At 65.6% G+C, this 57,047-nt stretch carries 50 protein-coding genes and 1 riboswitch (1 of these 51 running past the window's edge); of the genes, 28 read left to right on the forward strand and 22 right to left on the reverse strand.

Annotated features, from left to right (window positions below; all coding sequences use genetic code 11):
• Positions 1-7: 7 nt before the first annotated feature.
• The 8 genes from mtnA to DWA33_RS03490 all read left to right on the forward strand — a co-directional run bounded on the left by mtnA (position 8) and on the right by DWA33_RS03490 (position 9,114).
• Positions 8-1,132, forward strand: coding sequence for an S-methyl-5-thioribose-1-phosphate isomerase (gene mtnA, locus DWA33_RS03455; RefSeq protein WP_114356698.1), 1,125 nt, complete (start codon positions 8-10; stop codon positions 1,130-1,132).
• A 184-nt stretch (positions 1,133-1,316) separates the two neighbouring features.
• Positions 1,317-1,625, forward strand: coding sequence for a hypothetical protein (locus tag DWA33_RS03460; RefSeq protein WP_114356699.1), 309 nt, complete (start codon positions 1,317-1,319; stop codon positions 1,623-1,625).
• Between the two features lie 90 nt (positions 1,626-1,715).
• Positions 1,716-2,054, forward strand: a complete 339-nt coding sequence (locus DWA33_RS03465; RefSeq protein ID WP_114356700.1) for a PepSY domain-containing protein — start codon at positions 1,716-1,718, stop codon at positions 2,052-2,054.
• Positions 2,054-2,719 (forward strand): response regulator transcription factor, encoded by a 666-nt coding sequence (locus DWA33_RS03470; protein ID WP_114356701.1) that lies wholly within the window; start codon positions 2,054-2,056, stop codon positions 2,717-2,719. Before DWA33_RS03465 ends, DWA33_RS03470 begins: the two co-directional genes overlap by 1 nt.
• Complete coding sequence (locus DWA33_RS03475) at positions 2,716-4,095, forward strand: sensor histidine kinase (protein ID WP_114356702.1); 1,380 nt, start codon at positions 2,716-2,718, stop codon at positions 4,093-4,095. Before DWA33_RS03470 ends, DWA33_RS03475 begins: the two co-directional genes overlap by 4 nt.
• 87 nt (positions 4,096-4,182) lie before the next feature.
• Positions 4,183-6,069 carry a molecular chaperone HtpG gene (gene htpG, locus DWA33_RS03480; RefSeq protein WP_114356703.1) on the forward strand — a complete coding sequence of 629 codons (1,887 nt, stop codon included), beginning with the start codon at positions 4,183-4,185 and terminating at the stop codon, positions 6,067-6,069.
• An 89-nt stretch (positions 6,070-6,158) separates the two neighbouring features.
• Entirely contained in the window at positions 6,159-7,835 is a 1,677-nt protein-coding gene (locus tag DWA33_RS03485; RefSeq protein WP_114356704.1) for an outer membrane beta-barrel protein, read from the forward strand.
• 85 nt (positions 7,836-7,920) lie between these two features.
• Positions 7,921-9,114, forward strand: coding sequence for an ABC transporter substrate-binding protein (locus DWA33_RS03490; RefSeq protein ID WP_114356705.1), 1,194 nt, complete (start codon positions 7,921-7,923; stop codon positions 9,112-9,114).
• A gap of 227 nt (positions 9,115-9,341) precedes the next feature.
• Here DWA33_RS03490 and DWA33_RS03495 read toward each other — a convergent pair whose 3' ends face one another.
• The 4 genes from DWA33_RS03495 to DWA33_RS03510 all read right to left on the reverse strand — a co-directional run bounded on the left by DWA33_RS03495 (position 9,342) and on the right by DWA33_RS03510 (position 13,991).
• Positions 9,342-9,734: an MAPEG family protein gene (locus DWA33_RS03495; protein ID WP_114356706.1), complete on the reverse strand. Its 393-nt coding sequence runs from the start codon at positions 9,732-9,734 to the stop codon at positions 9,342-9,344.
• A gap of 66 nt (positions 9,735-9,800) precedes the next feature.
• Positions 9,801-10,886 (reverse strand): lipocalin-like domain-containing protein, encoded by a 1,086-nt coding sequence (locus tag DWA33_RS03500; protein WP_114356707.1) that lies wholly within the window; start codon positions 10,884-10,886, stop codon positions 9,801-9,803.
• Complete coding sequence (locus tag DWA33_RS03505) at positions 10,876-13,341, reverse strand: FtsX-like permease family protein (protein WP_114356708.1); 2,466 nt, start codon at positions 13,339-13,341, stop codon at positions 10,876-10,878. The genes DWA33_RS03500 and DWA33_RS03505 overlap by 11 nt, the downstream gene beginning before the upstream one ends.
• Positions 13,338-13,991 (reverse strand): ABC transporter ATP-binding protein, encoded by a 654-nt coding sequence (locus DWA33_RS03510; protein ID WP_114356709.1) that lies wholly within the window; start codon positions 13,989-13,991, stop codon positions 13,338-13,340. The genes DWA33_RS03505 and DWA33_RS03510 overlap by 4 nt, the downstream gene beginning before the upstream one ends.
• Positions 13,992-14,320: 329 nt before the next feature.
• Here DWA33_RS03510 and DWA33_RS03515 point away from each other — a divergent pair, with 329 nt between their 5' ends.
• Positions 14,321-15,547, forward strand: coding sequence for an MFS transporter (locus DWA33_RS03515; RefSeq protein ID WP_244601193.1), 1,227 nt, complete (start codon positions 14,321-14,323; stop codon positions 15,545-15,547).
• A 53-nt stretch (positions 15,548-15,600) separates the two neighbouring features.
• Here the strand turns inward: DWA33_RS03515 and DWA33_RS03520 are convergent, their stop codons facing one another.
• Complete coding sequence (locus tag DWA33_RS03520; RefSeq protein ID WP_114356711.1) at positions 15,601-16,821, reverse strand: ABC transporter substrate-binding protein; 1,221 nt, start codon at positions 16,819-16,821, stop codon at positions 15,601-15,603.
• Between the two features lie 249 nt (positions 16,822-17,070).
• Here DWA33_RS03520 and DWA33_RS03525 point away from each other — a divergent pair, with 249 nt between their 5' ends.
• Positions 17,071-18,321, forward strand: coding sequence for an ATP-grasp domain-containing protein (locus tag DWA33_RS03525; RefSeq protein WP_114356712.1), 1,251 nt, complete (start codon positions 17,071-17,073; stop codon positions 18,319-18,321).
• 29 nt (positions 18,322-18,350) lie between these two features.
• On the opposite strand, the gene DWA33_RS03530 is transcribed toward DWA33_RS03525, so the two are convergent.
• From DWA33_RS03530 to DWA33_RS03540, 3 genes are all read right to left on the reverse strand, one after another.
• A complete protein-coding gene (locus DWA33_RS03530) occupies positions 18,351-18,545 on the reverse strand; it encodes a hypothetical protein (protein WP_114356713.1) in 195 nt (64 codons plus the stop codon).
• 171 nt (positions 18,546-18,716) lie between these two features.
• On the reverse strand, positions 18,717-19,004 hold the full coding sequence (locus tag DWA33_RS03535) for a hypothetical protein (RefSeq protein ID WP_114356714.1): 288 nt from the start codon (positions 19,002-19,004) through the stop codon (positions 18,717-18,719).
• Positions 19,005-19,137: 133 nt separating this feature from the next.
• Positions 19,138-21,249: a TonB-dependent receptor gene (locus DWA33_RS03540; protein WP_114356715.1), complete on the reverse strand. Its 2,112-nt coding sequence runs from the start codon at positions 21,247-21,249 to the stop codon at positions 19,138-19,140.
• A gap of 108 nt (positions 21,250-21,357) precedes the next feature.
• Positions 21,358-21,562, reverse strand: a riboswitch (cobalamin riboswitch).
• Between the two features lie 133 nt (positions 21,563-21,695).
• Between DWA33_RS03540 and DWA33_RS03545 the strand changes: the two genes are divergently transcribed.
• The 3 genes from DWA33_RS03545 (at position 21,696) to DWA33_RS03555 (ending at position 25,038) form a co-directional block, all read left to right on the forward strand.
• A complete protein-coding gene (locus tag DWA33_RS03545) occupies positions 21,696-22,412 on the forward strand; it encodes a DUF938 domain-containing protein (protein WP_114356833.1) in 717 nt (238 codons plus the stop codon).
• Between the two features lie 75 nt (positions 22,413-22,487).
• Positions 22,488-23,735, forward strand: coding sequence for an MFS transporter (locus tag DWA33_RS03550; protein ID WP_114356716.1), 1,248 nt, complete (start codon positions 22,488-22,490; stop codon positions 23,733-23,735).
• A gap of 85 nt (positions 23,736-23,820) precedes the next feature.
• Positions 23,821-25,038: an MFS transporter gene (locus DWA33_RS03555; protein WP_114356717.1), complete on the forward strand. Its 1,218-nt coding sequence runs from the start codon at positions 23,821-23,823 to the stop codon at positions 25,036-25,038.
• A 27-nt stretch (positions 25,039-25,065) separates the two neighbouring features.
• Here DWA33_RS03555 and DWA33_RS03560 read toward each other — a convergent pair whose 3' ends face one another.
• Positions 25,066-25,611 (reverse strand): carboxymuconolactone decarboxylase family protein, encoded by a 546-nt coding sequence (locus DWA33_RS03560; RefSeq protein WP_114356718.1) that lies wholly within the window; start codon positions 25,609-25,611, stop codon positions 25,066-25,068.
• A 162-nt stretch (positions 25,612-25,773) separates the two neighbouring features.
• On the opposite strand from DWA33_RS03560, the gene DWA33_RS03565 reads away from it, so the two are divergent.
• A complete protein-coding gene (locus DWA33_RS03565; protein WP_114356719.1) occupies positions 25,774-26,958 on the forward strand; it encodes an acyl-CoA dehydrogenase family protein in 1,185 nt (394 codons plus the stop codon).
• Between the two features lie 147 nt (positions 26,959-27,105).
• Positions 27,106-28,245 carry an acyl-CoA dehydrogenase family protein gene (locus tag DWA33_RS03570; protein ID WP_114356720.1) on the forward strand — a complete coding sequence of 380 codons (1,140 nt, stop codon included), beginning with the start codon at positions 27,106-27,108 and terminating at the stop codon, positions 28,243-28,245.
• A 340-nt stretch (positions 28,246-28,585) separates the two neighbouring features.
• On the opposite strand, the gene DWA33_RS03575 is transcribed toward DWA33_RS03570, so the two are convergent.
• The 9 genes from DWA33_RS03575 to DWA33_RS03620 all read right to left on the reverse strand — a co-directional run bounded on the left by DWA33_RS03575 (position 28,586) and on the right by DWA33_RS03620 (position 38,705).
• A complete protein-coding gene (locus DWA33_RS03575) occupies positions 28,586-29,620 on the reverse strand; it encodes an amino acid ABC transporter substrate-binding protein (RefSeq protein WP_114356721.1) in 1,035 nt (344 codons plus the stop codon).
• Positions 29,621-29,662: 42 nt separating this feature from the next.
• Entirely contained in the window at positions 29,663-30,256 is a 594-nt protein-coding gene (locus DWA33_RS03580) for a L,D-transpeptidase (RefSeq protein ID WP_425326997.1), read from the reverse strand.
• A 39-nt stretch (positions 30,257-30,295) separates the two neighbouring features.
• A complete protein-coding gene (locus DWA33_RS03585; protein ID WP_114356722.1) occupies positions 30,296-30,427 on the reverse strand; it encodes a DUF2474 domain-containing protein in 132 nt (43 codons plus the stop codon).
• A complete protein-coding gene (gene cydB / locus DWA33_RS03590; RefSeq protein ID WP_114356723.1) occupies positions 30,424-31,428 on the reverse strand; it encodes a cytochrome d ubiquinol oxidase subunit II in 1,005 nt (334 codons plus the stop codon). Before cydB ends, DWA33_RS03585 begins: the two co-directional genes overlap by 4 nt.
• 22 nt (positions 31,429-31,450) lie before the next feature.
• Positions 31,451-32,857: a cytochrome ubiquinol oxidase subunit I gene (locus tag DWA33_RS03595; RefSeq protein WP_114356724.1), complete on the reverse strand. Its 1,407-nt coding sequence runs from the start codon at positions 32,855-32,857 to the stop codon at positions 31,451-31,453.
• Between the two features lie 508 nt (positions 32,858-33,365).
• Positions 33,366-33,977, reverse strand: a complete 612-nt coding sequence (locus tag DWA33_RS03605; RefSeq protein WP_114356726.1) for a sigma-70 family RNA polymerase sigma factor — start codon at positions 33,975-33,977, stop codon at positions 33,366-33,368.
• A 215-nt stretch (positions 33,978-34,192) separates the two neighbouring features.
• Positions 34,193-34,933, reverse strand: coding sequence for a response regulator (locus DWA33_RS03610; RefSeq protein ID WP_114356727.1), 741 nt, complete (start codon positions 34,931-34,933; stop codon positions 34,193-34,195).
• Positions 34,930-36,669, reverse strand: coding sequence for an ATP-binding response regulator (locus DWA33_RS03615; RefSeq protein WP_114356728.1), 1,740 nt, complete (start codon positions 36,667-36,669; stop codon positions 34,930-34,932). The genes DWA33_RS03610 and DWA33_RS03615 overlap by 4 nt, the downstream gene beginning before the upstream one ends.
• A complete protein-coding gene (locus DWA33_RS03620; protein ID WP_181902385.1) occupies positions 36,639-38,705 on the reverse strand; it encodes a sensor histidine kinase in 2,067 nt (688 codons plus the stop codon). The genes DWA33_RS03615 and DWA33_RS03620 overlap by 31 nt, the downstream gene beginning before the upstream one ends.
• Positions 38,706-38,920: 215 nt before the next feature.
• Between DWA33_RS03620 and ugpB the strand changes: the two genes are divergently transcribed.
• The gene (ugpB, locus tag DWA33_RS03625) at positions 38,921-40,246 is read left to right on the forward strand and encodes a sn-glycerol-3-phosphate ABC transporter substrate-binding protein UgpB (RefSeq protein ID WP_114356730.1); all 1,326 of its coding nucleotides are present in this window, start codon (positions 38,921-38,923) and stop codon (positions 40,244-40,246) included.
• Positions 40,247-40,252: 6 nt separating this feature from the next.
• Here the strand turns inward: ugpB and DWA33_RS03630 are convergent, their stop codons facing one another.
• From DWA33_RS03630 to DWA33_RS03640, 3 genes are all read right to left on the reverse strand, one after another.
• A complete protein-coding gene (locus tag DWA33_RS03630) occupies positions 40,253-41,170 on the reverse strand; it encodes a helix-turn-helix transcriptional regulator (protein ID WP_114356834.1) in 918 nt (305 codons plus the stop codon).
• Positions 41,171-41,386: 216 nt separating this feature from the next.
• A complete protein-coding gene (locus DWA33_RS03635) occupies positions 41,387-42,193 on the reverse strand; it encodes an SDR family oxidoreductase (RefSeq protein ID WP_114356731.1) in 807 nt (268 codons plus the stop codon).
• A 60-nt stretch (positions 42,194-42,253) separates the two neighbouring features.
• Complete coding sequence (locus DWA33_RS03640; RefSeq protein WP_114356732.1) at positions 42,254-43,312, reverse strand: polysaccharide deacetylase family protein; 1,059 nt, start codon at positions 43,310-43,312, stop codon at positions 42,254-42,256.
• A 155-nt stretch (positions 43,313-43,467) separates the two neighbouring features.
• Here DWA33_RS03640 and DWA33_RS03645 point away from each other — a divergent pair, with 155 nt between their 5' ends.
• From DWA33_RS03645 to phoB, 10 genes are all read left to right on the forward strand, one after another.
• On the forward strand, positions 43,468-44,862 hold the full coding sequence (locus DWA33_RS03645) for an OmpA family protein (RefSeq protein ID WP_114356733.1): 1,395 nt from the start codon (positions 43,468-43,470) through the stop codon (positions 44,860-44,862).
• A 3-nt stretch (positions 44,863-44,865) separates the two neighbouring features.
• A complete protein-coding gene (locus DWA33_RS03650; protein WP_114356734.1) occupies positions 44,866-45,162 on the forward strand; it encodes a hypothetical protein in 297 nt (98 codons plus the stop codon).
• A 250-nt stretch (positions 45,163-45,412) separates the two neighbouring features.
• Complete coding sequence (locus DWA33_RS03655) at positions 45,413-46,447, forward strand: putative bifunctional lysylphosphatidylglycerol flippase/synthetase (RefSeq protein WP_114356835.1); 1,035 nt, start codon at positions 45,413-45,415, stop codon at positions 46,445-46,447.
• 3 nt (positions 46,448-46,450) lie between these two features.
• Positions 46,451-47,803, forward strand: coding sequence for an ATP-binding protein (locus DWA33_RS03660; RefSeq protein ID WP_114356735.1), 1,353 nt, complete (start codon positions 46,451-46,453; stop codon positions 47,801-47,803).
• A 143-nt stretch (positions 47,804-47,946) separates the two neighbouring features.
• Complete coding sequence (gene pstS / locus DWA33_RS03665; protein WP_114356736.1) at positions 47,947-48,957, forward strand: phosphate ABC transporter substrate-binding protein PstS; 1,011 nt, start codon at positions 47,947-47,949, stop codon at positions 48,955-48,957.
• Positions 48,958-49,176: 219 nt separating this feature from the next.
• Positions 49,177-50,178, forward strand: a complete 1,002-nt coding sequence (gene pstC / locus DWA33_RS03670; RefSeq protein WP_114356737.1) for a phosphate ABC transporter permease subunit PstC — start codon at positions 49,177-49,179, stop codon at positions 50,176-50,178.
• A 1-nt stretch (position 50,179) separates the two neighbouring features.
• Positions 50,180-51,043 (forward strand): phosphate ABC transporter permease PstA, encoded by an 864-nt coding sequence (pstA, locus tag DWA33_RS03675; RefSeq protein WP_114356738.1) that lies wholly within the window; start codon positions 50,180-50,182, stop codon positions 51,041-51,043.
• On the forward strand, positions 51,040-51,864 hold the full coding sequence (gene pstB, locus DWA33_RS03680) for a phosphate ABC transporter ATP-binding protein PstB (protein WP_114356739.1): 825 nt from the start codon (positions 51,040-51,042) through the stop codon (positions 51,862-51,864). Before pstA ends, pstB begins: the two co-directional genes overlap by 4 nt.
• Before the next feature lie 25 nt (positions 51,865-51,889).
• Complete coding sequence (gene phoU, locus DWA33_RS03685) at positions 51,890-52,606, forward strand: phosphate signaling complex protein PhoU (RefSeq protein WP_114356740.1); 717 nt, start codon at positions 51,890-51,892, stop codon at positions 52,604-52,606.
• Positions 52,607-52,684: 78 nt separating this feature from the next.
• On the forward strand, positions 52,685-53,398 hold the full coding sequence (gene phoB, locus DWA33_RS03690) for a phosphate regulon transcriptional regulator PhoB (RefSeq protein WP_114356836.1): 714 nt from the start codon (positions 52,685-52,687) through the stop codon (positions 53,396-53,398).
• A 568-nt stretch (positions 53,399-53,966) separates the two neighbouring features.
• On the opposite strand, the gene DWA33_RS03695 is transcribed toward phoB, so the two are convergent.
• A complete protein-coding gene (locus DWA33_RS03695; RefSeq protein WP_114356741.1) occupies positions 53,967-54,476 on the reverse strand; it encodes a GcrA family cell cycle regulator in 510 nt (169 codons plus the stop codon).
• Positions 54,477-54,953: 477 nt separating this feature from the next.
• On the opposite strand from DWA33_RS03695, the gene DWA33_RS03700 reads away from it, so the two are divergent.
• Positions 54,954-56,165, forward strand: coding sequence for an aspartate aminotransferase family protein (locus DWA33_RS03700; protein ID WP_114356742.1), 1,212 nt, complete (start codon positions 54,954-54,956; stop codon positions 56,163-56,165).
• On the forward strand, positions 56,165-57,047 hold the 5' portion of the coding sequence (gene argF / locus DWA33_RS03705) for an ornithine carbamoyltransferase (RefSeq protein ID WP_114356743.1). 53 nt of this gene lie beyond the right edge of the window; only the first 883 of its 936 coding nucleotides appear in the window; its start codon is at positions 56,165-56,167; its stop codon lies off the right edge, out of view. The genes DWA33_RS03700 and argF overlap by 1 nt, the downstream gene beginning before the upstream one ends.

The following is a 57,047-nucleotide window of genomic DNA, read 5'->3' on the forward strand; positions in this document are numbered from 1 at the left end:
AGGCACCATGAAAGTCGACGGCACACCTACCCGCACGATCTGGCTCGAGGCTGACGGCTGGACCGTCGGCACCATCGATCAGCGCCGGCTGCCGCACGACTACGTCGTGGTGAAGCTGACCAGCTCCGATGAGGCGGCAGATGCGATCCGCACCATGCTGGTGCGCGGCGCGCCGCTGATCGGGGCGACCGCGGCCTACGGCATGGCGCTGGCGATGCGCGAGGATGCCTCCGACGCCGGGCTCGAAGCCGCCTATCAGAAGCTGGTCGCGACCCGGCCGACCGCCATCAATCTGAAATGGGCGCTCGACGAGATGCGCCGTGCGCTCGCCCCGGTGCAGCCGGCGGATCGCAATGCTGCGGCCTATCGGCGTGCCGGCGAGATCGCCGACGAGGACGTCGCCATCAATCAGGCGATCGGCGCCAGCGGCCTGAACCTGATCGAAGCGATCGCAGCGACCAAGAAGCCCGGCGAGCGCGTCAACGTGCTGACCCATTGCAACGCCGGCTGGCTCGCCACCGTCGACTGGGGCACTGCGACCGCGCCGATCTATCAGGCGTTCGATGCCGGCATCCCAATCCACGTCTATGCGGACGAGACGAGGCCGCGGAATCAGGGCGCGTCGCTGACCGCCTGGGAGCTCGGCCATCACGGCGTCGACCACACCGTGATTCCGGACAATACCGGCGGTCATCTGATGCAGCACGGGCTGGTCGACCTCGTCATCGTCGGCACCGACCGCGTCACCGCCGACGGCGATGTCTGCAACAAGATCGGCACCTATCTGAAAGCGCTGGCGGCGGCCGACAACAAGGTGCCGTTCTACGTCGCTCTGCCGTCGCCGACGATCGACTTCACCATCCACGACGGCGTGAAGGAGATCCCGATCGAGCAGCGCGAGGCCGCGGAAGTGACCGACATGACCGGTCGCACCCGCGATGGCCGGATCGAGACGGTGCGGATCGTGCCGCAAGGCTCCAAGGTCGCCAATTACGGCTTCGACGTCACCCCGGCGCGGCTCGTCACCGGCCTGATCACCGAGCGCGGCGTGCTGAAAGCCGACCGTGCCGCGCTGGCCGCTGCCTTTCCGGAGCGGGTGGCCCAGGCCAAGGAACTCCTGCGGGCGTCCTGAGTTCGCTAGAATGCGGCTGCTTGGCCGCAGCGTGAGCCAGCTCGGCGGTATTGCAGCATCGAAACAGTGTGTCGCGCGGCCGATCGCCGCGTAACCTCTGTGGAAAGGCTCTCGCGCCCGCCACTTTTGTGGCTATGCTGATTCGCGCCGGAGCCGAGCCTCGCGCGCCCCAAGGACTCGCATCATGACCGATCAATCCAGGCCGCCGGAGCGGCCGCGCTATGAGCCGGAGATCATTCCGCCCGGACAGACCCATGATCCGCTGGGGACGCGGATTTTCATCGACCAGAACACCACCGAGCACGTCTTCGTCGGCAAGGTTGGTCCGCTCGGCTTGTTCCTGATGGCGCTGGCGATCGGTGCGGTGATTGCTGTGGTGCTGGTGCTGCTGCTCGGGGCGTTCCTGTTGTGGATTCCGGTGGTGGGGCTGCTGGTCGCCGCGGGGCTGGTGGCCGGCGTGTTGCGGCCGCTGTTTGCGCGCAACGGGGGCTGACGCCGGATCTACCGGTTCGACCACTGTCAGCGAGCGGTCAGCGGCCACGCGCCACACTGGCGGTGTCCGAAGGAGCTGGCCGGTATCTCGATGAGGCGCCTGTTCATTCTCACACTCGCAGCCCTGATCGCCGCGGCATCGCTGCCGTCGGCGCGCTTGCTCGCGCATGACCATATTCACGGCGCCCACGATCGCCGCCACGACCATGACGAAGCCCGGCGCGCAGTCGAACGCGGCGAAATCCGGCCGCTCACCGAACTGCTGGCGATGGTCCGCGACAAGCTGCCCGGCGAGATTACCGGCGTCGAGATCGAGCGTCACCACGACCGCTGGCTGTACGAATTCATCGTGGTCGACAAGGCGGGCCGGCTGTACGAAGTCTATCTCGATGCGCTGAGTGGCGAGATCCGTCGCACCAGGGAGAAGTGATGCGGGTGCTGGTGGTCGAGGACGACAGCCGGATCGCGTCGGAGCTGGGGCGCGGTCTGGGCGAGGCCGGCTACCTCGCTGAAATCGTCGGCGACGGCGAGGAGGCGTGGTTTCGCGGCGACACCGAGGACTACGCCGCCATCATTCTCGACCTCGGCCTGCCGGGTCTCGACGGCCTCACCATCCTGAAGCGCTGGCGCGACAACGGCCGCCTGACCCCGGTGCTGATCCTCACCGCCCGCGGCAGCTGGGCCGAACGGGTCGACGGTATCGATGCCGGTGCCGACGACTACCTGCCGAAGCCGTTCCAGATGCAGGAGCTGCTGGCGCGGCTGCGCTCGATCGTGCGGCGCTCGGCCGGTCATGCATCGTCGGTGGTCAGCATTGGCGAGGTCACGCTCGACGAGCGGCAGATGCAGGTCAGCGTTGGCGGTAAGCCTGTGTCGCTGTCGCCCCTGGAGTATCGGCTGGCGTCCTACCTGGTGCTGCATCGCGGCCGGGTGGTGTCGCAATATGAACTCGCCGAGAACATCTACGGCCAGGACGACGCCCACGATTCCAACGCCATCGAGGTGCTGGTCGGCCGGGTCCGCCGCAAGATCGGGGTCGACCTGATCGAGACCCGCCGCGGCTTCGGCTACATTGTGGCGGACGAGCGTCCATGAGGCACAGCTCGCTGCGGCTGCGGCTGATCGCCGGCGGGGCCGGGGCGATCCTGATCGCGCTCAGCATCGCCGGCTTCGCGCTCACCATTCTGTTCGAGCGCCACATCACCCGCACCATCGCGGACGATCTGGAAGTGTCGCTTAAGCAGCTGCTCGCCGGCATCGAGGCCGGGCCGGACGGCCGGCTCGCGGTGGTGCGGCCGCCGACCGACCCGCGGTTTTCGGAGCCGCTGTCGGGGTTGTACTGGCAGGTCGGCGACGATGGCGATCAACTGGTGCGGTCGCGGTCGCTGTGGGACGATCGGCTGACGGTGCCGATCGATCAGCCCGGGCCCGGCGAGGTGCATCACCACGACATCGCCGGCCCGTTCGGCTCGCGGCTGTCGATCGTCGAGCGCCGGGTGCTGCTCACCTTGGGTGGCAAGAGCGTCCCGATCCGCGCTGCCGTGGCGGTCGACTTGGCGCGGGTCGACGCCGCCGGCAAGGCGTTTGCCCGCGATCTCGTGGTGGCGCTCGGCCTGCTCGGCGCGGTGCTGGCGCTCGCCACCTCGGTGCAGGTGATGCTCGGCCTCCGGCCGCTCGCGGCGCTGCGCCGCGACGTTGCCGCAATCCGCTCCGGCCGCAGCCGCCGGCTGCCCGAGGCGGTGCCGGACGAAGTCCGCCCGCTGGTCGAGGAGGTCAACGCGCTATTGGACGCGCAGGCGCACGAGATCGAACGCTCGCGCGACCGCGCTGCCGATCTTGCCCACGGGCTGAAGACACCACTGGCAGCCCTCGCGGGCGATGCGGCGCGGCTGCGCGAGCGCGGCGAGGACAAGCTCGCCCGCGACATCGAGGCGGTCGGCGCGGCGATGAGCCGGCACGTCGACCGCGAGCTGGCGCGGGCGAGGCTGCGCGGCGCCGCGCGGCGTGGCGAAAGCGTCGCGGTGGAGCTGCTGCCGTTGGTGAGATCGCTGGTGACGATTCAATCGCGCACGCCCGCGGGCCGTTCGATCGCCTACGAAATCGAGGTCGCCGACTATGTGGCGGTGCCGATCGAGCGCACCGACCTCGCCGAAGTGCTCGGCAATCTGCTCGACAATGCCACCCGTCACGCCAAATCCCGGGTGCGGATCGGCACCGCCTGCGACGCCGACGAATTCTGCGTCATGATCGAGGACGACGGCGAGGGGCTGGACGAGGCGGCGCGCACCGAAGTGCTGTCGCGCGGCATCCGGCTCGACCAGCGCGGCGAGGGGGCAGGGCTGGGGCTGGCGATCGTCCAGGACGTGCTCGACGCCTATGGCTGGAGCCTGCGGCTGACGCGTTCCGATCTCGGCGGCCTCAAGGCCTGCTGCTGCGCGGCGGTGGCCTCGGCCGGGCCGGGCCGGTTCTGAACCGGCGCCGCCACCTTGCCATCGCGCGCGCCCGCGCTATATCCCGATTTTCCCTCACATTCCTTCTGCAGGACCAGCGAATTCGCCATGACCATGACTGATACCGCCAGCGAGACGAAGCCGTTCCAGGCCGAAGTTGCCGAGCTTTTGAACCTGATGGTGCACTCGGTCTATTCAGAGACCGACATCTTCCTGCGCGAGCTGATCTCGAACGCCTCCGACGCGCTCGACAAGCTGCGCTATGAATCGATCGCAAAGCCCGAGCTGATGGAGAAGGGCGGCGAACCGAGCATCCGGATCATTCCGAAGAAGGCGCCCGACACCCTGACGATCGTCGACAACGGCATCGGCATGGATCGCCAGGAACTGATCGACAATCTCGGCACCATCGCCAAGTCCGGCACCAAATCGTTCATTTCCAAGCTCGCCGAATCCAAGGACAGCGCCGGCCTGATCGGCCAGTTCGGCGTCGGCTTCTATGCCGCCTTCATGGTGGCGGACAAGATCACCGTCACCAGCCGCCGCGCCGGATCGGACGACGTCTGGACCTGGACGTCCGCGGGCGGCGCCGGGTTCGAGATCGGCCGGGCCTCCGACGAGGATGCGGCGCGGGTCGAACGCGGCACCGAGATCGTGCTGCATCTGAAGCCCGACGCCTCGAAATATCTCGAAGACTGGCAGATCGAGCGGATCGTCACCGAATATTCCGACAACATCCAGTTCCCGATTTTGCTGGTGCCGGAGGAAGGCGAGCCGCGCCAGATCAATTCGGCCAGCGCGCTGTGGCAGCGCTCGAAGTCGGAGCTGAGCGAGGACGATTACAAGCAGGCCTACAAGCAGATCGCGGGCGCATTCGACGAGCCGGCGATGACGCTGCATTATCGCGCCGAGGGCCGGCAGTCCTACGCGGTGCTGCTGTTCGCGCCGTCGACCAAGCCGTTCGACCTGTTCGAGCCGGAGCGCAAGGGCAAGATCAAGCTCTACGTCCGCCGCGTCTTCATCACCTCTGAAGCCGAGATGCTGCCGCCTTATCTGCGCTTCCTGCGCGGGGTGATCGATTCGGAGGATCTGCCGCTCAATCTGTCGCGCGAGATGCTGCAGAAGAATCCGCAGCTCGCGCAGATCCGCAGTGCGGTGACCGGCAAGGTGATCGGCGAGCTGGAAAGCCTCGCCGACAAGAAGCCGGAGGACTTCGCAAAGATCTGGGACGCGTTCGGACCGGTGCTGAAGGAAGGCCTGTACGAGGACTTCGAGCGCCGCGAAAAGCTGCTGTCGCTGGCGCGCTTCACCACCACGGCCGGCGAAAAGCGGTCGCTGAAGCAGTATGTCGAGGCGATGAAGGAGAACCAGACCGAGATCTATTATCTGGTCGGCGACTCGCTGGAGCGGCTGAAATCCAACCCAAAGCTGGAATCCGCCGCCGCGCGCGGCATCGAAGTGCTGCTGCTGACCGATCCGGTCGATGCGTTCTGGACCTCCGCGCAGCTCGATTTCGGCGGCAAGCCGCTGAAGTCGCTGAGCCAGGGCGACGTCAATTTCGATCTGATTCCGAAGCTCGATCAGGACCAGGACAAGGACGGCAGCGACGACACCAAGGCCGACGAGGCGACCGTGATCGCGGTGATCAAGGACGCGCTCGGCGATCGCGTCTCCGACGTCAAGGCGTCGCAGCGGCTGACATCGAGCGCATCGTGTCTGGTTGCGGGCGGCATGGGCCCGGACCGCGAACTCGAGAAGATGCTGGCGCGCGCCAACAAGGGCGCCGGCTCCAAGCCGATCCTTGAGATCAATTTGAAGCATCCGCTGGTCGCGGCGCTCGGCAGGGCAAAGGACGACAAGGCCGAAGCGGCCGATCTGTCGTTCCTGCTGCTGGAGCAGGCGCAGATTCTCGACGGCGAATTGCCCGAAGACCCCGCTGCGTTCGCCGGCCGTCTCAACCGGCTGGTGCTGCGCGGTCTCGTCCCGCATGGTTAGCGGCCGGCTAACAAACACGGTTACCGGAATTTTAAGCACTCGCATCGATACTGGCTGGCATCGAATTGCCAGCCAATGGTGTGAGTCCGATGCGTCGCAGTCTCGTTGTCGCCACCGCCTTGACGGCGGCCCTGTCACCTGCAGCCGCTGCCGACCTGCCGAGGTTGCTTCCCGCCGCACCGGTGCAATGGAACTGGACCGGGCTGTATTGGGGTGCACATGTCGGCGGCAGCTTCGCGCAGTCGCAGTTTCCCGATCCGCTCGGCGCCTCGCTGTATGGCGGCACCGTCCGCACACCTGCGGCATCGGCCGGCATCCAGGTCGGCTACAATCTGCAGCGCGGCCGCTGGGTGATCGGCGCCGAGGCCGACATCAGCGCGATGAACGGCAATGGCACCAACACCTGCATGGCCTCGTCCGGTTTGTTCATCTCGGCGAATTGCCGGGTACGTCAGGACGCATTGGCGACGCTCACCGCGCGCGTGGGTCTGGTCACGGGTCCCGGCGGCCGAACGTTGCTGTACGGCAAGGGCGGCGCAGCATATCTGAGCGAGCGAATCGACATCACCGCCGGCAATCCGCTGCAGTCATCGACCGAGCACAATGAAGGGCGATGGGGCTGGACCGTCGGTGCCGGTGTCGAGCAGGCGTTGGCGCCGGCCTGGTCCGTCAAGGTCGAATACGACTATGCCGACTTCGGCAGCAGCCAGATGGCGACGCCGGCGAGCTTCGCGCTTGCGCCCGGATTCGGCTACTTCCCGACGCCACAGGGGATCACCAATGTGCGCCAGGATCTTCATGGTGTGAAGGTCGGGCTCAATCTGAAATTCGGCGGCGATACCGAGGCGCGCTTCGACGACTTTCATCTGCGCGGATCGCTGCGCGGCCAGGATGCGCCGACGCTCGCCGACGCCGAGATCGGCGCCCGGGTCTGGTATAGCTTCGGCAGATTCCAGAAAGACCTCGGTGCGGGCGTCGATCCGGGTCGGCAGAATCGGCTGATCTCGCGATTGACCTACCAGAGCACTTCGGCGTCCGGTGAAGTGTTCGGTCGTGTCGACGGTCCTTACGATCTCTTCCTCAAGGGCTTTGCCGGCGGCGGGACGCTCGTGAGCGGCCATATGAACGACGAAGACTGGATCGCTAGCGACGGCATCCCCTATTCAAATACGTTGTCGGATCCCGTCAAGGGCAGCATCGCCTATGCGACGCTCGACGTCGGCTACAATCTGCTGCGCGGACCCGACTACAAGTTCGGTGGCTTCGTCGGCTACAACTACTATCGCGAAAACAAATCGGCCTATGGCTGCGTGCAGACCGCCGGCGCGACCGCATCGCCAATCTGCGGCTCGCCGATCGCGAACAGCGTTCTGGCCATGACCGAGAACGACACTTGGCATTCGCTGCGGCTCGGCTTCAACGGCGAACTCGGGCTGGGCCGTGGTCTCAAGCTTTCCGCCGATGCCGCCTATCTGCCTTATGTGAAGATGTTCGGAACCGACAACCACGTGATGCGCACCGATGTCAGCGATACCGTCTCGCCGGAGCGGGGAACCGGGCAGGGTGTACAGCTCGAAGCGATCCTGTCGTATCAGGTCTCGAATGCGTTCAGCGTCGGAGCCGGCGCGCGGTATTGGGCGATGTGGGCCACCACCAACGCCTACACCAACATTTTCGGTTCGGAGTGCCCGTGCCAGACGTTGCCGACGCGCACCGAGCGATATGGAACTTTCTTGCAAGCAGCGTACAAATTCGATGGCCTCTAACAATTTCCGCTGCTGAACAATCCGCTGGGCAGCGGCAACTTTCCTAACTAAGCTGCGCGCCAACCAAAACACTGGGAGGCACGTCATGAAACTCGGACTTCTTTCCGCCGCGCTCGCGGCTACGGCTCTTGTCGCCGTCTCGCAGGCCTCAGCGCAGGGTGTCAAGATCGGCATTCTCAACGATCAGTCCGGCGTCTACGCCGACTACGGCGGCAAGTGGTCGCTCGAAGCCGCCAAGATGGCGGTCGAGGATTTCGGCGGCGAAGTGCTGGGGCAGAAGATCGAGATCGTTTCCGCCGATCATCAGAACAAGCCCGACAATGCGGTCGCGATCGCGCGCAAGTGGTACGACGTCGACGGCGTCGACATGATCACGGAGCTCACCACCTCCTCGGTGGCGCTGGCGATCCAGGATCTGTCGAAGGAAAAGAAGAAGATCGACATCGTGGTCGGTGCCGCGACCTCGCGAATCACCGGCGATGCCTGTCAGCCCTACGGGTTTCATTGGGCGTTCGACACCCACGCACTGGCAGTCGGAACCGGTGGTGCGCTGGTCAAGGCCGGCGGCGACAGCTGGTTCTTCCTCACCGCCGACTACGCGTTCGGCTATGCGCTGGAGAAAGATACCAGCGAGATCGTGCTCGCCAATGGCGGCAAGGTGCTCGGTTCGGTACGGCATCCGCTGAATTCGTCGGACTTCTCCTCGTTCCTGCTGCAGGCGCAGGCTTCCAAGGCCAAGGTTGTCGGCCTCGCCAATGCCGGTCTCGACACCGCCAATTCGATCAAGCAGGCCTCTGAGTTCGGCATCGTGGCCGGCGGCCAGAAGCTGGCCGGGCTGCTGATGACACTGGCCGAAGTGCACGGCCTCGGCCTCAAGGCCGCGCAGGGGCTGGTGCTGACCGAAGCCTACTACTGGGATCGCGACGACAAATCGCGGCAGTTCGCCGAGCGTTTCTTCAAGCGCACCAACCGGATGCCGAGCATGATCCAGGCCGGCACCTATTCGGCGACGCTGTCCTATCTGAAGGCCGTCAAGGCAGCCGGCACCAAGGATACCGAGGCGGTGGCCAAGAAGCTGAAGGAATTGCCGGTCGACGACGCGTTCGCGTCCGGCAAGGTGCTGGCCAACGGCCGCTTCGTCCACGACATGTATCTGTTCGAGGTCAAGAAGCCGGAAGAATCCAAGAAGCCGTGGGACTACTACAAGCTGCTCGCCACCGTGCCGGGGGACAAGGCGTTCCCGACTGCGGCGGAAAGCGGCTGTCCGCTGACGAAGTAAGCGCCGATCGATGGTTCGAGACGACAGTCGGCGCTCCGCAAGGGCCGCCGGTTTTGTCTCGAGAGGCTGAGCCGAGCGTTGCGCAACCTCTCCCGCTTGCGGGAGAGGTCGGACCGCGTAGCGATTTGGGTGAGGGCACTCCTCTCAGCGATCGATGACTCACTGCCTCGGGCGCCCTCACCCCAGCCCTCTCCCGCAAGCGGGAGAGGGAGCCGGCGCTGCTTGGGTCACGCCCCCAGCATCTGGTGCACCACGCCGTAGACCGAGCCGCCCCACAGGAAGGCGGTGGCCACCATCTGCACTGCAAAGCCGACGCCGCGCTTCTCGGCGGCTTCGGCGTAGCCGAGCATGTAGAGGATCCGTCCGATGATCCACACCGCGCCGGCGGCGGCCGCGAAGGCGTCGCTGAGATAGTAGGCGAACAGCCACAGCGACGGCAGGAAGATCGGCATCCACTCCAGCGTATTGGCCTGGACGCGGAACACCCGCTCGAATTCGGGATGGCCGGAGGTCGCCGGCGCCTTGACGCCGTACAGCATGCGCGCCCGCGCGACCTGCACCGAGGTGTAGAAGTAGAACATCAACGCCAGAAGGGTGGCGATCGTGGTGTAATGAAACATCCAAGGGCTCCCAGACGAGATTCGTTCGTGCCCGGCTGATGGCCGCCGGTTGCGTGCAGCTTGAACTCAATATCCGGTCATCTCAAGATATCCGACACCGCTCCGGTTACCGTTGAAGGCGATCGGCCCCTCCCAATACGGGAAGCTGGTCTCCATCCAGCTCGTCGGGTTGAGCGGCGTGGTTTCGATTGCAACATCCTGGCCGGCGACCGCCACGCGCCAGCGCGTCGGAATCTGGCGGGTGCCGATCGCGGTGAAGCCGAGTGGTTCGAGCCGGATCTGATCCGGTGACAGCGGCACGGAGCGGCCGTCGGTGCCGATCCAATTGCCGGCGAAGTAGTTTCTGCCGTCGCGCTGCCGCAGCCGAAACAGCATCGCCTTGTCACCGGACGACAGATGCAGCGAGAACCAGTCCCAGCCGGTCTGGTCGGAGGCGAGCGGCTGGCTCGACCATTCACGGTCCATCCAGGCCGTCCCCTCCACCGGAGTCGAGCGGTCGTCGAGGGAGAGCATACCGGACGCGGTGAAATACGGCTGGCTATAATAATAGGACGCCTGGCCCCGTTCGGACTTGCGCGAGTAGCCGTTGTCGCCTTGCAGCACCAGCGGCCGGTTCGCGCTCAGTCGCAGCGCGTAGCTGAAATCGGCGGCGCGCGCGGTCACTTCCAGCGGCGACAGCGTTGCGGCTTCCATCGCTGGACCGCCCTGCATCGCCCAGTCGTCGATGATCGCTTTGAAAGGTGTCGCTTCGACGTCCGCGACGCCGACGCCACCCCGCGAAAACTTCTCGGCAAAGCGATGAGTGTGGTCGCTGGTGACGGCGGCATGCGCCATCCAGATCTGCTGGTTGGCCCAGCCGCTGCGTTGCGGGCCCGGCGTCATCGCCTGGCGGAACAAAGTCCACTGCGCCCCATAGGCGTTGCCTGCGGCATCCTTCAGGTTCGCGGTGAGGTACCACCACTCGATCCGGAAGTCGGGATGCGGACCATGATCGTCGGGAAACGCCAGCCTGCGGCCGGGCACCACAGGTGCAAATCCGCCGGCGTCGCTGCCGAGACCGGCGAAGCCTTGCGCCGAAGCGCGCGGCGACGCGGCGGCCGCGGCGAGCAGGCCGGCCGTGAACGCGCGGCGGTTGATGCGGCTATCGTTCATCGGCAAACACCTTGACCAGCCGGGCCGGCTGCATCCGCATCAGCTTCAAGATCGGTAGCGCCGCCGCCAGCAGCGTCGCCAGCAGCGCGACGCCGACCAGCTTCGCCAGTTCGAACGGAAACATTTCGAACGGCAGCCGCCACCCGAACGCCTTCACGTTCACCACCGCGATCAGGCACCATGCCACCATCAGGCCGAGCGGCAGCGCCACCAGCGCGGTGATCGCCGCCATCGCCAGCGTCTTCATCAGCTCGATCAACGCCAGCCGGCGGCGGGTGAGGCCGATCGCCCACAGCGGCGCGAGCTGCGGCAGCCGCGAAGCGCCCAGCGTCAGCAGGCTGGTCAGCAGCGCCACGCCGGCGATGCCGAGCGTGAAGGCGTTGAGCGCGGTCGTCACCGCGAAGGTGCGGCTGAAGATCTGCTTGGAGATCGCCTTCAGCGTCGCCTGGTCGGCGAGGCTGCGTTCGCCGAACGCGAAGTTTTCGCGCAACGCCTCGATCAATGCCGGCACCCGGGCCGGATCGACCCGCAGGCCGAGCCGGGTCCTGGCGATGTCGGGGAAATGCCCAGTCAGCGCGTCGAACGCGACGCCGAGCTGGCCGCGCGGATTGCCGTAGTCGGCATAGATCGCCACCACCTCGACCGGCCATGGTCCGCGGTCGGTCGGCACCACGATGCGGTCGCCGAGCTTCACGCCCAGCCGGCGCCAGAGCTGCTCGCTGACCAGCGCCGCATCGCCGCGCGCGACGCGGTCCCAGACGTCGGAAGTGTGTTCGAGCAGCGGCCAGTGATCCCGATAGGTGGCGTCGTCGGCGAACCCGATCAGTTCCACCGGCTGGCCCTGCAGCTTGACTTCGGCGCGGGCGCCCGGCAGCAGAGCGGTGACTTCCGGGCGTCCCTTCAGCCATGTGCGGATTTCGGCGGCCTGCTGGTTGTTGGCGGCGTTGAGATACACTTCCGCGGCGAGCCGCCCGTCGAGCCAGCGCTGGAAGGTCCGGCTGAAACTCTCGACCATGGTGCCGACGCCGACATTGACCCCCAGCGCCAGCAGCAGCGCCATCAGCGCCAGCGACAGGCCGGAAAGCTGCAGCCGGCTGTCGGCCCAGAACCAGGTCGTCAGTGGTCCGCGCGCCAGCTTCTCGCCGAGCGCCAGCACCAGTCCGAGGATTGCCGGCAGGCCGAGCGCGGCGCCGAGCAGGATTGCGGCCAGCACCGCGAACCCGGATAGCAGCGAATCGCCGAACCACAGAAAGATGAGGCCGGCGGCGAACACCGCGAGTGCGGCTGTTGCCTGCACGACCAGCCAGCGATGCTGCGCCTGCTGCCAGGCGTAAGACTGCGCCGCCGTCAGCACCGGCAGCCGTGCTGCTTTGATCAGCGAGGCTGAGGCGGCAGCGAGCGTGCCGAGAATGCTGATGGCGATGCCAGCGAGCCACCACTCCGGCCGCAGCGACAACTCTCCGGGAATCTGCGCGCCGTAAAGTCCGCGCAAGGTGGCGGCGACGTCCGGCAGCAATGTGGCGGCGATCAGATAGCCGCAGACCAGACCGATCAGCCCGGCGAACAGCGCGATCAGGCACAATTCGATCACCATCACGGCGTTGAGCTGCCGCGCCGAGGCGCCGCAGGCGCGCAGCGTGCGCAGCATCTGCCGGCGTTGCTCGAAGGCCAGCCCGATCGCCGAATTGACGATGAATAGTCCGACCAAAAACGACAGCAGACCGAACGCGGTGAGGTTGAGATGGAAGCTGTCGGTGAGCCGCTCCAGCTCGGTGGTGGCGTCGGGCTGATCGAGCTGCAGCGCGTCGCCGACGACCTGTTGCAGAGGCGGCCGCGGAGCGGCGGCCCTGCTGCCGACCAGCAGCCGCGACAGCCTGCCCGGCATGTCGAGCAGCGTCTGTGCGATGCCGATGTCGACCACCAGCACGCCGGGCGCGATTTCGGCCTGCGGCCGCAGTGGCGGCAGATGCTGTCCGTTGGGCAGTTCGGGCGCCGCACCATCGGCCAAGCCGATTTCGCGCAGTGTTTCCGGCGCGATCAGGGTCTGGCCCGGCGGCAGAATGAAGCCCTGCAGATCGGAGGTGCCGAGCGCCGGGGCCGCGTTGGCTTCGATCGGCAACGACAACGGTTCGACGCCGAGCAGCCGCAGCGAGCGACCGCCGATCCGGACCGCGCCTTCGACCGCCGGCGACACCGGCCAGCCCGCGCGGCGCAATTCGACATAGAGCTGCTGGGAGAAGCTGCCGCCGTCGCGCGCCACCAGCGTCGCGGTCCGGTTGCCGCCCAGCGCGGCGGCGGCGCGGTCGTAACTGCTGCGGGCCTGGGCATTCAGCGCCTGCACCCCGCTCCACAGCGCGGTGGCGGAGATCAGGCCGATCGCCAGAGTCGCAAGCTGCATCGGATGCCGTCGCCAGTGGCTCAGCAACACGGCGAGGATCCACAGCGCCCGCCTCAATGGATCAACCCTGCGTGCAGATGCACCCGGCGGTCCAGCATGCCGGCGAGCCGTTCGCTGTGCGTGACCATCAGGAAGCCGCAGCCGGTGCGGCGCACCAGATCGGTGGCGAGCGCCAGCACCTCGTCGGCGGTGGCTTCGTCGAGATTGCCGGTCGGCTCGTCGGCCAGCAGCAGCAGCGGCTTCACCGCCAGTGCGCGGCCGATCGCAACGCGCTGCTGCTGGCCGCCGGAAAGTTGCTCGGGATAGCGTCTCAGTAAAGTGCCGAGCCCGAGCCGCTCGATCAGTTCGGCGCGCCACGCCTCATCCTGGCGACCGGCGAGACGGGCCTGGAAGACGAGGTTGTCGGCGACGGTCAGGCTCGGGATCAGATTGAACTGCTGAAACACCAGGCCCAGTCGCTCGCGGCGGAAGGCGGCGCGCTCGGCATCCGCCATCGTCGAGATCGTCGCTTCTGCGAACCGGATATCGCCGCTGTCGGGCTGATCGAGGCCCGCGATCAGATGCAGCAAGGTGGATTTGCCGCTGCCGGATTCTCCGGTCAGCGCCACGCTCTCACCCGGCTGCACCGCCAGATCGACGCCGCGCAGGACGGCCACACGTTCCTGTCCGGACGAGAACGATTTGGTCAGGGCCGAGACGGTCAGCATCGGTGACGATCGTGCAGCATAGCGATGGACGCGCACGGGCTGCGCGAGATCGAACCGGTCATGTCGCCTTCCAAACCGCCAGGACAATGTCGAACCGATATGGTGACGGTTAGCGGGGTGCTCAAGATAACTCGTATTCACCGCGTAAATAACGCAGCCTTTGGGTTGCGGCCGGCAACATCCCCGATTGCATTCGGCCGGGAACAACGGCAGCATTGCAACAGGCTCGCAATAAGAGCCGTTCAACGAGAATATCCGGGAGGTGTGTCGTGGCTGCACAATCGACGCCGAGAGGCGCCTGGAGAATTACTTTTCTCCTGTTTCTGTTCATGGTGGTGAACTTCGCCGACAAGATCGTCGTCGGTCTGGCCGGCGTGCCGATCATGCAGGAGCTGAAGCTTTCGCCCGAACAATTCGGTCTGCTCGGTTCGTCGTTCTTCTTCCTGTTCTCGATCGCGGCGATCGTAGTCGGCTTCATCGTCAATCGCGTCGAAACCAGATGGGTGCTGCTGGCGCTGGCGCTGATCTGGGCGGTGGCACAGTTTCCGATGGTCGGAGAAGTCTCGTTCGCCACCTTCGTGATCTGCCGGATCATTCTCGGCGCCGGCGAAGGCCCGGCCTTTTCGGTCGCGGCGCACGCGATCTACAAGTGGTTTCCGGATCATCAGCGGACGCTGCCAACCGCGATCCTGTCGCAGGGTTCGGCATTCGGCGTGATCCTGGCGGTGCCGGCGCTGAACTGGATCATCGTCAATCACTCCTGGCACTACGCGTTCGCGGCGCTCGGCATTGTCGGGCTGATGTGGGCGGTGGCGTGGCTCGCGCTCGGCAAAGAGGGGCCGCTGGTCCCCAGTCCGGCGGTCGCTGCCGCGGAGGTGCGGATCCCCTACGCGCGGCTGCTGACTTCGCGCACCTTCATCGGCTGCATCCTGGCGACCTTCGGTGCGTACTGGGCGCTGTCGCTCGGGCTGACCTGGTTCACCACCTTCATCGTGCAGGGACTGGGCTTCACCCAGCATCAGGCCGGGCTGATCTCGATCACGCCTTGGGTGTTCGGCGCCTGCGTGGTGCTGTTCACCGGCTGGCTGTCGCAGCGGCTGATGCAGCGCGGCGTCTCCAGCCGGATGGCGCGGGGCGTGCTCGGCGCCACGCCGCTGCTGGTCGGGGGCGCCATCATTCTGACCCTGCCCTATATCGACAGCGCCACGGCGCGGATCGCCGCGCTGGTGATCGGCTCCGGGCTGTGCGGTTCGATCTACGTGGTCTGTCCGCCGATGATCGCCGAATTCGCGCCGGTGTCGCAGCGCGGCGCCGCGATCGCGATCTACGGCGCGCTGTACACGCTGGCCGGGATCGTCGCGCCCTGGGTGATGGGCAGCGTGCTGCAGCACGCGACTTCGCTGCTCGACGGCTACCTGGCCGGCTACGCCATCAACGGCGTGGTGATGATCGCGTCGGGCATCGCCGGACTGTTGCTGCTGTGGCCGAACACCGAGCGTGAGCGCTTGCTCGACCTGCGCAGCCAGGCTGCGCTCGGACGGCGCAGGATCGCCTGATCGCGCGGAAGGCGAGGACGCCGCACGCGGACGTGCGGCGTCCGAAGCCGATCCTACCGGCTCGGCGCATCGGTGTTGAAGATCTCGCCTTCCGGCACCCAGCTCTTGCCGTCGAACCGCGCGATCTGCATCTGGGTGTACGGCGCGTAGCGATCCGGCCGGGTCGAGATCTTGATCCCGGGCAGCAGCAACGGAGCCGCCGTCGGCTTGATGTTGGTCGCCTGCTTCAGCAGGTTCTCGCGGGTCAGGTTGTCGCCGCAGGCTTCCAGAACCTTCACCGTCATGTAGGCCGAGATGTAGCCGGTGACGGTCGAGCCGTCCGCGATGTCGCCTTTCGGGTACCACTTGGTGAGGAATTCCTTGAACTCCTTGATGTCGGCGTCGTTCGCGAATCGCGGATCCGTCGGCGTCTTCGCCGCCAGCGCGGTGAGCAGTCCGGTGGAGGCTTCGAGGCCGGCGGGCTCGAGCGCGCCCTTGATCGAGCTCGACACGCTCACAACGTAGTTCAGCGGCCGCCAGTTCAGCTCATAAACCTTGCGAATCGCCTGGGCGCCGAATTTCGGAGTCGCCATGGTGAACAGGGTATCGGCGCCTGACGCCTTCAGCGCGACGATCTGCGAATCGACCGTCGGGTCGGTGACTTCGTATGTCACTTCCTTGACGATCATGGTCTTGGCCTTGTCGCCGAGGCCGTCTTTCAACCCTTTGACGTAGTCCTTGCCGGCATCGTCGTTCTGTGAAAACACCCCGAGCTTGGCATCCGGCTTGTTCTTCAGCAGGTACTTCGCGAAGATCATGCCCTCCATCTGGTAGGGTGGGTAGAGCTGAGTGGTCCACGGGAAGTTCTTCGGATCATCCCACTTCGCAGCGCCGGTCGAAATGAAGATTTGCGGCACCTTCTTGGCGTTGAGATATTTCTGGATCGCCGAATTGGTCGGGGTGCCGATCGTGCCGATGATCGCCAGCACCTCGTCCTGCTCGACCAGCCGCCGGGTCTGCTCCACGGTCTTCGGCGGCGAATAGCCGTCGTCGAGGCTGATCAGCTTGATCTTGCGGCCGTTGACGCCGCCTTTGGCGTTGATCATCGCGTAGTAGGCGTCCTCGACATGCCCCTGAACCCCGTAGGCCGAGGCCGGGCCGCTATACGGCATGGTCTGCCCGATCTTGATTTCGGTATCGGTGACACCGGGGCCGTATTGCTTCTGGGCGAACGCAGGCTGGGCCGCAGCAAGCGCAACAGCGCCGGCTGCGAGGAGCGAGATGCGTGTGGACATTGTGTTTCCTCTCGTCGTTGAAGCCGCACTCTTCGGTGCGGGCTGGTACGTCGATCGCCCGGGCTTGTTGTTTGATCGGGGCGCGGTGCAATCATGCCTACGGTCTCACGAGAGTCTCGCCGGTTCAATTGAATTGCGCGGCGGCGACGCAGCGCCAGGCGATCGATCGTCGTCGCAGAAATTTCGCGCAGCGGACTAAGCGCTGCTAAGTTGTCGGAGTGATCGGTGTGGTGGCAGCGAGGATACACGATGACAGCCGATGAACGACGATTGCGGGTGCTGCTGTCGGAAGGCGGCAGCACCTCGGCGCGTCAGGCGATCACCGTGCTCGGGCTCGCCGGGCATCACGTCGAGATCTGCGATCCGTCGCCGGTGTGCCTCGGCCGGTTCTCGCGCTTCGTGCGTGCGTTCCACCGCTGTCCGCCGCTTCGCCGCGATCCCGCCGGTTATCTCGGCTTCGTCGAGGATCTGCTGGCACGGCGCGGCTTCGACGTGCTGCTGCCGATCCACGAGCAGGGCCTGGTGTTCGCGCGTGCGCACGACCGTGTCGCGGCATTGACCGGCGTGGCGCTGCCGTCGTTCGCCAGCTACCGCACCGCGCTCGCCAAAGCCGGCTTCAGCCGGCTGTTGGACGCGCTCGGCCTGCCGCAGCCGGAAACCCGGATCGTGGCTTCGGAGCGCGAACTGCGCGATGCGGCGCGGCCCCCTTGTATCGTGAAGTCGTCGGTCGGCACGGCCAGCCGCGGCGTCTGGCGGGTTCCGGACCGGGGCGCGCTCGATCCGGTGGTGCAGGAGCTGCGCGCGGTCAACGGATTGGCCGACGAACTGCTGGTGCAGGCGTTCGTCGCCGGGCCGATCGAGCACGCCCAGGCGGTGTTCGATCACGGCGAACTGCTGGCGCTGCACGTCTATCGGCAGATGGCGGCCGGCGCCGGCGGCGGACCGGCGCGCAAATGCAGCATCCGGCGCGACGACGTTCGCGCGGACGTCGCGGCGATCGGCGCAGCGCTGCATTGGCACGGCGCACTGTCGTTCGACTACATTCAGCCGGCAGATGCGCGGCCGCTGTATATCGACTGCAATCCGCGACTGGTCGAGCCGATGAGTGCGCAGCTTGCCGGCCTCGACCTGGTCGACCTGTTGCTGCGGCTGTCGCTCGGTGAGCGGCCCGGAACGATCGGACCGTCCCGTGAAGGCGCCCACAGCCATCTCGGCATGCAGGCGCTGCTCGGTTGTGCGTTGCGCGGCGGTTCGCGGCGCGACGTGATGCGGGAACATTCGCGTCTGATCCTTCGGCAGCCGCCTTATGCCGGCAGCGCCGAGGAACTCACTCCGGTGCGGCACGACTGGCTCAGCGCAGTGCCGCTGACGGCGACTGCGGTCATCCTGCTCGCCGCGCCGAACCGCGCCTCGACGCTCGCCGCAAAAGGCTGGGGCGAGCATCTGCTCGACGCGGATACGATCGCGCGGATCGACCGAGGATTCGAGCGTTGCAGCTGACGAGCGGACGTGCCCGGACCACCTGACGGTTACAGATCCTTGGTATAGTCGTCGCGATCGCGGTCCGGCGCGCAGATGTCGCCGGTCTCATAAAGATCGTCGTCGACGGCGGGCGGCGGCTTCGGCGGCGCGGGTTTGGGCTCGCCTTTTCCGCCGCCGCTGCCGGCCTTCTTGTCGCGTTTCGGAGCCGCGGCCTTGGCTCGTTTGCGCAGGAAGCCGATCATTGTCTCTCGGTTCCGTCATGGCCGGCACGCGTGGCTCTAAGCGCACACGCGACCAGCGTTGCTGTCGGTTCAATTCAACCGCGGTTGCACAATCGAGACTAGACCGGATTCGTCAAAGCTCGCACGCAATTTTCGCATCATGCAATGCCGCAGCGTGACGTTCGGCGCGGATCAGGTCCGCCGGCCGGAGCTCTGCTGGTCCGCCAGCCATTCCGACAGCGGGCGCGGCTTATCGTCCTCGGCCTTCTTGCCGCCTCGCTTTGCGGTGGGGCTCGCGGTCTTGGTGCGCTTGGTCTTGCTCGATGGCCCGGCTTGCGGCATCGCGGCTTCGCGGGCGAGCCGCAGCGCTCGCAGTCGGGCCATGTTGTCGAGGACCGCTTTGGTCGCGGCTTCGCGTTCGGTCTTGCCGCCGTCGCCTTCAGCGGCGCCGCCGGCGCGGTGATTGTCGTCGTTCGTCATTCGTCCAGTTCAATTGCAGTCCGTGAGGAAGTCGGCGTGATAGCACGAAAAAAGCCTCCGAACAGCCTTTCGGCGTTCGGAGGCTGTTCGACGTTGGTTTCGCGTGCAAGCGGCGTGGAACGCAGCCGTGCGATCAGAAAGTCACCCCCGCCTTGGCCAGATAGGTCCGGCCGGGCAGTGGATAGGCGCCGTAGCGGCCGGGCGTGAAGCTGCTGGCCACCGCATAGTCGTAGTATTGGGCGTTGAACAGGTTGATCACGCTCAGCGACCAGAAGAATTGGTCGATCTCGCCGCTCAGCTTGACGTCGACGGTGCCGTTGGCCGGGATCTTGACTTGGCTGTTGGCATTGTCGCTGTCCATGAAGCGACTGCTCCAGACCCGCGCGGTGGCATCGAACACGACGTATTTCTGCCAGACGTTCCAGGTCACGCCGGCATTCGCCGTATAGCGCGACACCAGCGGCACGTCGTTGCCCGACAACGGCCCTTCGCGGAACGTTGCGCGGGTGTAGGCCGCGCCGCTGCGCAGCAGCAGACTGTCGCTGAGGCGGATCGACGAACTGGTCTCGCCGCCGTAGCGGCGGGTTGGATCGAGATTGGTGTTGTAGAAGTTCACCGGGTCGTAGCGGATCTCGTTGGTCAGATCCATGTTGTAGACGCTCGTCTGCATCTCGAACGGACCGGACTTGATGCGGAAGCCGCCTTCGACATCCACCGAGGTCTGCGTCTTGAGCGCAAAGGTGCCCGGGATCGGATTGAAGAACGCATCGTAGGACGGCCCAGAGGCGACGCGTTCGTCGACATTCGGGGTGCGGAACGCGCGAGCGGCGCGGGCAAACACGCTGAACACGTCGTTAAAGCGATGCTCGAGGCCGACATGCAGCGCATGCTGGGTCTCGGTGCTGTCCAGCGGCAGAGCCTGCGCTCCGCCGAAATAGCCGGGCGCCAGCGGATTGAGCCGGTCGGTGGCTTCGACCTTCACGCTCTGCACCCGGCCGCCATAGGAGAAGTCGGTGGTCGGCAGGACGGCGATGGTCTGCTGCCAATAGCCGGCGAGGGTCTTCTGCGACAGGTTATAGACGTGAACCGGCGGCGTGCCGCGATATTGGCCGCGGTCGGAATCATAGGTCGCGTCGTAATAGTCGAGGCCGGTGAGGATCTTCGACGGCAGGCCGAAGAACGCGTTCTTGATGCTCAGCCGCGGCGTGATCGACCAAGTCTGCAGATGCGCGTCGAACGAGCTCGCGCTGAATGGCGACAGCGGCACATTGCCGAAATAGGCGGCCTGCTGGCGCTTGTCGCGCAGGCCGCCATCGACGATCAGTTCGGCGCCGTCCCACAGCGATTTGGTGAAGCCGGCCGTGATATTGGTGCCCTGCTTGTCGGCGTAGTCGAACGGCGTGTTGGTGCCGCGGCGGTCGGTCTGCAACTGATTCAGGCCGATCGACGGGTCGACGGTCCGCGAACCGGGCAGGCCGAGGCGTTGATTGTCGCCCGAGATGTTGACGAACGCGCTGAAGTCGCTCGTCGTGTAACGCAGTTCACCCAGCGCATTGTTCTGTTCGAGCGCGTTGTTGGTACGGTAACCGTCGGTACGGACGTGATTGGCGAAGGCCGACGTCGACCATGGGCCGGAATTGAAAGCTGCCGACACCGCAGCGAGGCGCTGATTGAACGAGCCGACGCCGCCTTCGGCGCGGAATGTTGCGGGCGGACCGCCAGCGCCGGTCTTGGTGACGATGTTGATCACGCCGCCGACCGCGTTGTCGCCGTACAGCACCGCGCCGCTGCCGCCGCGAGTGATCTCGATGCGCTCGATCGACTGCAGCGGGATGCTCGACAAGTCGATCCCCTGCAGGTCGAGGTCGTTGAGGCGACGGCCGTTGATCAGAAACAGCGTATTCGAGGTCGCTGTGGCGCCGAAGCCGCGCAGGTCGACCGAAGAGCCGGTACCGTTGACGCCGCCATACAGCGACGTGCTCTGCACACCGGGCGTCTGTGCGATGATGTCCTGCACGGTCTGCGCTGGCGAACGTGCGATGTCGTCGGCGGTGATCACGGTGCTCGAGGTGCCGACGATGGAGGTGGAGGTGCGGGTGGCGGTGGCGCTGACCACGATCTCCGGCAGCATGTCCTGAGCGGCGGCGGGCGTGATGAGCGAAAGCGAAGGAACCAGAACGGTGGAGGCGAGAAGTGCGCGCGAAAGGCCGGAGCAAGGCCGCGGCGCGGCGGGTCGGGAATGCATGGGATCAACCTCGGCTGACGTCTGTGGCACGTCACAGCGAACGAGGTCTCACCGGCTTGTTCGGAAGCGGTGAAGACAATGCCTGCAATTCCCGGCCGGCAACTTCGCGTGTGACCACGAATGACGGCAGGTCTCCTGGCTCGCGGTTGATCTTCCGTCGCCTTCCCAGGACCGAGGTTCCCAGTGGCATCCGACGAAAGACGATCCGCTTACAGTTGCGGGAACAGCTACGGCCTAGAACGCGAAAGTGGCAGCGTCCGCACCGTATTCCCTTTTCATTCCCTCTCGGGAAACCGTCGGCACCATCTAGAAGTCCCGAGATTTGCGAGTCAATTCGCCGATGGCGTCGAACAGGCCTAATCGTGGTCGGATTGTGACCAGCTGTGACTTGCGTGTAACAGCCGGGTCTGTACACCTCACACGATTAGCGGATGCGGCAGGTGGCGATGGCGGAGTTCGTGGTCGAGTTCGGCAAGGATGGACGGCGGGTCGAGCCTGACGGCCGGCTCGATGCTGCCGCGTTTCACCGCAACGAGGCGGCGATCCGCGCCGTGTTGGCCCGCCTGCTCACCGGCCGGCACGGCGACGTGCTCGAAGCGGGCAGCGGCACCGGTCAGCACATCACCGCGCTCGCGCGCGAGCACCCGTCGATCGTGTGGTGGCCGAGCGATCTCAACGACCGGCATTTGGAGAGCATTGCGGCCTGGCGGGCCGATGCGGCGCTGGCCAATCTGCGGCCGCCGCAGCGGATCGATCTGGCCGATCCTGTCTGGTCGGTCGCGCCGGTCGAGGGGGCGGCCCCGGGACCGCTGCTGGCGCTGTTCTGTTCCAACGTCGTGCACATCGCGCCGTGGCGCGTCGCCGAAGGGCTGCTCGCCGGCGCCGGACGGCTGCTGCGCGACGATGGGATGCTGGTGCTGTACGGGCCGTTCAAGAAGGACGGCAGGCACACAGCGCTCAGCAATGCGGTGTTCGACACCAGCCTGCGCGACGCCAATCCGGAGTGGGGTGTCCGCGACGTGGCGGATCTGGAACAGCTGGCGGCCGGCGCCGGTCTGGCGCTGAGCGAAATCGTCGAGATGCCGGCCAACAACCTGATCCTGGTGTTTGTACGGGCAAAACCGGCGGGGGCCGATGCGGCCGGTGGTACCGCGGCGGGTTGATCGCGCCCGGCCCGGCCCTATGATGCGCGCGCAATCGCCGGCCGGGGTCGGCCGGCGCGAGGAGAATCCCCGCCGATGGTCGATGCGACGGCCAACGACATCGTCGAAGACGATGCCCGTGCCCGTTCCAACGTGGTGCGGCTGGTCGCGGCGCAGGCACTGACCGGCGCCAACGCCGCGGTGATCTTCGCCACCGGCTCGATCATCGGCGCCCAGCTCGCGCCGCAGATGTCGCTCGCGACCGTGCCGCTGTCGATGTACGTGCTCGGCCTTGCTGCCGGCACGCTGCCGACCGGCTGGATCGCGCGGGCTTTCGGCCGGCGTGTCGCCTTCATGGTCGGCACCGGCTGCGGCGCGCTGACCGGCGTGCTCGGCGCGGTCGCGATCCTGTACGGCTCGTTCCTGCTGTTCTGCGTCGCCACCTTCATCGGCGGGCTGTACGCCGCGGTGTCGCAATCCTACCGATTCGCCGCTGCCGACGGCGCCAGCGCGGCCTATCGGCCGAAGGCGGTGTCGTGGGTGATGGCCGGCGGGGTGTTCGCCGGCGTGCTCGGTCCGCAGCTCGTGCAATGGACCATGGACGTCTGGCAGCCGTATCTGTTCGCGTTCTCCTATGTGGTGCAGGCGGTAATCGCGCTGATCGCCATGGCGGTGCTGTGGGGCGTCGATGCGCCGAAGCCGAAGCCGGCCGAACGCGCCGGCGGCCGGCCGCTGCTGGAGATCGTGCGGCAGCCGCGCTTCATCGCCGCGGCGCTGTGCGGCGCAATCGCCTATCCGATGATGAACCTGGTGATGACCTCGGCGCCGCTGGCGATGCAGATGTGCGGGCTGAGCGTCGGCGATTCCAATTTCGGTCTGCAATGGCACATCGTGGCGATGTACGCGCCGAGCTTCGTCACCGGCTCGCTGATCATCAAGTTCGGCGCGCCGCGCGTGGTCGCGGCCGGCCTGATCCTGGAGGCGCTCGGTGCCGGCATCGGCCTCACCGGCGTCACCGCCCCGCACTTCTGGGCGACGCTGTTCGTGATCGGGGTCGGCTGGAACCTGGCGTTCGTCGGCGCCTCCGCGCTGGTGCTGGAAACCCACCAGCCGAACGAGCGGACCAAGGTCCAGGCGGTCAATGATTTCATCATTTTCGGGCTGATGGCGCTGGGCTCGTTCGCGTCCGGCCAGTTGCTGGCCGACTACGGCTGGGCGACCGTCAATCTCGCGGTGTTTCCGCCGGTGTTGCTCGGCCTGATCGTGCTGGCGATCACCGGCTGGTCGAAGATACGAAAACGTGCGGCTCTGGCCGCCACCGAACTGTCCGATCGCGGCGTCTGACCGCGCACCAACACGGCCGGCGGCGAACGCCGGACAGGGGAGGGAGTCCGATGCCGTCGCCTGCGACGAATGACGCTCGCCGCCCATGGTGACGACCCCGGCTCCCGACGAGACCTCGTTCCGCTATCACGGCTGGCGGATCGTCGTGGTGTGCTTCGTCGTCGCCACCTTCGGCTGGGGACTCGGCTTCTACGGTCAGAGCGTTTATCTCGCCGAACTGGCCCGCATGCACGGCTGGCCATCGTCGCAGATCGCCACCGCGACGACGTTCTTCTATCTCGCCGGTGCGCTGCTGGTCGCGTTCGTCGGTGATGTGATCCGCACCATCGGGGCCCGGTCGTGCCTGCTCGGCGGCATCGCCGCGATGGCGCTCGGCACCGCTTTGCTCGGCCGGATCGATGCGGTCTGGCAGCTCTATGCGGTCGATGCGCTGCTGGCGGTCGGCTGGGCCGGGACCAGTCTCGGCGCGATCACCAACACGCTCGGCCTGTGGTTCGACCGGCGCCGCGGCATGGCGATCAGCCTGGCGCTCAACGGCGCTTCCTTCGGCGGCATTGCCGGCGTGCCGCTGCTGGTGGCGCTGATCGGCGCGCTCGGCTTCGCCGGAGCGACGACGGCTACCGCGCTCGCCGCGGTGGTGTTGCTGATGCCGCTGGTCGCGATCGTGGTCGCGCCGCCGCTGCATCCCGCCAATGCCGCTCCGGTCGCCGCCGCGCCAAGGCCGCTGTCGTCCGGCGCGATCCGCGGCAGCGCGCTGCGCGACCTCGGCTTTCTGACTGCGACGATCGCGTTCTCGCTGGTGCTGTTCGCGCAGGTCGGCTTCATCGTCCACCTGATCGCCTATCTCGATCCGCTGATCGGTCGCGAGCGCGCCGCGCTGGCGATGTCGCTGCTGACCGCGATGGCGGTGGTCGGGCGGGTGTCGCTGTCGGTGGTGATCGACCGGCTCAACCAGCGCCTGGTTTCGGCGCTGTCGTTCGCCAGCCAAGCGGTGGCGTTGGGAGTCTTGATCTCCACCCGCGACGCGACGCTGCTGCTGGCCGCCTGCGCGTTGTTCGGTTTTTCGGTCGGCAATCTGATCACCTTGCCGGCGCTGATCATCCAGCGCGAATTCCCGGCATCGTCGTTCGGCGTTTTGGTCGCGCTCAACACTGCGATCAACCAGGTCACCTACGCGTTCGGCCCCGGCATCATCGGCCTGCTGCGCGACGCCTCCGGCAGCTATGCGCTGCCGTTCGCCGGCTGTATCGCGCTGCAGCTCGCCGCCGCAGCGCTGATCATGGTGCGGCGAGGGCGAAGATAGCCCTTCTATCGCAGCGGAAACGACGGCTCACGCCAGCTCCGGCGTCTCGCCGTCGGGCAGCGGGAATTGGTAGGCGTTGAGCGTCATCGACACCATCGTGTAGTAGCCGCACAGTCCGATCACTTCGACCAAGCCGCGCTCGCCGAGCAGCCGCATCGCCTCGTCATACAGCGGCTGCGGCAGCCCCTTGGCTTCGTGCAAGGCGCGGGCGACATCGTAGATCACCTGCGCCTTCGGATTGTCGAACGATGGTGTGCGGCGGTCGCGGATCGCTTCGATGATCCTGGGATCGAGGCCGCCGTCGAGCGCCATCTTCTTGTGCGCGTACCATTCGTACTGCGCGGTCCAATGCCGCGCGGTGACCAGGATCGCCAGTTCCGACAGCGCCGGGGTCAGCGAGGTGTCGTAGCGCAGGAAGGCGCCGAGCCGGGTGGCGTGCCGGGCCATCTCCGGGCTCGCCAGCCACGCCATCATCGGCGGCGGCGGGCTGCCGCGCTTGCTGGCGATCGACTCGTCGTAGATGGCGCGTTGTTCGGCGCTCATTTCGCCGGGCGAAAGCAAATTCAGGCGCATCCTCGGTTGTCCTCTTCGGGTGTCGGCGTTCGTTCCCTAGCACATTGCCGCAAGATCGGAGCCGAGACGGATATTGAATTCCACCGCGCGACGCGCCAAGGTTGCCGCCAACAATGCATCGTCGGCGTGCAAAGCGTCGGCGCAAATGTGGATGGAAACCGCATGACCGATCTCGATACATTCCGCGCCGAGACTCGCGCCTGGCTGGAGGCCAATTGCCCTGCCGAGATGCGCACGCCGATGCAGGGCGACGAGGACAATTTCTGGGGCGGCCGCAACGCCAAATTCGCCTCCGAGGCGCAGAAGGTCTGGTTCGAGCGGATGCGCGACAAGGGCTGGACCGTGCCGGACTGGCCGACGCAATACGGCGGCGGCGGGCTCGACGGCGCCCAGCACAAGGTGTTGCGCGAAGAGATGGCTGCGATCGGCGCGCGCCCGCCGCTGTCGTCGTTCGGCATCTGGATGCTTGGGCCGGCGCTGCTGAAATACGGCAACGAACAGCAGAAGGCCGAGCACCTGCCGAAGATCGCGCGTGGCGAAATTCGCTGGTGCCAGGGCTATTCCGAGCCGAACGCCGGATCGGATCTGGCCTCGCTGCAGACCCGCGCGGTGCCGGACGGCGACGACTTCATCATCAACGGTTCGAAGATCTGGACGTCCTACGCCAATTACGCCGACTGGATTTTCTGCCTGGTGCGCACCGACCCGGCCGCCAAGAAGCACGACGGCATCAGCTTCATCCTGTTCGACATGACGTCGCCCGGCGTGACCACCAAGCCGATCCTGCTGATCTCCGGCAAGTCGCCGTTCTGCGAGACCTTTTTTGACAACGTCCGGGTGCCTCAGTCGCACGTCGTCGGCACCATCAATCGCGGCTGGGACGTCGCCAAATATCTGCTGCAGCACGAGCGCGCGATGATCTCCGGGATGGGCGGCCGTGACGGCGGCCGGCCGCTCGGCCAAGTCGCGGCGGATTCGCTCGGCACCGACGCGCAGGGGCGGCTTGACGATCCGATCCTGCGCGGCGAGATCGCCACGTTCGATGTCGACGAGGCGGCGCTCGCCTGCGCGGCGGAGCGGGCGGTCGATCTCGCCAAGGCCGGCCAACTGCATCCGGCATTTTCGTCGGCGATGAAGTACTACGGCACCGAGCTGAACAAGCGCCGCCACGAGATCCTGATGTCGGCCGGCGGCATCGACGCGCTGGAGTGGGAGAGCGAGCGCAGCCACGACGGCGCCCGCGCCCGCGCCTGGCTGCGCACCAAGGCCAACTCGATCGAAGGCGGCACCAGCGAAGTGATGCTCGGTATCGTCGCCAAGCGCATCCTCGATCTGCCGGGGGCGTAGCACCACCCCTCCACGTCATTCCGGGGCGCGCGTAGCGCGAACCCGGAATCTCTCTTCGCAACAACATCGGGATTCCAGGTCTGCGCGCGCCGCGCACATCCCGGAATAACGAACTCAAACCATCATTCCGAAGCGGAAACATCACCCATGGCTCTCGTCCTCACCGAAGAACAAACCATGCTGCGCGACTCGGCGCGCGGGCTGATCGGCGACAAGGCGCCGGTGGCGCATTTGCGCAAGCTGCGCGACGAGCGTGACGCTACCGGCTTCTCCCGCGACTTGTGGAAGAGCTTCGCCGAGATGGGCTTGGCCGGCCTGCTGGTGCCGGAGGAGTTCGGCGGCTCGGGGCTCGGCTGCGTCGAGGCCGGCGTGGTGATGGAAGAAATCGGCCGCAACCTGACGCCGTCGCCGCTGCTGTCGACCGCGATCCTGGCGGCTTCCGCGCTCGTCCGCGGCGGCTCGGACGCGCAGAAGAAGGCATACTTGCCGAAGATCGCCGATGGATCGCTCATCGCCGCGCTCGCGGTCGATGAAGGCGCCAAGCACCGGCCCGCGAAGATCGCGCTGGCGGCGACCCGCGCCGGCAACGGCTTTCGGCTGAAGGGCGAGAAGGCGCTGGTGGTCGACGGTCACGTCGCCGACCTTTTGGTCGTCGCGGCGCGCAGTGCCGGTCAGCCGGGCGATGCCGACGGGTTGACGCTGTTCCTGGTCGACCCGAAGGCCAAGGGCGTTGCGATCGAGCGTACCGTGATGGTCGACGCCCACAATGCAGCGCGGATCGGTTTCGACGACGTCGAGGTGAATGCCGATCAGGTACTCGGCGAGGTCGATCGGGGCGGGGCGCTGCTTGAGGCGGTGCTGAATATCGGCCGCGCTGCCGTCGCAGCCGAGATGCTCGGTGTTGCCGACGAGGCGTTCGGCCGGACGGTGAGCTATCTCAAGGAGCGCAAGCAGTTCGGCAGGCTGATCGGCGAATTCCAGGCGCTGCAGCACCGCGCCGCGCATCTCTACACCGAGATCGAGATCCTGCGCGCCGCCGTGCTCAAGGCGCTCCAGGCGGTCGACGCCGACGCGGCGCAGGCGCGCGTTGCTGTCGCTGTCGCGAAGGCCAAGGCCGGCACGGTGACCACGCTCGCGGTGCAGGAAGGCGTGCAGATGCACGGCGGCATGGGCATGACCGACCAGTTCGATATCGGCCTGTTCATGAAGCGCGGCCGCGTGCTGCAGGAGCTGTTCGGCGACAGCGCCTATCACGCCGAAGCGCTGGCGGAGTGGAAGACGTATTGATGGGTTAGCGTCACAAGCCGTCATTCCGGGGCGCGAACGGAAGTTCGCCAACCCGGAATCCCGAGGTTGCGTTCAAAGCGGTGCTACAAAGTGCGAGATTCCGGGCTCGCGCTGCGCGCGCCCCGGAATGACGAACGAGAGGGTGTTTGAGAGCGCAGGCGCATCAAAACTCCAAACCGTCATCCTCGCCCATTGCCGTCATCCCCGCGTAGGCGGAGATCCAGTATTCCAGGGAGCTGATTGCCAATCGCCAGCGCTCTCGAGTACTGGGTCGCCCGCCTGCGCGGGCGATGACGGTGGAGGGTGTCGAAGCGCCGACGAGACGGACTGACCGTCGTTCCTACCTGATCGGCGGGGCGTATTGGATGCCGCCGTTGCTCCAGAGCTGGTTGAGGCCGCGCGGGATGCCGAGCCTGCCGACGTTGCGGTCGTAGACCTCGCCGTAATTGCCGACGTGACGGACGATGCGGGCGGCCCAGTCCTTGGACAGGCCGAGATCCTCGCCGTAAGCGCCTTCTGTGCCGACCAGCCGCATCACGTCCGGCTTCTTCGACTTCATAGCCTCGTCGATGTTCTTCGAGGTGACGCCGAGCTCCTCGGCGTTGATCATCGCGTACAGCGTCCACTTCACGATCATCATCCAGTCGTCGTCGCGCTGCCGCACCACCGGCGCCAGCGGTTCCTTGGAGATGACGTCGGGCAGGATGACGTGGTCGCCGGCCGCGGCGAAGGTCTGGCGCAACGCGTAGAGCTGCGACACGTCGGCCGTGAAGGTGTCGCACTGGCCGTCCTTGTAGGCCTTCACCACGTCGTCGAATTTGTCGGACTTGACCTCTTGATACTTCATATTGTTGGCACGGAAGTAGTCGGCGAGGTTGAGCTGGGTGGTGGTGCCGTTCTGCACGCAGACCTTGCTGCCGTCGAGTTCGACCGCGCTGTCGATCTTGCGCGATGCCGGCACCATGAAGCCCTGGCCGTCGTAGTAGGCAACCGCCGGGAAATACAGCTCGTAGTTCGTCTCGCGCGACATGCTCCAGGTCGAGTTGCGCGACAGGATGTCGACCTTGCGGCTCTGCAATTCCTTGAACCGTTCATTGGCGTCGAGCGGCACGAATTTGACCTTGGTCGGATCGTCGAAGATCGCCGCCGCCACCGCGCGGCAGAAGTCGACGTCGAAGCCGGTCCAGTTGCCCTTGTCGTCCGGGGTGGCGAAACCTGGCAGACCCTTGTTGACGCCGCACAGCACCGCGTCGCGGCGGATGGTGCGCTTCAGCGTCTTGGTGTCGTAGCGCTCATAGGTGATCGCGGCGGCCGCGATTCCCGCCGCGACCACGAGCCCGAGGGCGAGCCCGGTCTGAAACGTCCGTTTGAACATGCTGAATCTTTCGCAATGAGAACAGTGGGCAGACGCGGTGCGCTACAGCTCGGGCTTCTGCCGGACCACCACCTTGGTGCCGACCGGGACGCGGTCGTACAGGTCCATCACGTCGGCGTTGACCAGCCGAAAGCAGCCGGACGAGATCGCGGTGCCGATGGTGTCGGGGCGGTTGGTGCCGTGGATGCGATACACCGTCGAGCCGAGATACATCGCGCGGGCGCCCATCGGATTGCCCGGGCCGCCGGCCATGAAGCGCGGCAGATAGGGCTGACGCTGGATCATCTCCGGCGGCGGCGTCCAGTCCGGCCATTCGGCTTTTCGCGAAATCTTCAGCAGCCCCTGCCACTGGAAGCCTTCGCGGCCGACCCCGATGCCGTAGCGCAGCGCGCGGTTGTTGCCCTGAACCAGATACAGGTAACGTTCCGAAGTCTGCACGATGATGGTGCCGGGCGCCTCCGTGCTGCGGTAATACACCATCTGCTTGCGCCATTCCGGCGGCAGCACGTAGCCGTCGTCTGCGATCAGCCCGGGCTCGTCGCCGACGTCGGGCTGTTGCGCGTAGCTCGGTACCGAGACGAACGTGATCAGGGCTGCCGCCGTGGCGAGCCGGCCGATCCAACGCGGCATTCTCATGAGACCCCCTTCGCGAAACACCGCCGGCTGTGTACCACGTCAGCCCGGCGCGATCCACAACCGCAGCAGCAGCGAGACCAGCGTCACGGTGCCGACGCCGGCCAGCCACAGCGCCACGAACCACAGCAGTCGTCGCGACACCGGGCCTCGAGGTTCAATCGGGCCGGTCAATGATAGCCGCTCTCCGGATCGACCTTGCCGCGAAACACCCAATAGGCCCACGCGGTGTAGGCGAGGATGATCGGCACCAGGATGGCGACACCGACCAGCATGAAGATCTGGCTGTTCTCCGGTGCCGCGGCCTGCCAGATGGTGATGCTGCGCGGTACCACATAGGGCCACAGGCTGATGCCGAGACCCGCATAGGACAGCGCGAACAGGCACAGCGTCAGCAAGAACGGCTGATAGTCGCGCTTCTGCGCCAGCGCCCGCAGCAGCAGTGCGGTGACGATGGCGACGGCGAGCGGCACCTGCGCGGTGGCGAGCACGTTCGGCCAAGCGAACCAGCGTTCCGAGTAATCGTAGCTGAGGAACGGCGTCGCGGCGCTGACGGCGATGATCGCCACGATCATGGCGGCCAGCAGCCAGCGGCTCAGCCGGTACGCGGTCTCGCGCAGATCTCCGGTGGTCTTCATCACCAGCCAGGTGGCGCCGAGCATCGCGTAGCCGATCACCAGCGCGACGCCGGTGAGCAGGCTGAACGGCGTCAACCAGTCCCACCACCCGCCCGCATAGGCGCGGCCTTCGACCGCGACGCCTTGCAGCAGCGCGCCGAGCGCGACGCCCTGTGCCAGCGTGGCGATCAACGAGCCCAGGAAGAAGGCCAGATCCCAGCGGTTGCGTTCGCGTTGGGTCCGCCAACGGAATTCGAACGCCACGCCGCGGAATACCAGGCCGAGCAGCATCGCGATGATCGGCGTGTACAGCGCCGGCATCAGCACCGCATAGGCCAGCGGAAACGCCGCGAACAGTCCGCCGCCGCCGAGCACCAGCCAGGTCTCGTTGCCGTCCCACACCGGGGCGACGCTGTTCATCACCACGTCGCGGTCGCGCTTGGTGCGAAACAACGGAAACAGGATGCCGAGGCCGAGATCGAACCCGTCCATCACAACATAGACGAACACCGCAAAGGCGATGATGAAGGCCCAGATCGTCGCGACGTCGTAAGCCATGGTCACAACCGAATCCTGCTGGTCAACTGAATCTGCGGGTGGCGATCGCCGGGGCCGGCGTGATGCCGGCGGCGCGTTCCGGCATATCGCCGCGCGGGCCCTCCTCGCCGTGGTGCGGAGGATGCGCCATCAATCGCAGGATGTAGACGGTGCCGGCGATGAACACCGCGAAGTACACCACGATGAAGGCGATCAGCGAGGACGCGACGGCTGGCGCGGCGAGCGGCGACACCGATTCGGTGGTGCGCAGCAGGCCGAATACCGTGAACGGCTGACGGCCGGTTTCGGTTGTGACCCAACCCGCCAGCACGGCGACGAAGCCGGCCGGGCCCATCGCCATCGCGAACCGATGCAGCGGTCGCGATTCGAACAGCCGACCGCGCCAGCGCAGCCACAGGCCGGACAGGCCGAGGCCGAGCATCAGGAAGCCGAGCGCGACCATCACCCGGAACGACCAGAAGGTGATCGGTACCGGCGGCCAGTCCTCTCGCGGCACGGTGTCGAGGCCGGCGAGCGGCGCATCGAGCGAGTGCTTCAGGATCAGCGACGACAGTTTGGGAATCTCGAGCGCATAGCGCACCACCGCGGCATCCTGGTCCGGCAGCCCGAACAGGATCAGCGGGGCACCGTCGGGATGGCTTTGGTAATGGCCTTCCATCGCCATCACCTTGGTGGGCTGGTGCTCCAGCGTGTTCAGGCCGTGCAGATCCCCGGCAAAGATCTGGATCGGTGCCACCACCGCGATCATCCACATCGCCATCGAGAACATCGTTCTGGCGCCGGGCTGCCGGGTGTTGCTCAACAGGTGATAGGCGCCGACCGCGCCGACCACCAGCGCAGTGGTGAGGTAGGCCGCCAGCACCATGTGCACCAAGCGGTAAGGAAACGACGGATTGAAGATCAGCGCGAACCAGTCGGTGGCGACGAATTGTCCGGCGTCGTTCATGGCGTAGCCGGCCGGCGTATGCATCCAGGAGTTCGCCGACAGAATCCAGAATGCCGACATCAGGGTGCCGATCGCCACCATCAGCGTGGCGAGGAAATGCAGCCGCGGTCCGACCAGCTTGAGGCCGAACAGCATCACGCCGAGAAATCCCGCCTCGAGGAAGAATGCGGTCAGCACCTCGTAGGCCATCAGCGGCCCGAGCACCGGGCCGGTCTTGTCGGAAAACACCGACCAGTTGGTGCCGAACTGGTAGGACATCACGATGCCGGACACCACGCCCATGCCGAACGCGATGGCGAAGATCTTCACCCAGTAGTTGAACAGATTGATGAAGACTTCGCGCTTGGTCCAAAGCCACAGCGCTTCCAGCACTGCGAGGAAGCTCGCAAGGCCGATGGAAAAGGCCGGGAAGATAATGTGAAACGAGACGGTGAAGGCGAACTGGAAGCGGGCCAGCACGACCGGATCAAGATTCTCGAGCATCCCACCGATCCGCAGATAGACGTGACGGGCGACGATGCGAACATCGTCGATCGAGATGTATCGCCGTACTGCTGCGAAGCCTAGACGGCGGCGGTTAACAATTCCGCGACGGCGACGGACTCAATCGGGGATCGCCCGGTTTGTTCCTGACGCGCCGTCAGCGCCTCCAATGAAGCGCCGCGGCACAGCAGCAGCTCGCAAAACGCGAAAACCCGGACGAGGGGGCATCTCGTCCGGGTCCCTTGGAGGCCTACGATGGGGTGTCGGAGGCTTTGGAGAATTCGCTGTTCGCAACCCGCGATGGCGGTAGCTGCGTCGATGGAGATCACCCTATCAGGCCGATCTTTCCGTTCGATGTCGCCGATCGTTTCAATTGTTTCATTCCACGATCCCGCACCGCCTTGGCGAATATAGTGACCCCCACATCGTGGCGCGAGAGCGGCGAACAAGAACCGCTCCAAATTGCGAGCGTGCGACTAAGCGGCGCGGATCGGCGCCGCATGCGGCATCAGGCCGCGAGGCTTTCGACGCCGTGACGCTTCAGCAGCTCGGCAAGCTGCTTGCGGGCGTAGAACATCCGGGTCTTCACCGTGCTCTGCGGAATGCCGACGATCCGCCCGACCTCTTCGACCGACTTCTCATGATAGTAAACGAGGTTGATGATCTCGCGATGGGCGGGCGACAGTTTCGCGATGCAGGTGCGCAGGATGTCGCTGGTGCGGCTTCGGTCGAGCGCGGTCTCGGGTGAATCCGAGCCGTCGGCGATCTCCAGCACGTCGTCCTGGTCGATGTCTTCGTGCTGGCGTTGGCGCAGCGCGGTCAGCGCCTTGAAGCGGGCGATCGACAGCAGCCAGGTCGAAACCTGGGCGCGGCCTTCGAACTGCCGGGCGGTGCGCCAGACATCGAGGAAGACCTGACTGACGAGATCTTCGGCGGTCGCGGCGTCGCGCACCATGCGCAGAATGAAGCGATACACCCGCACATTGTGCCGGGCATACAGGGTGTGCATGGCAGTCCGGTCACCGCCCGCGATGCTGGCGAGCAGCATTTCATCGCTCGTGGCTCTGGCGGCTTGGATGCCCAGGCGGCCGGCCTCGTTGAGCGCAATGACGTTCTGCATGACAAGCTCCCTTCGTGCCGCGCTCCCCCGCGGCGTGTTGGGAGAACTACTAGCCAGCTACCGTTTCAGGAGGTCTGCGCCGGTGCAGAAAATGGTTTCGTGACATCCCTGGATTGTTTCGTCGGCACCGCGGCGACGAAACAATCGGCATGGAAAGACCTATGAAGTCGGGGGGGGGGCAAGGGGCGGCGACGGTCGCAGGCCGATTGTGAGGCTCAGGGACGCTCGCTGGCGGGCGAGAACAGATAGCCGCCACCGCGGATTGTCCGGATCACGGCCGGTTTGGTCGGGTCGGGCTCGATCTTGCGACGGATCCGCATGATCCGCAGATCTACCGCGCGGTCGAACGCTTCGGCATCGCGGGCGTTTGCCAGTTCCAGCAGCCGTTCGCGCGACAGTACCCGCTTCGGATTCGCGGCGAACACCTTGAGCAGGCCGAATTCCGAAGCGGTCAGCGGATGCTCATTGCCGTCGTCGTCGCGCAGCGCCTGAGCTTCGAGGTCGAGCCATTTGGTACCGAACCGGACCAATTGTGCCGTGTCGGCCTTGGTGGCGCTCGCGGCTTCCGCCGCCGCCGGCTTCGGCGGCGCCGAGCGGCGCAGCACCGAGCGGATCCGCGCCATCAATTCGCGGAGCTCGCACGGCTTGGCGATGTAATCGTCGGCGCCGAGTTCGAGGCCGACGACCCGGTCGATCGGGCTTGCGGTCGCGGTCAGCATGATCACCGGCACGTTCGACTTGGCCTTCAGGTCGCGGATGATCGACAGCCCGTCTTCTTCCGGCATGTTGAGGTCCAGCACCACCAGATCCGGCAGCTTGGTCTCGATTTCGGCGCGCAGGCTCTTGCCGCCGTCGCACAAAGTGACGGCGAAGCCGTGCATCTTCAGATAATCGCCGACCATCTCGCGGGCCGGAGCTTCGTCGTCGACGACGATGATGTGCGGATTCTGGCTCATGAGACCGTCGCTGCGGGCAGGGTGATGGTGAAGGTCGAGCCTTGGCCTGGGCCGGGGCTGGCCGCGGTGACGTGGCCCCCGTGCATGTCGACGATCTTCTTGACGATCGACAGCCCGAGCCCGGTCGAACTCTCGCCGGCGGTCGGCTTGGCGGAGAGCCGCTGAAATCGACCGAACAGTCGGGCGAGATCCTCCGGTGACAGGCCGGCGCCCTCGTCGGTGACGCGGATCACGGTGGTGTCGCCGTCGCCGTCGACCTGCAGCGCGATGTTACCTCCGATCGGGCTGTATTTAATGGCGTTGCTGAGCAGATTGTCGATCGCCTCGCGCATCCGGTCGGAATCGCACATCGTGGCGCAGGCGTCCGGTGTCGACACAGAAATCACCTGTTGCTTGTTCTGCGCCATCGGGCGGTTGGCTTCCGCCACCTCGCCGACCAGCGCGGCGATATCGACCGGCTCGCGCCGGATCGAGATGTCGAACGCGTCGGCCATGGCGTCCGAGATCAAATGGTCGACCATCAGCGTCAGCCGCCGGGTCGCGTCTCGGATATGGTCGACCTGGGCGATGACATTATCCTTGGGGGCTTCGGCGCTGATCAGTTCCGTCAGCATCTCGGTGCGCCCGAGGATGACCCCGAGCGGGTTCTTCAGGTCGTGAGCGACGGTGCCGAGGATTTCGTTCTTGAAGGCATTGGCGCGCTGCAGCCGCAGCCATTGCGTCGAGAGCCGGCGATTGGCCTGGGTCAGCGCCCGCGTACGCTGCGCCACCCGCTCCTCGAGCTGGGTATTGGCTTCGTGCAACTGCCGGTACAGGATGACGTTGTCGAACGCGATGGATAGCCGACTGCCGAAGATCTCGACCAGCGAACGATCGGTGTCGGACAGCTCGCGCTCGGCCTGCAGCAGAACCACCACTTCACGGCCACTGCCGGTGCGGATGTAGAGCACGGTGCGGTGGTCGGCGAATTCGTGCTTGCGGCGGCGAAACGCCTCCTCGACCATTTGGCGCAAATCCGGATCGAGCGAGCCGCTTTGGCCGGGGGTGCCGATGAAGCGGCTGTAGCAGCCGGAGCCGGCCAGTACGGCCAGCTCCTCGCCGGAATCGCGCAACACTAAAATACCAGCGCAATCGACATTGAGCAGCGAGGCGAGCTGGGTCAGCACGCCCTCGGCGAGCCGCTGCATCGACTTGAAATCGTATAATGTCGAAGCGGCATCGATGATAATTTCGAGGCCGCGCCGGGTCTGCACCATACGTTCGAGCTGCTGGTAGCTGCGCAGCGCCGCGGTCAGCGAGGTGAACAGCTTGTCGGCTGTCAGCTCGGTCTTGGCCTTGTAGTCGTTGATGTCGTAATCGACGATGACGCGGCGCTCCGGAGCTTGGCCGGGCTGGCCGGTGCGCAGGATGATGCGGACGGTCTCGTTCCTCAGTTCGTTGCGGATGAATTCCACCAGATCGAGTCCGGCGGCATCGGTCTCCATGATCACATCGAGCAGCACTGCGGCGATGTCCGGGTTGCCCCGCATCAGCTCGCGGCCTTCGGCGCCGGAGTAGGCCGACAGAATTTCCAGTCCCTGGCCGTTGAGGCTGTAATCGCTCAGCGCGAAGCGGGTGCCTTCGTGGACCGCGATGTCGTCGTCGATCACCGCGATCTTCCATTTCCGTGCGCCCGATACCTCCGGCGTCGAATCGCTGTCTTCGATCAGCTCGAGGATATCGTCCTGGTCGGCCATTGCAGGTTTCCGTCGATGGGCGGGGCGGCGGGTGCCGTGCCGCCGGTGGCGGTTTTCGGCATGATAATGCGAAAAGTCGTGCCTTGTCCTAGTCTTGATTCCAGCATCATCCGGCCGCCGAGCTGCTGTGTCACCAGATTGTAAACGATGTGCAGGCCCAGACCGGTGCCGCCCTCGTTGCGACGGGTGGTGAAGAAGGGATCGAACGCTTGGCGCTGAACATCCGACGTCATGCCGGCACCGTCGTCGGCGAAGATGATCTCGACGTCGTCAGTGCCCCGCGGACGTGCCGTAATGCTGATCGTTCCGGCCCGGTTGTCGGGGAAGGCGTGATTGGCGGCGTTCAGGAACAGGTTGGTCAGGATCTGTCCGTAGGCACCGGGATAGCCGTCGATCACCAGACTCTCCGGCACGTCGATGTCGAGCCGGATCGGAGCCCGCTTCAGCACCGGCTTCAGACTGGCGACAATCTGGTCGGTCGCTTCGTGGAGGTTGAACTGCCGGCGTTCGGCGTGCGACCGGTCGACCGCCACCTGCTTGAAGGATTGGATCAGTTCGGCGGCCCGCTGCAGATTGGAGACCAGCTGCTGCGCGGCGTCTCGCGTCGAGCGGACGAACTCGTCGAGCTGGGAGCGCCGCAGCGGAGCGTCTGCTTTGAGGTCGGCCTCGAACGAGGTCGCCCGCCGCGCAAAACTCGATGCCACCGTCAGGCTGATGCCGATCGGATTGTTGACCTCGTGGGCGACGCCGGCAACCAGACTGCCCAGCGCGGCCAGCCGTTCGGCATCGATCAAATTCTGCTGCGCGGTCTTCAGCTCGAGCAGCGCGCTCTCTGCCTTTTCCTTCGATGCGCGCAGATCGTCCTCGGCTTTGCGCTTGTCGATGGCGTTCTCGCGGAACACCTCGACGGCACGTGCCATGGCGCCGATCTCGTCCTTGGCCTCGGTCCCGGCGACCCGGCGATCGTAGTTGCCGGAGGTGATGGCGTGCATCGCGGCCAGGATCTGCTGCAGCGGCAGGCGGATGCTGAGCGCGATGATGATGCCGGCCGTGATGATGATTCCGAGGAAGATCATCGCGATCGACAGCACCTTGCGCGAGATGCCGGTGAGGGTGCGGTCGAACGTTTCCTGCGCTTTCTGCTCGCGCTGGCGCATCTTCACCGACAGCGCATCGATCGCCGCAATCGTGGCGGCCTGGCTGGCGTCGATCGAGTTGCGCAACAGGTCGCTGCGCTTGGCGAGCTGATCGGTCAGTTCCTGCAGGCCGTCGCGCAGCGCCGCGGTGCGGAGCTTCAGCTTGTCGAGCGCCATCCTTTGCAGGTCGTTGTCGGCGAAATCCATCATCACCGGGATCGTGCGTTCGATCGTCTCGGTGTTCTGCTGGGCGTCTTCAGCGGCCTGTTGCGACAGCGACAGGTAGTAGGAATTCGCCGCGACCAGCATCGCGGTGAATGCTTCGCGGGCGCGGCCGAGCGGCGGCAGGATCAGCGCGTCGCGTTGCCCGGTGGCTCCGGCGATCACCGCGAACAGGGCGGCGATGTCGCGTGCCGGAGCCTGGACCTGGTTTTCGTAAGTCGCCTTGATTGTGGTCTGCAGGGCGCGCAGATCGCCGAACCCGCCGAGAAAACGCTCGGTGGCGCGCTCCAGCTCTTCCACCGAACCCGACAGCATCGGGTCGGTCGATGCGCGATTGGTGAGCGTCCCGAGCACGGCCTCGCGGAGCAGCAGGATCTCGGCGAACAGTTCGGGGCTGGGCTGGTTGATGTAGCGATGGATCAGGTTCTGCAGCCGACCGGTCTCGCTTTCCAGCAGCGCCAGGATCTGGTCGGACTCCCGCACCTGACGAACGTCGTCCCAGGCGGTGCGCAGCACGCGCGTTCCGCTCCAGATCAAGCTGACCAGTACCAGCACGACCAGCGAATTCAGCGCCGCGATCGACAGAATGCGCCACCGGATCGGCACAGCCCGCACCAGACCGACAAGGCCAGTGCGGCCACGTCTGTCGGGCCGCGGCTCTCTGTCCGGAGGCTGCAAGTGTGTCGGATTCAATTCAGACGACCTGGCATCGATGAACCGTCCATCATCGACCGCCGGCAGCTTTTTGCCGCGCCGGCGTGCGGGACCTCGGCTTGGCTGGACAGCGGCAAGTTCAATCCCATAAAGTTGCACCAATCGCTGGGACCGGAGAAGTCCCGCCAAGCTAGCAGATCAGCCCAGGCGATGGCTATCGGGAGTGAGCGTGTCGGACGATGGCCGAAATCATGGGCAGACTTGCGCTGATCGCCGTGGCTGCGCTGGCTTGGGGTGCCGGCGCCATTCCGGCCATCGCGGCGACCGACATCGCCTGGTGGCACGCGATGTCCGGCGAGCTCGGGCGGCAGCTCGACAAATTGGCCTCGGACTTCAACGCCTCGCAATCCGAATATCGCGTGGTGCCGACCTACAAGGGCAACTACACCCAGACGGTCACTGCTGCGATCTTCGCATTCCGCTCCTCGAGCCAGCCGGCGATCGTGCAGGTCAACGAGATCGCCACCGCGACGATGATGGCGGCCAAAGGGGCGGTCTATCCGGTCTACGAACTGATGCGCGACGAGAAGGAGGCGTTTTCGCCGGCGGACTACCTGCCGGCGGTGACCGGATATTACACCGATCTGTCCGGCAATATGCTGTCGTTTCCGTTCAATGCTTCGACGCCGATTCTATATTATAACAAGACATTGTTCCGCCGCGCCGGGCTCGATCCGGAGTCGCCCCCGACGACTTGGCCCGATGTCGGAACCATGGCGAAGCGGCTGCTCGACGCCGGAGTCGTCTGCGGCTTCACCACAGCGTGGCCGTCTTGGGTCAACGTCGAGAACTTCTCCGCCTACCACAATCTTGCGTTGGCGACCCGATCGAATGGCCTCGGCGGCCTCGATGCCGAGCTGGTGTTCAACAACCCGGTGGTGGTGCGCCACGTCGCCCAGTTGGCGGATTGGCAGAAGACGATGATCTACGACTATAGCGGCCGCGCTACCGCCGCCGAGCCGCGCTTCCAGCGGGGTGAATGCGGGATCTTCATCGGATCGTCGGCGACCCGCGCCGACATTGTCACCAACGCTCAGTTCGAGGTCGGCTACGGCCGGCTGCCGTATTGGCCGGACATTTCCGGCGCACCGCAGAACACCATGATCGGCGGCGCCACGCTCTGGGTGCTGCGCGGCCGACCGGAAGCCGAGTACAAGGGCGTCGCCAAGTTCTTCGCCTATCTGTCGAAGCCGGAGATCCAGGCGGCCTGGCACCAGCACACCGGCTATCTGCCGATCACCAAGGCCGCCTACGATCTCTCCCGCGCGCAGGGCTTCTACGATCGCAATCCAGGTACCGCCATTTCGATCGAACAGATCACGCTGAAGCCGCCGACCGAACACTCGCGCGGACTGCGGCTCGGTTCGTTCGTGCTGATCCGAGCGGCGATCGAGGATGAGTTCGAGCAGGCGATTCGGGGCGACAAGCCGGCCAAGGCGGCGCTGGATGCGGCGGTCGAGCGCGGCAACAAGCTGCTGCGGCAGTTCGAACGCACCAAGCCGTAACGGCGCTTACGGCGCCTCCTCGCGCAGGCCGAAGGCGCCGGCCTCCCGGCTCAACACCGGTGCCACCATCGCGACAAGTCTCCGCGCGGCGGCATCGACCGACAGCCCGGCCGTATCGAGCACGCCTGCGGCACGGGCATAAAGCGGCTCGCGGCTCTGCAGGATGGTGCGCAGCTCCTGCATCGCGGCGCGATCGTCGGCCATCGGTCGTAGGTCGCCCTGGCCACGCACCCGGGCCATGTGCTCCTCCGGCTCGGCCTTCAGCCAGATCGTGTAGAAAGATTTCAGGATCTGATCGAAGGTGATCGGTTCGGAGACGATCCCGCCGCCGGTCGCCAGCACGACGGGCGCCCCGCGAGCCAACAGCCGCGTCAGCGCCGTCTGCTCCATGCGGCGGAAGCCCTCTTGTCCGTACAGCGCGATGATTTCGGACACCGACAGGCCGTTCTGGCGTTCGATCTCGCGGTTGAGCTCGACGAAACTCCAGCCGATGCTGTCGGCGAGCATCTTGCCGAGGGTTGACTTGCCGGCGCCGCGCAGGCCGATCAGCGCGATACCGTGAAACGTGGCTTCGCGCCTGGCGCCGTCGCCGGGCGAGCCGAGGCCTGCCAGCACGTCCTTGGCGTAGGCGATCTGCACCGGCGTGGCACGCCGCACCAGGTCGCGGATCACCGGCCAGTCGGCCGACGTTTCCTGGGACGGCAGCAGATCCTCCAGCGGAGTCGCCAGCGCTCCGGAGATCCGCCGCAGCAGCATGATCGACACATTGCCCTTGCCGCTTTCCAATTGCGCGATGTAGCGCTCCGAAATGCCGGACACCTTGGCCAGTACCTTGCGCGACATGCCACGCCGTCCGCGCATGGTGCGGACATGTTGGCCGAGGTCGAGCAGAAAGCCTGCGTCGGTATCGTCTGGCTCGGCCATGTCGGTCCGTTTCGCGATGCGGGGAATGATAGTGCCGGTGGCAGGCGGCAGCAATCGAACGGATGCCGTTCGATGCATTATAGTTCAAGGCAAATCTCGCCAGCGGGGACACGGCGCCGCGGATCGCGCCCGCGCTCGACGGCGCGGGGATGCGGCGCAGGGGCATCGGGCTTGGTCCGTCTCCCGCCGTCTCGGCGGGCGACGAACCCGAAGCGGTTACGCCCAGCCGTCACCCTTGATGCCGGGGTTGGCGAAAGCGACGCCGCCATCGACCGTCACGGTCGATCCGACCACGTAGTCGCCGGCCCGGGAGGCGAGAAACACCGCTGCTCCCGCCATGTCCTCGTCGGTGCCGATCCGGCCGGCCGGCACGCGCTTGGCGACCGCATCGGCTTCGTCCCGCGCGGCCTTGTTCATGTCGGAGGCGAACGGCCCCGGCGCGATCGCAGTGACGACGATGTGGTCCTTGATCAGCCGCACCGCCATCCGCCGGGTGAGATGGATCAGCCCGGCCTTCGACGCAGCGTAAGGATAGGTCTCGAGCGGATTGACGAAGATGCCGTCGATCGAGGCGATGTTGATCACCTTGCCGGGCTGCTCGGCGCTCGCGGCGGCGCGAAGCTGCGGCGCCAGTGCCTTGGTGAGGAAGAACGGCGTCTTGACGTTGAGGTCCATCACCTTGTCCCAGCCGCTTTCCGGGAATTCGTCGAAATCGGCCGCCCAGGCGGCGCCGGCATTGTTGACCAGGATGTCGAGCTTGTCTTCGCGTCGCTTGAACTCGGCAGCCAGCATCTCGATGCCCGCCATCGTCGAGATGTCGATCGGCAGCGCGATGCACTCGCCGGGATAAATCTCGGTGAGTTCGTCGGCGGTGGCCTGGCAGGCCGCAGCTTTGCGCGCGGTGATGTAAACCCGCGTCGCGCCGTAGGCGAGAAAGCCCGCTGCGATCATCTTGCCGATGCCGCGCGAGCCGCCGGTGATCAAGGCGACGCGGCCTTGCAGCGAGAACAGATCCTTGAACATGACGCCTCCCTCGGGTGTTTGGCGCCTGTTTGCGGTCGAAGGCAGGGGCGAGTCAAGGAATCACGCCGCCGCGACCCGGCGGAAGCCGTTCCACATCGCGGTTGCAGCACCCGACGTCAGCACCGGCAGCAGCCGGTCGTCTTGGTAGTGGCCGTTGAGCGAGACCCGTGGCAACGCAGTGAGATGCTCGGCGCATTCGGCGAACATCATGCCGGGGCGCGTGGTCACAGCCGTTTTGAAGCCGGCGGCGGCGGCAAGCGCGAACTCACGCGCGCCCGCCGAGGCTTTGTCCCCATAGGGATAGGCGAGATGCTCGACCGGGCGCTGCAACTCGTCCTGGATGCGGCCGCGGCTACCGGTCAGTTCGTGCGCGGCAACCGTCTCGCTCTGCCGGGCGAGCAGACAGTGGCTGATGCTGTGCGCGCCGATCGTCACCAGCGGGTGCCCCGCGAAGCTGCGAAGCTCGTCCCAAGACAGGCAGAGTTCACGCGCGACCGCGGTCTCGTCCACGCCGTAATGATTGCAAAGCGCAGTCATCGCCGCGGCCAGGTCGTCGGCACCGGGCAGGCTGCGCAGCAGATCGTGCAAGCGATCGAAGGCCGCCTGTTTGGCCTCGGGAGTGGCGGTGTCGAGGCACAGTTCGTTGCCGCCGATCGTGACCTCCAGCCGGCTTCGGGCGGCGATCAGCCGTTCCAGCGTCACCCACCACAGCCCGCCGGTACCCTCGGCGAAGTCGCTCGCCACGAACACCGTGAACGGCGCGTCGAACTCCTCGAACACCGGGAGCGCGAAATCGCGGTTGTCACGATAGCCGTCGTCCAGCGTGATGCAGGCGAAGCGCCGGCTGAAATCGCGCGTGCGCAATCGCCGATACAGCTCGTCCATCGGAACGAGATCGATCCCGAGCTCCCGCAAATGCTTCAACGTCGCCCGCAGGAAGTCAGGCGTGACCTCGAGGTGGCGATTGGGTTGGAACGAATCGTCCCGGGACGGCCGCACATTGTGCAGCATGAAAATCGTCCCGATGCCGGAGAAGATCGGGCGCAGCACGCGATGCGCGCCCGTGTAATAAAGGGCTTCCAGCCCGGCGCGGATCATATTGTGGCGGAAATGTTTCATCGAATTGCGGTTACTCGATTTCTACACAATGCTAGGCGTTGACGGTTGAAGAAACGGTTATGGGAAGCGCAACTTTGGTTGCTGTTTCTCGCAATTGCGTTTGACAGCCCGACAACGGTTTGATTTCTCTCTGCTTCTGATCCACGGGAAGCGGAATGCGCGGACTCTACAGCTCCAGCGGTAAATGGTGGCCCGGCGCCATTCCGCTGGCTATCCTTTGGGCCGTCGCCGCTTGGACGACGATGCCTGCCGTGGAAGCCGAACTCGGCGCGCGCGCTGCGGCCGCGCTCAAGGACACCGTGCTCGACAAGACCAGGATCACTGCAGCGGGCCGCGACATCACGCTGGCCGCCGAAGCGTTCTCCGAGGAGGGGCGCCGTGCCGCGGTGTCGGCGGTCGAAGCTGTGCCGGGCCTGCGTCTGGTCAACGATCGTACCAGGCTGGTCCCGGAAGCCTCTCCTTACGTGTGGTCGATCGAGCGCGATGTCGTCCGGGTGACGCTCACGGGAAGCGCACCGCTACCGGCGAGCCGCTCGCGGCTGGTTGAAGGCGCGCGGGCCGCGGTCAACGGCGTCGAGGTGGCCGACCGGATGACGCTGGCGCGCGGCGCTCCGCCGCGGTTCGACGCTGCGGCGATGCTGCTGATCGACCAGATCGGCAAGCTCAAACAGGGCAGGATCTCCCTCACCGGCACCCAGGTCGCCCTGAAGGGCATGGCCAAGGATCTCGGCGGCCGCGAGGCGATCGCCGCGGCTCTGCGGAATCTGCCCGACGGCTACTCGATCGGCGACAACGACATTGAAGCGCCGCCTTATGTGTTCCGTGCCTATAAGGATCCGGTTGCCGGCCAGGTGACGCTCGATGGCTATGTGCCCGACAATGCCGTGCATGCCGCAGTCGCCGCGGCTGCCGGCCGCAAATTCTTCGGTGAAAAGGTGGTCGACAACCTCAAGGCCAGTGTCGGTGCACCGAAGGGCTTTCTGGAGGCCGCGGGACCGGCGCTCGGGGCGTTGTCGCGGCTCTCGACCGGTACCTTGGTGCTGTCCGACCGCGAGGTGCATCTCTCGGGAGATGCGTTGTACGATGCCGCCGCCAACCAGATCCGCGGCAGTCTCAACAAGGACCTGCCACAGGGGTGGACGGTGAAGGCGGACCTGTCGGTCAAGCCGCCGGCGGCGCCGGTGGATGCCACCGTTTGCCAGCAGCTGTTCAACGGCCTGCTGGCCAAGGGCACGGTGCAGTTCGACTCTGCCAGCGCGACGATCGACAAGGACTCAGCGAGCCTGCTCGATCGGCTGATCGAGACTGCGATGCGCTGTCCCAACGCCAAGATCGAAGTCGCCGGTCACACCGACAGCGACGGCGATGACGGGTTCAATCAGTCGCTTTCGGAAAAACGTGCCCGCGAAGTGGTCGATCATATGGTTCGCGCCGGTCTGCCGCCGGAGCGGTTCCAAGCGTTCGGCTATGGCAGCAAAATCCCGGTGGCCGGCAATGATTCCGATACCGGAAAGGCGAAGAACCGCCGTATCGATTTCGTGGTCAGGTGACGCATGGTGGCTTTGGCGGATTTCTTCTGGGGTTGGCTGGTCGGATCGCTGCTGCTCGGTTTTGCGGTGGGATGGATTTCGGTGGTGCATCGCGGCCCGGTCCTGTCGAGGAACGCGGCGATGGGCCTTGGTGGGCTGGCGGCTGTTCTGGTCGGGCTGTCGCTCGCCCGGTTGGTTCCCGGCCGGGCCGGCTACTGGCTCGACCTTTTCCTCGCCCTGCTCGGCGCCTATTTGATCGGGTGTGCAGTCGGGTCGTGGGTTCGGTTCTGGGTCGTGGCGCGTCAGTCGCAGCAGCCCTGATCAGTGGGCACATGATGGGCAACCAGCGCTGCGACGATAGGTCCCGCGCTGCAGCGAAACGCCCATGACGGCGAAGCTGCGGCCGTGCGGCTGAAGCGGAATTGAAGCGTCGAAAGCGACCTTCGGGCTTCGACTGAATTCCACTCCGGCACAAAACACGCTACCAACGACGGGTCGCCCTCCGAACTGCGGCGACGGGCGCTTGGACACCAAGGTTTTCGCTGGCGGCGGAAGGGGATTCGAGGTCTCGATGCGGATCGCAATACGCAGGACGATCGCAGTTCTGCGCGAGAAGCAAATCCTGCACAAACTCGGTGTTGCGATCAGCATCGCGGTCATCGCGGCCGCCTGCTACGTTCTGTATCATATTCTTCGCGGGATCGACATCGACCGGGTGCTCGACGCGATGAGCCAGACCGAGCCGATGGCGATCGCACTGGCGGCGCTGTTCGTCGCGGCCGGCTATTTCACTTTGACGTTTTACGATCTGTTCGCGGTCCGTGCGATCGGCCGCGACCACGTGCCGTATCGGGTCAATGCGCTGGCCGCGTTCACCAGCTATTCGATCGGACACAACGTCGGTGCCAGCGCCCTGACCGGCGGCGCGGTCCGCTACCGGATCTATTCCGCCTGGGGGCTGGATGCGATCGACGTCGCCAAGGTGTGTTTTCTCGCCGGCCTGACCTTCTGGCTCGGCAATGCCGCGGTGCTCGGCCTCGGCGTCGCCTATCATCCCGAGGCCGCGTCCGCGGTCGATCAGCTGCCGCCGGCGGTCAATCGTGTGCTTGCGCTGCTGATCCTCGCCGGCTTGCTGGTTTATGTCATTTGGGTGTCGGTCCGGCCGCGCTGCGTCGGACGCGGCAGCTGGACGGTGACGCTGCCGGGCGGCAAGCTGACGCTGCTGCAGATCGCGATCGGCATCGTCGATCTCGGCTTCTGCGCGCTGGCGATGTACGTGCTGACGCCGGCCGAGCCCCATGTCGGTTTCGTCGTGGTGGCGGTGATCTTCGTGTCGGCGACGCTGCTCGGCTTCGCCAGTCACTCGCCCGGCGGGCTCGGTGTGTTCGACGCTGCGATGCTGGTCGGGCTGTGGCAGATGGACAAGGAAGAACTGCTCGCCGGCATGCTGCTGTTCCGCCTGCTGTACTACATCGTGCCGTTCGTGATATCGGTCGTAGTGCTTGCGGTCCGGGAGATCGTGCTCGGCGCGCGGCTGAAACGGGTTCGTCCGTTGGCCGAAGCGCTGGAGCCGAAACCGGTGCGCGGAGACCCCTCACCAGGTTGAGCCATGAGCACCGCCCCCGCGCCCGACGAGCAAGCCCGCCCCGGCCGTGATCTCATGCTTGCGGCGCCGACCTCGCCGGGGTCGCTGTTGATGCATTGGTCCGACCGACTTCGTCATGCTGCGATCATCCTGCTGGCCGCCGGATTGGCGCTCACCGGGCTGGTGGTGTTCGCCGAACTGGCGATCGGCCCGGCAATCGCCGCATTCGCCTGCCTGGTCGCCGCGGCGCTGGTGCCGTGGCGGCTGCACGACGGCTCCCGAGCGCTGGACGACACCCTGGGGGTGAGTCCGGTCGAGATGCCGGTGGTGCGCGCCATCGTCGGCGGCATGCCCGATCCGGCCGTGCTGCTCGATCGCGCCGGGCGCGTGATTCATCTCAATGCCGCCGCGGCACAGCTCGCGCCTGCGCTGCGGGTGCGCGAACTGGCGCAGTTCGCGCTACGCAGCCCGGAGATTGTCACCGCACTGCGCGAGGCGATCGCGACCTCGGAGCCGCGCCGCGTCACCTATCTGGATCACGGCTCGATCGAACGCTGGCTCGAACTGATCATTGCGCCGGTGCCGGTCCCGACGGCGTTCGGCGGCAGCGATCAATGCATGCTGATGACGTTCCACGACCAGACTCCGCTGCGCCGGGTCGAGGAGATGCGCGCCGACTTCGTCGCCAACGCCAGCCACGAATTGCGCACGCCGCTCGCCGCACTGTCCGGCTTCATCGATACGCTGCAGGGACAGGCCCGTGACGATCCGAAAGCGCGTGAGCGGTTCCTCGGCATCATGCATGCCCAGGCGACGCGGATGGCGCGGCTGATCGACGACCTGCTGTCGCTGTCGCGGGTCGAACTCAGCGCGCATGTTCGTCCCGACGTGATGATCGATCTGAAGCCGCTGATCAAACAGGTTACGGACGGGCTGGAGCCGCTGGCGAGGGAGCGCCAGGTGGTGATCGAACTCGATCTGCCCGAAGAGGCCGCGACGATCGCGGGCGACCGCGAAGAACTGCTGCGGCTGATCGAGAACCTGATCGAGAATGCTCTCAAATACGGCGCTTCTGGCGGACGGGTGATGGTCTCGGTGGTCGCTTCGATCTCCGGAGATGGCGTGCCGGAATATCGCTTCGCAGTGCGCGACTTCGGTCCCGGCATCGCGCCGGAGCATCTGCCCCGGTTGACCGAAAGGTTCTACCGCGTCGATGTCGGCGACAGCCGCTCGCAGGGCGGTACTGGGTTAGGATTATCGTTGGTTAAACATATTGTTAACCGTCACCGAGGCCGTCTTTTGATCGAAAGCGTACTCAAGAAAGGTGCGACCTTCACCGTCTTTTTCCCTCGGGGAAACCCCTCAGGCGCTGCCTGATTTTCAAATGATTACAATGGGTTGAGGTAGTCACATGACTGTCATCAAACCCTCATAAAAGGTCAATCGACCGCCCGTAGACGGGGCGGGGTAAGCGCAGTCGGGCGCGCTGAGCGCTTCGCTTACAGATGGAGACCTCACCCATGAATTTCATCAAGTCCATCGTCGCGGCCGGTCTGGTTGCGGCGTCGACGTCGGCCTTTGCTGCCGACATCACCGGCGCGGGCGCCACCTTCCCCTACCCGGTGTATTCGAAGTGGGCCGACGCCTATAAGAAGGAAACCGGCAACGGTCTGAACTACCAGTCGATCGGTTCCGGCGCCGGCATCAAGCAGATCATCGCCAAGACCGTGACCTTCGGCGCGACCGACGCGCCGCTGAAGCCCGAGCAGCTCGACAAGGAAGGCCTCGCGCAGTGGCCGATGGTGATGGGCGCCATCGTTCCGGTGGTCAATCTCGAGGGCGTCAAGCCGGGTGAGATGGTGTTCGACGGTCCGACCCTTGCCAAGATCTATCTCGGTGAGATCAAGGCTTGGAACGATCCGGCGATCGCCAAGCTCAATCCGAAGCTGAAGCTGCCGAGCGATGCGATCACCGTGGTTCGCCGTTCGGACGGTTCGGGCACCACCTTCAACTTCACCGACTATCTCTCCAAGGTGAGCGCCGACTGGAAGTCCAAGGTCGGGTCGGGCACCGCGGTGGAATGGCCGGTCGGCGTCGGCGCCAAGGGCAATGAAGGCGTCGCCGGCAACGTCGGTCAGACCAAGAATTCGATCGGCTACGTCGAATACGCCTACGCCAAGCAGAACAAGCTGACCTATACGGGTCTGGTCAACAGCGCCGGCAAGGCCGTTCAGCCGACCATCGCCGCGTTCCAGGCAGCGGCGGCGAATGCCGACTGGGCCAACGCCAAGGGTTACTACCTGATCCTGACCAACCAGCCGGGCGAGACGTCGTGGCCGATCACCGCCGCGACCTTCATCCTGATGCACAAGGAGCCGGTCGACAAGGCTGCCTCGTCGGAAGCCATCAAGTTCTTCAAGTGGGCGTTCGAGAAGGGCGACAAGATGGCCGAAGAGCTCGACTACATCCCGATGCCGGCTTCCGTGGTCAAGCAGATCGAGAAGACCTGGTCGTCCGAGATCAAGAGCTGATCGATCTTCGGCGCGGTCCCCGATCGGGGCCGCGCCGAACGACTTCACCGAGCTTGAGCCGCGGTCCGATGACATCGGCGGCCCAGCTCGGTGGGTAGTATCCGTAGCTACCCGGCGCGTCTGCTGCGACGGCTTCGCGCATCAACGGATGAGCTCGACGTCCCCCAGGCTGTGCGGCTCGTTCTTTCGTAAACCTGCAGCGGCACAAGGAGAAATGGCGTGGCCGACATGGCGGTTGAGGGCACAGGGTTGGACGTGGCGGCCGACTCCTTCGACCGAGCCAAGGCGCTGAGCGCCTTCAAGCTCGGCGACAAGACCTTCTATTGGACGACGCGAGCCTGCGCGATTTCCGTGCTGCTGATCCTCGGTGGGATCATCATTTCGCTGATCGTCGGCGCCTGGCCGGCAATTAAGGAGTTCGGTGGTTCCTTCCTCACCACGGCGCGCTGGGCACCGGCCAACGATCCGCCGATTCTTGGTGCCCTCGGCCCGATCTACGGCACCCTGGTGACGTCTTTGATCGCGATGGTGATCGCCATTCCGGTCGGTCTCGGAATTGCAATCTTCCTCACCGAGCTGTGCCCGATGTGGCTGCGCCGCCCGATCGGGCTGGCGATCGAGCTTCTCGCAGGCATTCCGTCGATCATCTACGGCATGTGGGGTTTCTTCGTGCTCGGTCCGTTCCTGGCCAACCACTTCCAGCCGGCGATGATCGCGCTGTTCGAAGGTGTGCCGGTGCTGGGCGACATTTTTGCCGGGCCGCCTTCCTATCTCAGCCTGTTCAACGCTTCGCTGATCCTGGCCATCATGGTGCTGCCGTTCATCACAGCGATCTCGGTCGACGTGTTCAAGACCGTGCCGCCAGTGCTGAAGGAAGCCGCCTACGGCGTCGGCTGCACCACCTGGGAGGTCGTCCGGAGCGTGGTGATTCCCTACACCCGGGTCGGCGTGATCGGCGGCGTGATGCTGGCTCTGGGCCGCGCGCTCGGCGAGACCATGGCCGTCACCTTCATCATCGGCAATTCGTTTCGGATCACCGGCTCGATCTTCTCGCCCGGCACGACGATTTCGGCGGCGATCGCCTCGGAGTTTGCCGAAAGCGACGGCCTGCATCAATCGGGACTTATCCTGCTGGGTCTGCTGCTGTTCATTCTGACCTTCATCGTGCTGGCGGCCGCGCGGCTGCTGTTGCTGCGGCTCGAACTCAAGGCGGGCAAGTAAGATGTCGCCGATCCATCTCGAAAACCCGATCTACAAGCACCGTCACCGCAGCGATCTGGTGATCAAGGTGCTGTGCTCGGCCGCGGCGCTGTTCGGCGTCACCTGGCTGGCGCTGATCCTGTTCACGCTGTTCTGGAACGGCCTTGCCGGGATCGATCTCGGCGTATTCACCAAGAACACTCCGCCGCCCGGCTCGACCGACGGCGGTCTGCTCAACGCCATCGTCGGCTCGGTGATCATGACGCTACTCGGCGTCGGGATCGGTGCGCCGCTCGGCCTGTTCGCCGGCACCTACCTGGCCGAATACGGCAAGTACGACAAGCTGACCTCGGTGATCCGCTTCATCAACGACATCCTGCTCAGCGCGCCGTCGATCATCATCGGCCTGTTCATCTACGGTGCGGTGGTGGTGACGATGGGCCGGTTCTCGGCACTGGCGGGCGCGCTGGCGCTGGCGGTGATCGTGATCCCGGTGGTGGTTCGCACCACCGAGGACATGCTACTGCTGGTTCCGAGTTCGCTCCGCGAAGCGGCTTCGGCGCTCGGCCTGCCGCGCTCTCTGGTGATCCGCCGCATCGCCTATCGGGCGGCCCGCGCCGGTCTGATCACCGGCATTCTGCTCGCCACCGCCCGCGTCGCCGGCGAGACCGCGCCGCTGCTGTTCACCGCGCTGAGCAACCAGTTCTTCAGCCTCGACCTCACTCGCACGATGGCGAACCTGCCGGTCACCATCAACAACTTCGTTCAGAGCCCCTACGACTACTGGAAGCAGCTCGCCTGGACCGGCGCGCTGTTGATCACCCTGACCGTTCTCGCCCTCAACATCGGCGCGCGTATCATCGGCGCGGAGAGGACCCCGAAATGACCGAGATCTCTATCGCGACCAATGTCCCTTCTGCGGCGATGCCGGCGATCGGCGCACAGTCGGACGGTCCGCCCAAGGTGACCGTGCGGGATCTGAACTTCTACTACGGTCAGAACCACGCGCTGAAGCACATCAACCTCGCGCTCGCCACCAATCGGGTGACGGCCTTCATCGGTCCGTCCGGCTGCGGCAAGTCGACTTTGCTGCGGATCTTCAACCGGATGTACGACCTGTATCCGGGGCAGCGCGCCGAGGGCCAGGTGCTGCTCGACAACTCCAACATCCTCGATCCCAAGCTCGACCTCAATCTGCTGCGGGCGCGGGTCGGCATGGTGTTCCAGAAGCCGACGCCGTTTCCGATGACGATCTACGACAACATCGCCTTCGGCGTGCGCCTGTACGAAAAGATCTCCAAGTCGGAGATGGACGGGCGGGTCGAGAAGGCGTTGCGTGGCGCCGCCTTGTGGAACGAGGTCAAGGACAAGCTCAACGCCTCCGGCCTCAGCCTGTCCGGCGGTCAGCAGCAGCGGTTGTGCATCGCCCGCACGATCGCGGTGCGGCCGGAAGTGATCCTGTTCGACGAACCGTGCTCGGCGCTCGATCCGATCTCCACCGCGAAGATCGAGGAGCTGATCGACGAACTGAAGGAACAGTATACGATCGCCATCGTCACCCACAACATGCAGCAGGCGGCGCGCGTTTCGGAATCGACCGCCTTCATGTATCTCGGCGAGCTGATCGAGTTCGGTCCGACCAACAAGATTTTCACCTCGCCGAGCGATCGGCGCACCCAGGACTATATCACCGGCCGGTTCGGCTGACGCGCTACGGGCGAGGAGAACGGACATGGGATTCGAACACACCACCAAGGCGTTCGACGGCGACCTGCAGGAGCTGACCCGGCTCGTCGCCGAAATGGGCGGCCTGGCGGAACGTCAGATCGTCGACTCGGTCGACGCGCTGATCCGGCGCGACGTCGCGCTGGCCTCGCGGGTCGTCGCGGCCGACGCCGAGATCGACCAGATGCAGCGCGACATCGAAGAGCGCGCGGTGCTGACGATCGCCCGGCGTCAGCCGATGGCGGTCGACCTGCGCGAGATCGTCGGAGCGATGCGGGTCGCGACCGATCTGGAGCGGATCGGCGATCTGTCGAAGAACATCGCCAAGCGCGTCAACGCGATCGACAGCGACTTCCATCCGCTGAAGCTGATCCGCGGCCTGGAGCACATGACCGATCTGGTCCAGTCCCAGGTCAAGGCGGTGCTCGATGCCTATACGGCGCACGATCTGCCCGCCGCAATGGTGGTGTGGAACGGCGACGAGGAAGTCGATGCGATCTGCACCTCGCTGTTTCGCGAGCTCCTCACCTACATGATGGAAGATCCGCGGAACATCTCGTTCTGCATCCATCTGATGTTCTGCGCCAAGAACATCGAGCGGATCGGTGATCACGCCACCAATATCGCCGAAACGGTGTTCTACATGATCGAAGGTCAGCAGATCATGGACAAACGACCGAAGGGCGACATGACGACATTCGCAAACGCGACGCCGGGCAATTGATCCCAATTGATCCTGGCCGTCGGCGGCCGATGGTCGCCGCCGACGACGTAGCGTGAAGAGGCTGAGACGAGGACGATGATGGCTGCGCGCATTCTGGTGGTCGAGGACGAGGAAGCGCTGACGACGCTGCTGCGATACAATCTCGAATCCGAAGGCTACGAGGTCGAGACGGTAGCTCGCGGCGACGATGCCGACACCCGGATGAAAGAGCGGATTCCGGATCTGGTGGTGCTGGACTGGATGCTGCCGGGACTGTCGGGCATCGAACTGTGCCGCCGCCTGCGGGCGCGGCCGGAAACCAAGCAACTGCCGATTATTATGCTGACCGCGCGCGGCGAAGAGAGTGAACGCGTCCGCGGGCTGGCGACCGGAGCCGACGACTACATCGTCAAGCCGTTCTCGGTGCCGGAGCTTCTCGCTCGGGTGAAAGGTCTGCTGCGCCGCGCCGCGCCGGAGCGGCTCGCGACCGTGCTGTCCTACGGCGATCTCGAGCTCGACCGCGACAAGCGCCGGGTGGCACGCTCCGGCCGGCCGATCGATCTCGGCCCGACCGAGTATCGTCTGCTCGAGTTCTTCCTGGAGCATCCCGGCCGCGTCTTCAGCCGCGAGCAGCTGCTCGACGGCGTCTGGGGCCGCGACATCTACATCGACGAGCGCACCGTCGACGTGCACATCGGACGGTTGCGAAAGCTGCTGAACATCGGCCGCGAGCAGGACCCGATCCGAACCGTGCGCGGCGCAGGCTACGCACTCGACGACCGCTTCGCCAAGGCCGAAGGTAGCCCGTCGTAGTTGTTAGAGCAGTTCTGTTTTTGATAGAATCAGAGTTGATCGGCACCGCCTGCCACACGCACAACCTCATGGTGAGGAGGCGCGTAGCGCCGTCTCGAACCATGTGACGCAGGGAACGCGTTACCCCATCCTTCGAGACGCCCGGCTTCGCCGGGCTCCTCAGGATGAGGACTCAGTGCCTTCGGAAACGTCGGATCGTTTCAATCAAACGATGAGCCGCTCTAGCAGGATTGTGACGTTGGGTGGGCAACGCGAAGCGTGCCCACCCAAACACTCTTTTCAAATCACGATGACCGCGAGCGTGATTTTGTGTCGCGTGGGAACGACGCGGCGCGCCTTTGCCGACCCTGCCGCTTTTGCAATAGCTCAGCCGCGGCCTCAGCCCAACATGGCAGCGTCGTCCTCCGCGAAGGCGGAGGATCCAGTATTGCAGTGAGTGGATGGGAAGTAACGGACACTCTGGAATACTGGGTCGCCCGCTTTTGCGGGCGATGACAGTTTGGCAGGATGGCGCAGCCCTGCGCTGCGCGAGCGCGGCTTGCCGCAGCCTTGGGCTGGCGGCGTCAGTCTACCGCGTGGTCTTCGGCGTGGCGCGGCGGCGATCGCCGACCGGCTGATAGGCGATGCGCGAGTGATGCGCACAATACGGCAGGCCCGGCAACGACTTGCCGCCGCAGAAGAAGAACTCCGGGCTCGACGGATCGCCGACCGGCCAGTGGCAGGTCGCTTCGTTGAGTTCCAGCAGCGACAGCCGCTGGTTCATCGGAACGACGTTGTCGAACGCGACCGGATCCGGCTCCGCCTCGACCTCGAAGGCGTGGGCCAGCGCGGTATTGCCGCGCGCCACCGGGCGGCTCACCCTCATCATCTGCTGAACCGGGCGTGCCTTGCGCTGCCGCGGTGCGGCCGATGTCGGACTCTTCGCCCGACCCGACAGGCCGAGGCGATGGACCTTGCCGATCACGGCATTGCGGGTGACATTGCCCAGCTCAGCGGCAATTTGACTCGCCGACAGCCCGCCCTCCCACAATTTCTTCAACTGCTCGACGCGCTCGTCGGTCCAGGTCAGTGCCGTCATATTTCTATCCCTTCGTGCCGTGAGCGCCGAGACGAGGCGCGGAACCGCGGCTGTGAGGTCGTCAAAATCTCTGCTGGCAGAATCCCTTAGCGCTCGCCGGACGACCCCTGCCGCCCCGGCGTTACGCCTCATCCGAGAACTCGAAATGGATTACCAACCGCGCACGAGATGTCGTACCCGACAGGCAAAAGGCTACAATATGCCGTGACTCACGCGCAAGAGTCCGACCTGGTGCGTCCACACCTTCTCCGCCGAGTGAGTCCACGAAGCCACAACAATCAGCAGCGACGGCGCCGATCCGCGGCGCACTTTGGCCGAAGCTCCGTGTTGACAGTGAGTTCGGCGCTTCTAGAATAATCCCACGTGCCGCCTGGAAAGGCGGCACGTTTCGTTTCCGGGGTACGTTGTCCAGACTGCGTTCGTGCCTGCGCATGACGCAGCCGGGCGACGGCCCACATTTTCCCGATCGGATCGGCCATGTCTCAGAGCGCTTCTACGTCCCATCTCCTCCCGGTTTTCGCCAGAGCGGATGTCGCGTTCGAGCGCGGCGAGGGCGTCTGGCTGTATGGGACGGACGGCGAGCGCTATCTGGATTTCACCAGCGGTGTCGCCGTCAACGCGCTCGGTCATTGCCATCCGCGTCTGGTGGCGGCGCTGCAGCAGCAGGCGACCAGGCTGTGGCACATGTCCAACCTGTTCAAGAGCCCGGACGGCGAGCGGCTGGCGGCGCGGCTGTGCGAACAGAGCTTCGCCGACAAGGTGTTCTTCTGCAATTCGGGCGCCGAAGCGGTCGAGTGCGCGCTGAAGATGGCGCGTCACTATCACTTCTCCAAAGGCGCGCCCGAGCGCACCCGGGTGATTACTTTCGAAGGCGCGTTCCACGGCCGCACGCTCGGCACCCTCGCGGCCACCGGTTCGGCGAAGTACCTGGAAGGCTACGGTCAGCCGCTCGAAGGATTCGACCAGCTTCCGCTCGGCGATCTCGACGCGGTGAAGAAGGCGATCGGACCCACCACCGCTGCGATCCTGATCGAGCCGCTGCAGGGCGAGGGCGGTGTGCGGTCGCCGGAGCCGGCGTTCTTCCGGGCCTTGCGCGAGCTGTGCGACGCGCACGGCCTGCTGCTGATCTTCGATGAAGTGCAGACCGGCATGGGCCGTACCGGTGAGCTGTTCGCCTATCAGCGGCTCGGCGTCGCGCCGGACCTGATGTCGCTGGCGAAAGCGCTGGGCGGCGGCTTCCCGATCGGGGCCTGCCTGTCGACCGCCGAGGCCGCGACAGGCATGGCGCCGGGTGCGCACGGCTCGACCTTCGGCGGCAATCCGCTCGCCGTCGCGGTCGCCGGCGCGGTGCTCGACGTGATGTTGCAGCCGGGGTTCTTCGACGACGTGAAGAAGAAGTCGCTTCTGCTCAAGCAGAAGCTCGCCGGGGTGGTGGACCGGCATCCGCGCGTACTCAGCGAAGTCCGCGGCGAGGGATTGCTGCTCGGCCTCAAGGCGGTGGTGCCGTCGCCGGATCTGATCGCGGCGCTGCGGGCCGAGAAGCTGCTGACCGTCGGCGCAGGCGACAACGTGGTGCGGCTGCTGCCGCCGTTGATCGTCAGCGAGGCCGAACTCGACGAAGCGATCGGGCGACTGGAGCGCGCCTGCGTCACGCTTGCCGGGCATGCGGCGCAGCAGGAGGCGGTGTGATGAGCAGCGCCAGCAACACGCCGCGGCATTTCCTCGATCTCACCGAGCTGCCGACCTCGGAACTGCGCAACATGCTCGCCGCCGCCGTCGCCATGAAGGCGAAGCGCAAGGCGAACGCCGATGCCGACAAACCGCTCGCCGGCAAGACCTTGGCGATGATCTTCGACAAGCCGTCGACCCGCACCCGGGTGTCGTTCGACGTCGGGATGCGCCAGCTCGGCGGCGAGTCGATCATGCTGACCGGCGCCGAGATGCAGCTCGGCCGCGGCGAGACCATCGCCGACACCGCAAGGGTGCTGTCGCGCTTCGTCGACATCATCATGATCCGCATCCTCAACCACGAGGCGCTGCTGGAGCTCGCCGCCAATGCGACCGTGCCGGTGATCAACGGCCTGACCCGCAAGTCGCACCCGTGCCAGGTGATGGCCGATGTGATGACGTTCGAGGAGCATCGCGGGCCGATCAAGGGCCGCACCATCGCCTGGACCGGCGACGACAACAACGTGCTGGCGTCGTGGGCGCACGCAGCACATCAATTCGAGTTCAAGCTCAACGTCGCCACCCCGCCGCAGCTTGCTCCCGGCAAGGCGATGCGCGACTGGGTCAAGGCGAGCGGCGCGGCGATCACCATCGGCACCGACGCCGAGGAGGCGGTGCGCGGCGCCGACTGCGTCATCACCGACACCTGGGTGTCGATGGGCGACAAGGACGGCGAGCATCGCCACAACCTGCTCAAGCCCTATCAGGTCAACGCCAAGCTGATGTCGCTCGCCCACAAGGACGCGATCTTCATGCATTGCCTGCCGGCGCATCGCGGCGAAGAGGTCACCGACGAGGTGATCGACGGCCCGCAGTCGGTGGTGTTCGATGAGGCCGAAAACC

Source organism: Rhodopseudomonas pentothenatexigens (assembly GCF_900218015.1).
GTDB lineage: Bacteria > Pseudomonadota > Alphaproteobacteria > Rhizobiales > Xanthobacteraceae > Rhodopseudomonas > Rhodopseudomonas pentothenatexigens.

Coding starts and splice junctions, on each gene's coding strand:
- mtnA (WP_114356698.1), top strand. CDS start 8: ATGAAAGTCGACGGCACACCTACCCGCACGATCTGGCTCGAGGCTGAC.
- DWA33_RS03460 (WP_114356699.1), top strand. CDS start 1,317: ATGACCGATCAATCCAGGCCGCCGGAGCGGCCGCGCTATGAGCCGGAG.
- DWA33_RS03465 (WP_114356700.1), top strand. CDS start 1,716: ATGAGGCGCCTGTTCATTCTCACACTCGCAGCCCTGATCGCCGCGGCA.
- DWA33_RS03470 (WP_114356701.1), top strand. CDS start 2,054: ATGCGGGTGCTGGTGGTCGAGGACGACAGCCGGATCGCGTCGGAGCTG.
- DWA33_RS03475 (WP_114356702.1), top strand. CDS start 2,716: ATGAGGCACAGCTCGCTGCGGCTGCGGCTGATCGCCGGCGGGGCCGGG.
- htpG (WP_114356703.1), top strand. CDS start 4,183: ATGACCATGACTGATACCGCCAGCGAGACGAAGCCGTTCCAGGCCGAA.
- DWA33_RS03485 (WP_114356704.1), top strand. CDS start 6,159: ATGCGTCGCAGTCTCGTTGTCGCCACCGCCTTGACGGCGGCCCTGTCA.
- DWA33_RS03490 (WP_114356705.1), top strand. CDS start 7,921: ATGAAACTCGGACTTCTTTCCGCCGCGCTCGCGGCTACGGCTCTTGTC.
- DWA33_RS03495 (WP_114356706.1), bottom strand. CDS start 9,734: ATGTTTCATTACACCACGATCGCCACCCTTCTGGCGTTGATGTTCTAC.
- DWA33_RS03500 (WP_114356707.1), bottom strand. CDS start 10,886: ATGAACGATAGCCGCATCAACCGCCGCGCGTTCACGGCCGGCCTGCTC.
- DWA33_RS03510 (WP_114356709.1), bottom strand. CDS start 13,991: ATGCTGACCGTCTCGGCCCTGACCAAATCGTTCTCGTCCGGACAGGAA.
- DWA33_RS03515 (WP_244601193.1), top strand. CDS start 14,321: ATGGTGGTGAACTTCGCCGACAAGATCGTCGTCGGTCTGGCCGGCGTG.
- DWA33_RS03520 (WP_114356711.1), bottom strand. CDS start 16,821: ATGTCCACACGCATCTCGCTCCTCGCAGCCGGCGCTGTTGCGCTTGCT.
- DWA33_RS03525 (WP_114356712.1), top strand. CDS start 17,071: ATGACAGCCGATGAACGACGATTGCGGGTGCTGCTGTCGGAAGGCGGC.
- DWA33_RS03530 (WP_114356713.1), bottom strand. CDS start 18,545: ATGATCGGCTTCCTGCGCAAACGAGCCAAGGCCGCGGCTCCGAAACGC.
- DWA33_RS03535 (WP_114356714.1), bottom strand. CDS start 19,004: ATGACGAACGACGACAATCACCGCGCCGGCGGCGCCGCTGAAGGCGAC.
- DWA33_RS03540 (WP_114356715.1), bottom strand. CDS start 21,249: ATGCATTCCCGACCCGCCGCGCCGCGGCCTTGCTCCGGCCTTTCGCGC.
- DWA33_RS03545 (WP_114356833.1), top strand. CDS start 21,696: ATGGCGGAGTTCGTGGTCGAGTTCGGCAAGGATGGACGGCGGGTCGAG.
- DWA33_RS03550 (WP_114356716.1), top strand. CDS start 22,488: ATGGTCGATGCGACGGCCAACGACATCGTCGAAGACGATGCCCGTGCC.
- DWA33_RS03555 (WP_114356717.1), top strand. CDS start 23,821: ATGGTGACGACCCCGGCTCCCGACGAGACCTCGTTCCGCTATCACGGC.
- DWA33_RS03560 (WP_114356718.1), bottom strand. CDS start 25,611: ATGCGCCTGAATTTGCTTTCGCCCGGCGAAATGAGCGCCGAACAACGC.
- DWA33_RS03565 (WP_114356719.1), top strand. CDS start 25,774: ATGACCGATCTCGATACATTCCGCGCCGAGACTCGCGCCTGGCTGGAG.
- DWA33_RS03570 (WP_114356720.1), top strand. CDS start 27,106: ATGGCTCTCGTCCTCACCGAAGAACAAACCATGCTGCGCGACTCGGCG.
- DWA33_RS03575 (WP_114356721.1), bottom strand. CDS start 29,620: ATGTTCAAACGGACGTTTCAGACCGGGCTCGCCCTCGGGCTCGTGGTC.
- DWA33_RS03580 (WP_425326997.1), bottom strand. CDS start 30,256: ATGAGAATGCCGCGTTGGATCGGCCGGCTCGCCACGGCGGCAGCCCTG.
- cydB (WP_114356723.1), bottom strand. CDS start 31,428: ATGGCTTACGACGTCGCGACGATCTGGGCCTTCATCATCGCCTTTGCG.
- DWA33_RS03595 (WP_114356724.1), bottom strand. CDS start 32,857: ATGCTCGAGAATCTTGATCCGGTCGTGCTGGCCCGCTTCCAGTTCGCC.
- DWA33_RS03605 (WP_114356726.1), bottom strand. CDS start 33,977: ATGCAGAACGTCATTGCGCTCAACGAGGCCGGCCGCCTGGGCATCCAA.
- DWA33_RS03610 (WP_114356727.1), bottom strand. CDS start 34,933: ATGAGCCAGAATCCGCACATCATCGTCGTCGACGACGAAGCTCCGGCC.
- DWA33_RS03615 (WP_114356728.1), bottom strand. CDS start 36,669: ATGGCCGACCAGGACGATATCCTCGAGCTGATCGAAGACAGCGATTCG.
- ugpB (WP_114356730.1), top strand. CDS start 38,921: ATGGCCGAAATCATGGGCAGACTTGCGCTGATCGCCGTGGCTGCGCTG.
- DWA33_RS03630 (WP_114356834.1), bottom strand. CDS start 41,170: ATGGCCGAGCCAGACGATACCGACGCAGGCTTTCTGCTCGACCTCGGC.
- DWA33_RS03635 (WP_114356731.1), bottom strand. CDS start 42,193: ATGTTCAAGGATCTGTTCTCGCTGCAAGGCCGCGTCGCCTTGATCACC.
- DWA33_RS03640 (WP_114356732.1), bottom strand. CDS start 43,312: ATGAAACATTTCCGCCACAATATGATCCGCGCCGGGCTGGAAGCCCTT.
- DWA33_RS03645 (WP_114356733.1), top strand. CDS start 43,468: ATGCGCGGACTCTACAGCTCCAGCGGTAAATGGTGGCCCGGCGCCATT.
- DWA33_RS03650 (WP_114356734.1), top strand. CDS start 44,866: ATGGTGGCTTTGGCGGATTTCTTCTGGGGTTGGCTGGTCGGATCGCTG.
- DWA33_RS03655 (WP_114356835.1), top strand. CDS start 45,413: ATGCGGATCGCAATACGCAGGACGATCGCAGTTCTGCGCGAGAAGCAA.
- DWA33_RS03660 (WP_114356735.1), top strand. CDS start 46,451: ATGAGCACCGCCCCCGCGCCCGACGAGCAAGCCCGCCCCGGCCGTGAT.
- pstS (WP_114356736.1), top strand. CDS start 47,947: ATGAATTTCATCAAGTCCATCGTCGCGGCCGGTCTGGTTGCGGCGTCG.
- pstA (WP_114356738.1), top strand. CDS start 50,180: ATGTCGCCGATCCATCTCGAAAACCCGATCTACAAGCACCGTCACCGC.
- pstB (WP_114356739.1), top strand. CDS start 51,040: ATGACCGAGATCTCTATCGCGACCAATGTCCCTTCTGCGGCGATGCCG.
- phoU (WP_114356740.1), top strand. CDS start 51,890: ATGGGATTCGAACACACCACCAAGGCGTTCGACGGCGACCTGCAGGAG.
- phoB (WP_114356836.1), top strand. CDS start 52,685: ATGGCTGCGCGCATTCTGGTGGTCGAGGACGAGGAAGCGCTGACGACG.
- DWA33_RS03695 (WP_114356741.1), bottom strand. CDS start 54,476: ATGACGGCACTGACCTGGACCGACGAGCGCGTCGAGCAGTTGAAGAAA.
- DWA33_RS03700 (WP_114356742.1), top strand. CDS start 54,954: ATGTCTCAGAGCGCTTCTACGTCCCATCTCCTCCCGGTTTTCGCCAGA.